This is a genomic window from Vibrio sp. Of7-15, assembly GCF_022347565.1.
In the GTDB taxonomy this organism is placed as follows: domain Bacteria; phylum Pseudomonadota; class Gammaproteobacteria; order Enterobacterales; family Vibrionaceae; genus NORP241.
Window position 1 is genome coordinate 1 of sequence record NZ_JAKRGH010000028.1, and the last position, 57,671, is coordinate 57,671.

Annotated in this window: 50 protein-coding genes (1 of these 50 running past the window's edge); 26 read left to right on the forward strand and 24 right to left on the reverse strand. The window is 41.4% G+C overall.

Features of this window, described 5'->3' with window-relative positions; translation table 11 throughout:
- Positions 1-161: 161 nt before the first annotated feature.
- Genes MHO82_RS21235 through MHO82_RS21250 form a run of 4 tightly spaced genes read right to left on the reverse strand, consistent with a single transcriptional unit; the run spans position 162 to position 3,217 of the window.
- Positions 162-1,262: a nucleotidyltransferase family protein gene (locus MHO82_RS21235; protein WP_239187573.1), complete on the reverse strand. Its 1,101-nt coding sequence runs from the start codon at positions 1,260-1,262 to the stop codon at positions 162-164.
- Between the two features lie 28 nt (positions 1,263-1,290).
- Positions 1,291-2,172, reverse strand: a complete 882-nt coding sequence (locus MHO82_RS21240; protein ID WP_239187575.1) for an HprK-related kinase A — start codon at positions 2,170-2,172, stop codon at positions 1,291-1,293.
- Positions 2,156-2,437: a hypothetical protein gene (locus MHO82_RS21245; RefSeq protein WP_239187577.1), complete on the reverse strand. Its 282-nt coding sequence runs from the start codon at positions 2,435-2,437 to the stop codon at positions 2,156-2,158. The genes MHO82_RS21240 and MHO82_RS21245 overlap by 17 nt, the downstream gene beginning before the upstream one ends.
- Before the next feature lie 15 nt (positions 2,438-2,452).
- A complete protein-coding gene (locus tag MHO82_RS21250) occupies positions 2,453-3,217 on the reverse strand; it encodes a hypothetical protein (protein ID WP_239187579.1) in 765 nt (254 codons plus the stop codon).
- A gap of 454 nt (positions 3,218-3,671) precedes the next feature.
- Here MHO82_RS21250 and MHO82_RS21255 point away from each other — a divergent pair, with 454 nt between their 5' ends.
- A complete protein-coding gene (locus MHO82_RS21255; protein WP_239187581.1) occupies positions 3,672-4,088 on the forward strand; it encodes a nuclear transport factor 2 family protein in 417 nt (138 codons plus the stop codon).
- Here the strand turns inward: MHO82_RS21255 and MHO82_RS21260 are convergent.
- From MHO82_RS21260 to MHO82_RS21270, 3 genes are all read right to left on the reverse strand, one after another.
- On the reverse strand, positions 4,080-4,742 hold the full coding sequence (locus tag MHO82_RS21260) for a tRNA (adenine(22)-N(1))-methyltransferase TrmK (RefSeq protein ID WP_275440720.1): 663 nt from the start codon (positions 4,740-4,742) through the stop codon (positions 4,080-4,082). The genes MHO82_RS21255 and MHO82_RS21260 overlap by 9 nt on opposite strands.
- A 150-nt stretch (positions 4,743-4,892) precedes the next feature.
- Entirely contained in the window at positions 4,893-6,746 is a 1,854-nt protein-coding gene (locus tag MHO82_RS21265; protein WP_239187718.1) for a DUF4105 domain-containing protein, read from the reverse strand.
- A 54-nt stretch (positions 6,747-6,800) separates the two neighbouring features.
- Complete coding sequence (locus MHO82_RS21270) at positions 6,801-7,283, reverse strand: DUF3015 domain-containing protein (RefSeq protein WP_239187585.1); 483 nt, start codon at positions 7,281-7,283, stop codon at positions 6,801-6,803.
- 391 nt (positions 7,284-7,674) lie between these two features.
- Between MHO82_RS21270 and MHO82_RS21275 the strand changes: the two genes are divergently transcribed.
- The 3 genes from MHO82_RS21275 (at position 7,675) to MHO82_RS21285 (ending at position 12,484) form a co-directional block, all read left to right on the forward strand.
- Complete coding sequence (locus MHO82_RS21275) at positions 7,675-11,163, forward strand: S8 family serine peptidase (protein WP_239187587.1); 3,489 nt, start codon at positions 7,675-7,677, stop codon at positions 11,161-11,163.
- Positions 11,164-11,361: 198 nt separating this feature from the next.
- Complete coding sequence (locus MHO82_RS21280; RefSeq protein ID WP_239187589.1) at positions 11,362-11,814, forward strand: hypothetical protein; 453 nt, start codon at positions 11,362-11,364, stop codon at positions 11,812-11,814.
- 16 nt (positions 11,815-11,830) lie between these two features.
- Complete coding sequence (locus MHO82_RS21285; RefSeq protein WP_239187591.1) at positions 11,831-12,484, forward strand: cytochrome b/b6 domain-containing protein; 654 nt, start codon at positions 11,831-11,833, stop codon at positions 12,482-12,484.
- Between the two features lie 58 nt (positions 12,485-12,542).
- On the opposite strand, the gene MHO82_RS21290 is transcribed toward MHO82_RS21285, so the two are convergent.
- From MHO82_RS21290 to MHO82_RS21300, 3 genes are all read right to left on the reverse strand, one after another.
- On the reverse strand, positions 12,543-12,890 hold the full coding sequence (locus MHO82_RS21290) for a DUF3316 domain-containing protein (protein ID WP_239187594.1): 348 nt from the start codon (positions 12,888-12,890) through the stop codon (positions 12,543-12,545).
- Between the two features lie 121 nt (positions 12,891-13,011).
- On the reverse strand, positions 13,012-14,376 hold the full coding sequence (locus MHO82_RS21295) for a heavy metal sensor histidine kinase (protein ID WP_239187598.1): 1,365 nt from the start codon (positions 14,374-14,376) through the stop codon (positions 13,012-13,014).
- Positions 14,370-15,047 carry a heavy metal response regulator transcription factor gene (locus tag MHO82_RS21300; protein WP_239187601.1) on the reverse strand — a complete coding sequence of 226 codons (678 nt, stop codon included), beginning with the start codon at positions 15,045-15,047 and terminating at the stop codon, positions 14,370-14,372. The genes MHO82_RS21295 and MHO82_RS21300 overlap by 7 nt, the downstream gene beginning before the upstream one ends.
- Before the next feature lie 205 nt (positions 15,048-15,252).
- Between MHO82_RS21300 and MHO82_RS21305 the strand changes: the two genes are divergently transcribed.
- The 8 genes from MHO82_RS21305 (at position 15,253) to MHO82_RS21340 (ending at position 23,063) form a co-directional block, all read left to right on the forward strand.
- Positions 15,253-15,660: a VOC family protein gene (locus tag MHO82_RS21305; RefSeq protein ID WP_239187604.1), complete on the forward strand. Its 408-nt coding sequence runs from the start codon at positions 15,253-15,255 to the stop codon at positions 15,658-15,660.
- A gap of 60 nt (positions 15,661-15,720) precedes the next feature.
- Positions 15,721-16,206 carry a GNAT family N-acetyltransferase gene (locus tag MHO82_RS21310; protein WP_239187606.1) on the forward strand — a complete coding sequence of 162 codons (486 nt, stop codon included), beginning with the start codon at positions 15,721-15,723 and terminating at the stop codon, positions 16,204-16,206.
- A gap of 81 nt (positions 16,207-16,287) precedes the next feature.
- Positions 16,288-17,739, forward strand: a complete 1,452-nt coding sequence (locus MHO82_RS21315) for a phosphatase PAP2 family protein (RefSeq protein ID WP_239187609.1) — start codon at positions 16,288-16,290, stop codon at positions 17,737-17,739.
- 191 nt (positions 17,740-17,930) lie between these two features.
- Positions 17,931-18,956, forward strand: a complete 1,026-nt coding sequence (locus tag MHO82_RS21320) for a GGDEF domain-containing protein (RefSeq protein WP_239187612.1) — start codon at positions 17,931-17,933, stop codon at positions 18,954-18,956.
- Between the two features lie 281 nt (positions 18,957-19,237).
- Entirely contained in the window at positions 19,238-19,957 is a 720-nt protein-coding gene (locus MHO82_RS21325; protein WP_239187614.1) for a (Fe-S)-binding protein, read from the forward strand.
- Between the two features lie 9 nt (positions 19,958-19,966).
- A complete protein-coding gene (locus MHO82_RS21330; protein ID WP_239187617.1) occupies positions 19,967-21,412 on the forward strand; it encodes a LutB/LldF family L-lactate oxidation iron-sulfur protein in 1,446 nt (481 codons plus the stop codon).
- Positions 21,412-22,125 (forward strand): lactate utilization protein C, encoded by a 714-nt coding sequence (locus MHO82_RS21335; RefSeq protein WP_239187620.1) that lies wholly within the window; start codon positions 21,412-21,414, stop codon positions 22,123-22,125. Before MHO82_RS21330 ends, MHO82_RS21335 begins: the two co-directional genes overlap by 1 nt.
- Positions 22,126-22,160: 35 nt before the next feature.
- On the forward strand, positions 22,161-23,063 hold the full coding sequence (locus MHO82_RS21340; protein WP_239187623.1) for a LysR family transcriptional regulator: 903 nt from the start codon (positions 22,161-22,163) through the stop codon (positions 23,061-23,063).
- A gap of 71 nt (positions 23,064-23,134) precedes the next feature.
- On the opposite strand, the gene MHO82_RS21345 is transcribed toward MHO82_RS21340, so the two are convergent.
- Both MHO82_RS21345 and MHO82_RS21350 read right to left on the reverse strand, forming a co-directional pair.
- Positions 23,135-25,942, reverse strand: coding sequence for an FAD-binding and (Fe-S)-binding domain-containing protein (locus MHO82_RS21345; RefSeq protein WP_239187626.1), 2,808 nt, complete (start codon positions 25,940-25,942; stop codon positions 23,135-23,137).
- A gap of 86 nt (positions 25,943-26,028) precedes the next feature.
- The gene (locus tag MHO82_RS21350) at positions 26,029-27,723 is read right to left on the reverse strand and encodes an L-lactate permease (protein WP_239187720.1); all 1,695 of its coding nucleotides are present in this window, start codon (positions 27,721-27,723) and stop codon (positions 26,029-26,031) included.
- A gap of 529 nt (positions 27,724-28,252) precedes the next feature.
- On the opposite strand from MHO82_RS21350, the gene MHO82_RS21355 reads away from it, so the two are divergent.
- Positions 28,253-28,915, forward strand: a complete 663-nt coding sequence (locus tag MHO82_RS21355; RefSeq protein ID WP_239187629.1) for a DUF2076 family protein — start codon at positions 28,253-28,255, stop codon at positions 28,913-28,915.
- A 130-nt stretch (positions 28,916-29,045) separates the two neighbouring features.
- Here MHO82_RS21355 and MHO82_RS21360 read toward each other — a convergent pair whose 3' ends face one another.
- Complete coding sequence (locus MHO82_RS21360) at positions 29,046-29,285, reverse strand: DUF2798 domain-containing protein (RefSeq protein ID WP_239187632.1); 240 nt, start codon at positions 29,283-29,285, stop codon at positions 29,046-29,048.
- Positions 29,286-29,358: 73 nt separating this feature from the next.
- Between MHO82_RS21360 and MHO82_RS21365 the strand changes: the two genes are divergently transcribed.
- Complete coding sequence (locus MHO82_RS21365; protein WP_239187634.1) at positions 29,359-30,249, forward strand: LysR family transcriptional regulator; 891 nt, start codon at positions 29,359-29,361, stop codon at positions 30,247-30,249.
- 261 nt (positions 30,250-30,510) lie between these two features.
- Positions 30,511-32,298 (forward strand): methyl-accepting chemotaxis protein, encoded by a 1,788-nt coding sequence (locus MHO82_RS21370; RefSeq protein WP_239187636.1) that lies wholly within the window; start codon positions 30,511-30,513, stop codon positions 32,296-32,298.
- A 62-nt stretch (positions 32,299-32,360) separates the two neighbouring features.
- Here MHO82_RS21370 and MHO82_RS21375 read toward each other — a convergent pair whose 3' ends face one another.
- The 3 genes from MHO82_RS21375 to MHO82_RS21385 form a co-directional block, all read right to left on the reverse strand.
- Positions 32,361-34,640, reverse strand: coding sequence for a patatin-like phospholipase family protein (locus MHO82_RS21375; RefSeq protein ID WP_239187638.1), 2,280 nt, complete (start codon positions 34,638-34,640; stop codon positions 32,361-32,363).
- An 88-nt stretch (positions 34,641-34,728) separates the two neighbouring features.
- Positions 34,729-35,238, reverse strand: a complete 510-nt coding sequence (locus MHO82_RS21380) for a chloramphenicol phosphotransferase CPT family protein (protein WP_239187640.1) — start codon at positions 35,236-35,238, stop codon at positions 34,729-34,731.
- 182 nt (positions 35,239-35,420) lie between these two features.
- The gene (locus tag MHO82_RS21385) at positions 35,421-36,080 is read right to left on the reverse strand and encodes a glutathione binding-like protein (RefSeq protein ID WP_239187642.1); all 660 of its coding nucleotides are present in this window, start codon (positions 36,078-36,080) and stop codon (positions 35,421-35,423) included.
- 466 nt (positions 36,081-36,546) lie between these two features.
- On the opposite strand from MHO82_RS21385, the gene MHO82_RS21390 reads away from it, so the two are divergent.
- The 4 genes from MHO82_RS21390 (at position 36,547) to MHO82_RS21405 (ending at position 42,243) form a co-directional block, all read left to right on the forward strand.
- Entirely contained in the window at positions 36,547-37,263 is a 717-nt protein-coding gene (locus MHO82_RS21390) for a response regulator transcription factor (protein ID WP_239187644.1), read from the forward strand.
- Positions 37,253-38,740 (forward strand): ATP-binding protein, encoded by a 1,488-nt coding sequence (locus tag MHO82_RS21395; RefSeq protein WP_239187646.1) that lies wholly within the window; start codon positions 37,253-37,255, stop codon positions 38,738-38,740. Before MHO82_RS21390 ends, MHO82_RS21395 begins: the two co-directional genes overlap by 11 nt.
- Positions 38,741-38,743: 3 nt before the next feature.
- Complete coding sequence (locus tag MHO82_RS21400; protein WP_239187648.1) at positions 38,744-39,997, forward strand: ABC transporter substrate-binding protein; 1,254 nt, start codon at positions 38,744-38,746, stop codon at positions 39,995-39,997.
- 116 nt (positions 39,998-40,113) lie between these two features.
- Positions 40,114-42,243 carry a diguanylate cyclase gene (locus MHO82_RS21405; protein WP_239187650.1) on the forward strand — a complete coding sequence of 710 codons (2,130 nt, stop codon included), beginning with the start codon at positions 40,114-40,116 and terminating at the stop codon, positions 42,241-42,243.
- 32 nt (positions 42,244-42,275) lie between these two features.
- On the opposite strand, the gene MHO82_RS21410 is transcribed toward MHO82_RS21405, so the two are convergent.
- The 5 genes from MHO82_RS21410 to ugpB all read right to left on the reverse strand — a co-directional run bounded on the left by MHO82_RS21410 (position 42,276) and on the right by ugpB (position 48,553).
- A complete protein-coding gene (locus MHO82_RS21410) occupies positions 42,276-44,153 on the reverse strand; it encodes an MFS transporter (RefSeq protein WP_239187653.1) in 1,878 nt (625 codons plus the stop codon).
- A 183-nt stretch (positions 44,154-44,336) separates the two neighbouring features.
- Positions 44,337-45,440, reverse strand: a complete 1,104-nt coding sequence (locus MHO82_RS21415; RefSeq protein WP_239187656.1) for a sn-glycerol-3-phosphate import ATP-binding protein UgpC — start codon at positions 45,438-45,440, stop codon at positions 44,337-44,339.
- A gap of 1 nt (position 45,441) precedes the next feature.
- Positions 45,442-46,290, reverse strand: coding sequence for a sn-glycerol-3-phosphate ABC transporter permease UgpE (ugpE, locus tag MHO82_RS21420; RefSeq protein ID WP_239187659.1), 849 nt, complete (start codon positions 46,288-46,290; stop codon positions 45,442-45,444).
- On the reverse strand, positions 46,290-47,171 hold the full coding sequence (gene ugpA, locus MHO82_RS21425) for a sn-glycerol-3-phosphate ABC transporter permease UgpA (RefSeq protein ID WP_239187662.1): 882 nt from the start codon (positions 47,169-47,171) through the stop codon (positions 46,290-46,292). The genes ugpE and ugpA overlap by 1 nt, the downstream gene beginning before the upstream one ends.
- Positions 47,172-47,239: 68 nt before the next feature.
- Positions 47,240-48,553 carry a sn-glycerol-3-phosphate ABC transporter substrate-binding protein UgpB gene (gene ugpB / locus MHO82_RS21430; protein WP_239187665.1) on the reverse strand — a complete coding sequence of 438 codons (1,314 nt, stop codon included), beginning with the start codon at positions 48,551-48,553 and terminating at the stop codon, positions 47,240-47,242.
- Positions 48,554-48,944: 391 nt separating this feature from the next.
- Between ugpB and MHO82_RS21435 the strand changes: the two genes are divergently transcribed.
- Positions 48,945-49,649 carry a DeoR/GlpR family DNA-binding transcription regulator gene (locus tag MHO82_RS21435; protein ID WP_239187668.1) on the forward strand — a complete coding sequence of 235 codons (705 nt, stop codon included), beginning with the start codon at positions 48,945-48,947 and terminating at the stop codon, positions 49,647-49,649.
- A 198-nt stretch (positions 49,650-49,847) separates the two neighbouring features.
- Positions 49,848-50,696, forward strand: a complete 849-nt coding sequence (locus MHO82_RS21440) for a transporter substrate-binding domain-containing protein (RefSeq protein WP_239187670.1) — start codon at positions 49,848-49,850, stop codon at positions 50,694-50,696.
- Positions 50,697-50,746: 50 nt separating this feature from the next.
- On the opposite strand, the gene MHO82_RS21445 is transcribed toward MHO82_RS21440, so the two are convergent.
- The gene (locus MHO82_RS21445) at positions 50,747-50,995 is read right to left on the reverse strand and encodes a hypothetical protein (RefSeq protein ID WP_239187672.1); all 249 of its coding nucleotides are present in this window, start codon (positions 50,993-50,995) and stop codon (positions 50,747-50,749) included.
- 114 nt (positions 50,996-51,109) lie between these two features.
- On the opposite strand from MHO82_RS21445, the gene MHO82_RS21450 reads away from it, so the two are divergent.
- Positions 51,110-51,589 (forward strand): YbaK/EbsC family protein, encoded by a 480-nt coding sequence (locus tag MHO82_RS21450; RefSeq protein WP_239187674.1) that lies wholly within the window; start codon positions 51,110-51,112, stop codon positions 51,587-51,589.
- A gap of 26 nt (positions 51,590-51,615) precedes the next feature.
- Here MHO82_RS21450 and thpR read toward each other — a convergent pair whose 3' ends face one another.
- Together thpR and MHO82_RS21460 are read right to left on the reverse strand one after the other, a co-directional pair.
- The gene (gene thpR, locus MHO82_RS21455; protein ID WP_239187676.1) at positions 51,616-52,182 is read right to left on the reverse strand and encodes an RNA 2',3'-cyclic phosphodiesterase; all 567 of its coding nucleotides are present in this window, start codon (positions 52,180-52,182) and stop codon (positions 51,616-51,618) included.
- 59 nt (positions 52,183-52,241) lie between these two features.
- Positions 52,242-53,006, reverse strand: a complete 765-nt coding sequence (locus MHO82_RS21460; RefSeq protein ID WP_239187678.1) for a transporter substrate-binding domain-containing protein — start codon at positions 53,004-53,006, stop codon at positions 52,242-52,244.
- A 91-nt stretch (positions 53,007-53,097) separates the two neighbouring features.
- On the opposite strand from MHO82_RS21460, the gene MHO82_RS21465 reads away from it, so the two are divergent.
- The 4 genes from MHO82_RS21465 to MHO82_RS21480 all read left to right on the forward strand — a co-directional run.
- Entirely contained in the window at positions 53,098-53,754 is a 657-nt protein-coding gene (locus MHO82_RS21465; protein WP_239187722.1) for a response regulator transcription factor, read from the forward strand.
- Positions 53,755-53,761: 7 nt separating this feature from the next.
- A complete protein-coding gene (locus tag MHO82_RS21470; RefSeq protein WP_239187680.1) occupies positions 53,762-55,042 on the forward strand; it encodes a HAMP domain-containing sensor histidine kinase in 1,281 nt (426 codons plus the stop codon).
- Between the two features lie 131 nt (positions 55,043-55,173).
- Positions 55,174-56,943 (forward strand): amidohydrolase, encoded by a 1,770-nt coding sequence (locus MHO82_RS21475; RefSeq protein ID WP_239187682.1) that lies wholly within the window; start codon positions 55,174-55,176, stop codon positions 56,941-56,943.
- Positions 56,944-57,082: 139 nt separating this feature from the next.
- On the forward strand, positions 57,083-57,671 hold the 5' portion of the coding sequence (locus MHO82_RS21480; RefSeq protein WP_239187684.1) for an amidohydrolase. 1,127 nt of this gene lie beyond the right edge of the window; 589 of the gene's 1,716 nt are visible here — the first part of the coding sequence; the start codon lies at positions 57,083-57,085; its stop codon lies off the right edge, out of view.

Genomic DNA, 57,671 nt, shown 5'->3' on the forward strand with positions numbered 1-57,671 from the left:
TGGCTCAGAAATCGCAGGTGGTGTAAATAGAATGCTGAGGCTGACCAGTAATAGACGGTGAAGCAGCATATAGCCTCCTACAAGACATAAAAACGGCATGATGTCAGTGTAGATTATATATGTTGTTTTGAGAAAAAGAGCGATTGGATCAGTCAGTTTTCTTATAAACGAATTTCTTCAGGGTCGATTGGTTTTTCTTTTTTGAATTGCATGAAGAACTTACGTGTTAAATGAGGAATAAGCAGTTTCAGTGGCATTCTTTTTAAATGTCCGCGCAAGTAAAGAAAGGTTTCTGTTTGAACGTGCCCTAGCTGCTTATCTGGTGGAAAACTACAGCAAAATATTCGAGTAAACGCAAGATCTAGCATCATTTGGTAGGCTGAGTTCGCGCTAAATTGTTGGTAGTGGGATATGACGTGCGCTGGGACGGAGAGATGAAAAATAGACGCACAATAGCGTAAGGCGATAAAAATAGCGTCGCCGTTATCTAGCTCATCGGTGGTTTGAATAAGGTTGTGCCAAAAGCTAGGGTCTTTTTGAAATCGGGTAAATAATAGATATAAATCGTACAGATCTCGGGTGCCTTTGTGGTATTCGCTTTCATAAAAAAGGTGGATGGCACTGTGCAATACCATGGCTTCCGGTTTTAATATTCGGCAGTTGGGGTTGCTGTCTGAAAGCGGGATGGAATGATTGAGCCATATTTCTCCAGGGCGTGATTGTTTAAGCGTTTTTGGCAAAATATTAAAGTGAACATCCAGCTCAGTACCTCGCTCAAGATGTTTTAAGGGTGGGATCTCCTGAGAGTACTCTCGGTAAAACTTGTTGTCATAGCTGTTTATTTTTGTGGTGATCCAGCCTGATCCCATCAAGACTTTTTCAGTTCGGGGGAGGGATTCCTCTGATATTAAAATATCGATGTCACCGATAAAACGACCGGAGAACTCTTCAAAGCCTGCTAGGTGGTAAGCTGCCCCTTTTAAATACACAAAGGGGTGTGTGATAGGTGTTAATAAATCTGACAACTGTTGATGCTCTAATTTCAGTTGTAGGACTTGGTTCTGAAATTGCAGGTCACTGCTGTGCAAGTGGGTTAGGAATTTATGGGGGAGTATTGATTTTAGTTCGTGCTGGTTGAGAATGCAGCTAAGCTGGCTCAGCATGTTATGGAATCTAGCTTCACAAATCAGATCCGACAATTGATGTGTTGTTAAATGCGTTATTTTTTCTGGGTTACGCATAACTTCTAGTAGTTGGGCCATATTTTGTCCACGCATCCTTGTGTGGTGATCAGTTCACTTGAGCAAGTGTTTGTGCCAGCTGTGCCTCACAGCGCTGCAAGTTATTATATTCAATATAGACAGTTTGGGTTGTATTAATCAATTCTTTAGCGCACACAAAACCTTCAGTGCCTAATACCCCGATATTAAAACTGTTTTTTATTAACTCCATTAAAGCATGGCTTGGTTTTACGGGTTCAATATAACAGCTCTCGCTTGGCTGGTAGTTAACAAAAACGAGTAATTTGGGGGAAACCCCTTGTTTTAAATTAATGGAAGGGAGGTGGTTTGGAGCCAGCAGACATACTGATCCTTTGTGAGTGTCTTTGGCAACTGTACTGAAGCTTTTATTTTCATAATATGGCTTCATTATTTCAATGGATCTGTTTTTTAAACTGATCGGTCTTCCGGTTCCATACAGGGTTAATGATTTAGGGCAAACAAGAGCCAATTCATCGGACAATAAATTCCAGCCCTGAGAAGCTAAATAAGCACATAAGGTACTTTTTCCTGATCCAGAAGGGGCTGAAATAATGATGCCTTTACCATTTTTTTCTAAGGTTGCTGCGTGAATAATAAGATACTGGTGTGCTTGAGTAGAGAGCACCCAGTTCATTCCCCATTCCATCATTGCATGAGCTTGATCTGAAGGAAGGGGTTTAAAGGGCTGGCGGTGATTAAACGAGAAACAAACCTGAGGACGTATGATGGAGCGCGGAAACGGGCTTGGGGTGAGTGCAATATGAAAATCGACAAAAGTGTCGTCATTTGGAGGCACAATATTATGCTGATAGTGGCTCTCAAGGTATTGATGTAAATGAGGAAGTGGGCTTTCGACGTGAAAGGTGATAGGCCCAACATCAAGTAAATAGCTTTTATTGTTGTTTATCATAGGCAGCAATCACTTCCATGGAGATCAGCTTATTGATTAACTCAGGGGAGCACCTAGCGAGAGCGTCCTGCTCATCATTACTGTCAATAATCGCACTGTTTGTGTTGGTTTTGCTTTCTAGAAGGTGCAGCAGAGGCAGTAAACTGGTATTGCACAGCATAGTTTCTCTGTTGGCGGGGCTGAACAAGACGAGTTCTTCCCCACAAACGAAGGTGCAATCAGAAACAGTAAATAAAGGGTTCAGGTGGTATTGCATTGCTTCCATGTAATGTAGCTCCTGTTAATCCCAAGTGTTCAGTAAATCTCGAAATGTTGGTAAATGTGTGATTCCACTAGCGGATGCTGCTGAAAGAGCTACACCATCATCTACTATGGTATCAATGATAGCCATTGCCGTATTGTTAAATGCGGTAAGCGCTGATAATTGTACACTGGATGAAGTGTATGGGTAGTTAATGATAGATGGTGAGAGTAAGCTATTAAAATAACCAGCCACAATGAATCTTTGTATATTGGGTTCATTGACGTATATGGTTGGGCATGATCCTCCGCCAATTTTTTTTATTTTAATTGGAATTTTTATCTTAGGGTTATTAGGTGGCATCGTTTGCCGAAAGTTTGGGTTTGGTGAAGCTGAACTTTTGAATTTGAACTTATAACCTCGGTATGTTTGAAAACTAAATGCGCCACTAAAAAAGAAGCTATCAAAAGATGTTGTGCCATCTACACCTAAGGCTTGCAGTGCCTCTAAAACAGGGTATTTACTGTCCCCAGATGATGCATCAAGAACGGTGTGCCAATACCCCGGTGATTTCGCTGCTGCCGAAGAGCAAGCATGAGGGTGAGAGGCGTTACCTGATAAGAGCGTGGTAACACTACAATCATGTGGTTCGGCCCAAGCCAGTGGGCTTTTGATTGACATTAAAATAGGAGACACAGTAGCGGATGTCTGCAGGAAGCGTCGCCTAGAGAAGCGAGAGCTTTCTTTAGGTTGTCGAAGCCCCGACTCTGGTTGAGATTTTTCGGGCTGTTCATAGTCCTTCATTTTTTTTCCTCAAGTCGTCACTTAAGAATTACAAGCGCACTATGTACGCTCTTCATGCTTATTCCTTAAGCAAGAAGCAATCCACCACAAGAGCGGAATATTTAATGTTTTACTATCAGTTGTTTAGAGCTTTTTCTATTTAATATTATGACTTCTGATAAGTCTCCTTGTAAAAAAAGCTGACAGCTGCAGCCAGTTATCTAGAGCGTCCGTAATTCGAAAATATAGTTGGAAGGAGTAGATTATTTACCTATCAGCAACATCCCAGAATAAGTCTAGTACAAAAATTGGCGCAGTGGGGAAAGAGATTAAATTAGTTTCGTTCAGATTTTATTGGGCAGAAGCCCCGATTGAGAAATAGCTGCTATAACTTACGTTACTGACCAATCAATCAGTCATAAAGAAGCTCTTTTATGATGTGATAATCTGCTGCAACGTAAATAGAGGGGAGAACATGAACGCTTCGAGTAACGTTGAGATTCTTAAAGAAGCTTATCAAAAATGGAACGATAACAAACAAGACAGTTTTCAACATTGGATGGATCTGATGGCTGATAACGTTCAATTAAACTCAATTTCTAATGGTGAGCCAGGAATGGAGTTTACTCGCACCTGTCACGGTAAAAAGGATGTTCTTCGTTATTTCACAGAGCTTGCTGAGGTATGGGAAATGCTTCATTACACTGCAGAGGAGTTTATTTCCGAAGGAGAGAGGGTTGTAATGATTGGCCGCTGTGCGTGGAAACATCGTCATACGGGGAAAGTAGTGGAAACCCCTAAAGTGGACATTATTAGAATGAGAGACTCGAAGATTGTCGAGTTCTACGAGCTTTTTGATACAGAAAAAGCTCGTAGTGCCACATTAGAGTGATTCTACTAACGCGCTATATTCGTGGATGATTTGTGATGTTATGGGATCGTTGTTTTTATTCCTACGCTGATAATGTTCCACTGTTTTTGTAAGGTAGTCATTATCTTCTTTTCGAGTGAAGTCCCACATAAGGGAGCCGACGGGTGAGAGGCTTTTATTGCTGAAGGTTGATACGTGGAGTACTTCATAAAAGCGTTTATTATCATGTACTAAACTTTCATCAATTAACCCAAACCCGAGCTGGATTAAAGCATGGCGTACTTTGTAATTATGGTGTACCGGACATAACAAAAATTCGAGTCCACGATTTGGATACTTATCTAAAATAGATTGTACTAGTTGGATGAGTAAATCCCCTCCAACACCTGCGATGATAATTAGGTTTTTCTGGCTACAGTCGTTAAGCAATGGGATGCTTGCAACGTCAGAGCAGTGCACTTTCCAATGACTGTTTGATGTTGTAAGACCTTCAAGGCGCTGTTGTAAATCACGCATCAAAGGTTCAACAATATCAACAAAATGAATAGTATCAGCGGCGGACCTTGCTAAAAGAGTCTGACCAAGTAAACCGTGATCGCAGCAGCAATCCCAGATGTGGTCGTAGTGTTTGGTGATCATTTGATTGATTTTTTGGAGGCGTTTGCTGATTTTCAAAAGGGCTATCTTTAGTTCTGAGGTGTTTTGCGCGGCATGATAGCAAAAACTTTGATTTTATTTGAGTGGAGGAGTTAATGATTATTGCTGCGAAAAAGAAGGTGGGCAGGTGAACACCTTCTTTGTGCTGGTGGTGACTAATAGTGTGGCTTAATAGTATAAGTAGCCAGTTAGCTTGGAGTAGATATCTTCATTTCGCCAATTGAGGTAGCCTGTTTCTGAGCGCAAGCTCCACTGAGAGTTTGGAGACCATTGCCAGCTTGCTGTAATTTTACTGTGATGATCCACATTTGAGTCGAGCAAATAAGCACTGCTTGCTGCAATAGCTAACTTGTTATTTGATGTTGCTTGCCAGACAACGCCTGTTTCTAGCCCTAACCCAATTTCAACATCGTTGTGGGTAATATCTCCTGTATTCAACTCTGTTGAGCCCAGCATGTAGCCATGCAGTTTGTTTGGGTTGCCCCATGATTTACCGTAGCCACCTTGAATAAACCAACGGCTTGATCGGCGCTTCGAATCGGGCTGGCGATCGTAGCCAGAGCGAATATTCCAAGACCAGCTATCAAAAACACGGTTGTCTGAAGCTAAAGACATCGCATCGAGTAGATATAGGCGTTCTAATCGAGTTGTGCCATGTTCCGTTACGCTCAGCTCTGTATCTAAAAAGCTAATTTGAGCACCAGGAATAAAGCCTTGTGGTGCATCTAATAAGTCATGGTAAGAAGCACGCCAAGTTAGATTAAGTGTGTTGTCGCTTTCTTTACTGTGTGAGTAAGCTACACCAAGTCTTGCTGAACCATGGCCTTGCTCTGGGGATACTTCAGGTTTTATTACAGGTTCAAAGGGTGAGCGTACTTGCAGTTTACTGCGTTCACGTAAGAGATCGGTAAGCTGGGGCGCTGTAACTTCACGATCTAAACCTTCATCGTAAAATTTAAAGTTCAGCCATTCATAGGCCATTTCTAAAATAGCGGCTTGCTCTTGCAGTGAATACTGATCCTCTGATGGGTAATTACCGTTCATCGCCTCTTTTACTGCTGCAAGGTTATGGTCATCCATTTGATCTGAATAATGAAGCAGCTTGGTTCCAAAGGCTGCGCGATAATTTGGCTCATCCAGAAGCCCCTTGTCTCGTAATACTGCGACAGTATCGGATGGTATCGCTTGTAGTGGGAACTCACCTGTTAAATCAAGATCTTCTTTAGCTAGTTGTAATAGGGCAAGAAGTTGGTATGAGCAATTTTCATCAAGGAAGTAATAATCAAAGCGAGCGTGCTGCAATTCCCATAAATGAAGTAATATGTTTTCGACTTCTTGTTCTGAGAAATTCAGTTTATATTCCCAAATATCGCGAGACTCTAGATCATTATATTCGCGCACCTTACGGTAATAAGGCATCAGTGAGAAAGCGCCAGGGTATTGGCCTATTAAACCTTTAATCGCAAATAAGGCGGCATTGTCTGTGCTGTCTGGCTCTGCGGCAAAATTTACTGCAAATGCAACTAGCTCTTTATTTCTCGTCTGATCTTTTGCATCGATTCTAATTAAGGTATGGCCAAACATAGAAGAAGGGCTGTTCATAAAGGCAGTCGGGAAGACGAGTGTCATGCCTTTAGGATCAATAATTCTTTTCCATTGCTCCATCTCTGGGCAAGAGGGTTCTTTCCAGTTTGTTCCTAACTTCTTTTTGAGCCATTTGAAACGAGCAGGGTATTGGCAGGCGGCTGTTTGAAATTGTGTTGGATCTGTTTGATTAAATGCGTCAAGCGTGGCATTTAGCTCTGCTGCTGGGTTTCGTTTACCTATTGGAGACAAAAAGAATTCAAGGCTGTCGACTTCACTTTTCCATTCAGACGTAACGGCTGGACGATAATGACCGAGCTGCAACCAATATGGATCGTTAGCTATATCATTTTTAGAAAAAGAATCGGCATGAGATGGGCTACTAAAAAGAGCAGCGGGAAGCAGGAGAGAAAGTAATTTTTTAGACATCATAACCACAAACAAAAGTGCTCCTGTAATAGGAGCACTTTATTTCATCTACATTAAGCGAAATTAAGACAGAGTATAAGTCGCTAGAGCTGCATCTTGTGCAATTAGAGCGTTCAGGTTAGTTAGAACGTCTTGAGAGTTAACATCACCAGAAGTGAATACTTCAGAGAAGTTAGCTTGAGCAAGATTAGAGAATGCAGCTTGGTCTTCAGCTTGGATACCCCAAACTTCAGATAGAGTTGCAAGAGTCTCGCCTTCGCCTTTAGCGATATCACGAGCTAGGTTATCCATGTTGCCATCGATGAACATAGCTAGTTTTTCACGAGATGTGATTTCACCGTCTGCAGAACAACCAAGAGTACCAAACGTGATACCGAAAGTTTGGTTACCAGAAGTACCGTTAGTAGTAGCACCTAGAACTTTTGATGCTAAGCCTGACTTACCTTCGAAGATCATAGTACCAAGACCACAACCAATGTCTTGGTCAGCCATTGCATTTGAGAAAGGAAGGAAAGAAATCGCAGCCACTGCTAGTAATTTTTTCATTATTTAAGTCCCTTTACCCGAATAGTTTGCGGGTATTAAAGTAAATTTCATTCTTTTTATGTGCTGTCAGATAAAGTTATCTGACCAGCTAATTAGGCACGAATATGCGGCACTAATCAATATCTAATATGTAATAAGGTTGTATTTATTAGGTTTTATAGCAATAAGTTTGCATTTTAGTGTCAATATGAAGGAAATATTCAGTAACAGGCTGTCTATTAAGCCATTTAAATAGTGAGCCTAAATCTTCATAAAGTGAACTGGATCGATTTATAAAATTTATTAATGACAAACAAGGATAGATCGTCTATATAATCCGCTCTTATTAACAGTGTTTTATTTACTCCATTACAAAATAAGTTATTACTAAATCAATAATGAAGGGAACCGGATGAAAATTGGGTTAGGTCAGGGTAAAATAGCTGTTTTGCCTGTGAGAAAAACCGTAGTTGCGACAGCTTTATTACTCGCATTAGCAGGATGTAATAGTGGGGGCGGAGATTCCGCACAAGTACCGAGTATATCTGCATTAAATAATGCCCCTGTTATCACTCTAGGTGAAGATAAAACCGTGGGGGGTAATGTCTCAGTAGTGCTATTAGCAACCGCAACTGATTCGGATGGCCATATTGTTAGTACTAAGTGGCTCCAGACTGGTGGTACATCAGTTTCTATATTTAATGAGGATAATCAAGCTGCATCCTTTACTTCACCAGTTGTCGGTGTCGAAGAAGTATTAACTTTTGAGTTTAAAGCGACCGATAATAAAGGTAAAACATCTACGGCTTCGACAAAAATCACCGTAGTACCAAAAGTGAATGTACCTCCCGTAGTAACAGTAAATGCAGATAAAACGGTAGAGAGTGGTGTTTCAGTAACTTTGCGAGCAACTGCAACTGATTCGGATGGTCACATTAAGAGTACTAAATGGGTGCAAACCAGTGGTACCGCGGTCTCAATATCGAACGAAGATAACTTAATTGCAGCGTTTACGTCGCCTATTGTCAGTGCTGATGAAGTATTAACCTTTGAGTTTAAAGCGACGGATGATAAAGGTGAAGTGTCTTCAGCTTCGACAAATATAACAGTAGCTAAAAAAGAAAATACACCGCCTGTTGTGAATGCAGGTGCTGATCAGAATGTTACAGAAGGGAATATCGTTACGTTATCAGGTTCAGCCACAGATGTTGATAACAATATTGCATCTTATCAATGGAAACAAATCTCAGGCCGGGCGGTAACTTTACGTGATGCCAGCGCACAATCATCGACATTTACCGCCCCAGATTTGATAGCTGATGAAACGTTAGAATTTGAATTTACCGTTACAGATAAAGAGGGGGCAAGCCATTCTGATCGTGTTCAGGTTCATGTTTCAGCTATTTCTGTACCTTCCATTAATGCTTCGTTGTCTGGCAGTTACCGGGTAGGCTCAAAGGTGTACGTAGATAGTGATATTAATGATCCACTGTCATCAGATAATATCGCTAATAACAGTTTCTCTGAAGCTCAACGGATTCCTAATTTTTCTGTTGTGAATGGCTTTTCGACTAAGGAAGGCACAGGTAAACAAGGTGACCGTTTGTCTAGCATTGGGGATCGCTCAGATGTTTACAGCGCTACTTTACAAAAAGATCAAACGATCACATTGAAAGTTATTGATGCTAGATATGGCGAGTCATACTCAGGAGATTTGGATTTATACCTTTATAACTCAGATTTGGATCAAGTAGCTAGTTCTGTACGTGTGAGGAATGATGAACTTATTACAGTTCCTAAAGATGGTGAGTATTATATTGAAGTCTCCGCATATTCTGGGGGCTCAAGGTATGTATTGTCTTTAGAGCAAGTTAGCACCACCGAAGTAAACAGAAGAGGAAATGCGGACTTTAAAGCGGGTGAAGCGATAGTCCAACTTAACCAAGGCGTTTCAAGCTATGCCGCTGCGTCTAATTCTGATGTGAAAGTGAATCTCTCTAATTCTTCAGAAGTTCAGCTAGTGAATTTTGAGTTCTCAAAAAATCAAGTTCAGGTTCAATCTAGCACAGCAGAAAAGAGTGTAGAGCAAGAGTTATTAGCGAAGAACCCAGAAAGTTGGGAAAAGAGAAAGACGTTAGAGCATATAAAACGTTTAAATCAGCAGGCAGGAGTAAAATTAGCAGAGCCTAACTATATTGTTCAGCCGTTAGCGATTCCTAATGACGCTTTATATTCACAGCAATGGCATTATCCGGCGATTAATCTTCCTGCTGCATGGGATATTACGACAGGGTCACGTGCAAGCAACGACGTTATTGTTGCTGTTGCAGATACTGGTGTATTTTTGGATCATCCCGAGTTCGCTGGTCAGCTCGTTCCAGGTTATGACTTTATTAAAGATACGAAAACATCGAATGACGGTGATGGGATAGACAATAATCCAGATGATCCTGGTGATGATGACGGTAGACGTGGAGACAGCTGGCATGGCACCCACGTTGCAGGAACCGTTGCAGCAAAAACAAATAACAACAGTGATATTGCTGGCGTGGCTTGGAACGCGAAGATCATGCCGTTACGTGTACTTGGTATTGGTGGTGGCACAACTTACGATATCGTTCAGTCAGTACTCTTTGCTGCGGGTTTAGAAAATGACAGTGGAACAGTACCACAGCAAAAAGCTGACATTCTTAACATGAGTTTGGGTGGGTACGGTTACAGTTTTTTTGCTCAGGAAGCGTATACTAAGGCGCGAAACGCTGGCGTTATTATCGTTGCGGCCTCTGGTAATGATAATACGAGTAGACACTTTTACCCTGCCTCTTATGATGGTGTTATTTCTGTTGGCGCGACAGACAGAAATAATAACAGATCGTGGTATTCAAATTATGGTACTGCGCTTGATATCGCTGCCCCTGGAGGTGATACGAATAAAGACTTAGATTTCAACGGTCACGTTGATGGGGTATTAAGTACCTTAGTCACGAAAGTGGCGGGGCATCGTGCTGCGACGACGTCATACTACGACGGGACTTCGATGGCCACACCACACGTTGCGGGTGTATTAGCACTGATGCGTGCTGTGCACCCAAGTATCACCCCAGATCAAGTTGATAGACTTATCTCTTCTGGTCAGATAACAACAGATTTAGGTAATGCAGGACGTGACGATTTGTATGGTCATGGGCTTATTGATGCCTTTAAAGCGGTTCGAGAAGCACAAAAGCTAGCAAATGGTGGAACCTTGCCAGAATTGCCAGCCAAATTTGTTGTTTCGCCACCTGTTTTCAATATGGGTGTGGGGTCAACGGAAGCGTCGTTTGTTATTAGTAACGAAGGCGAGGCAATATCTGCTGTATCTAATATTACCAGTGATGCAAATTGGTTAAGTGTTAGCCCTGTTAATGTTGATGTAAATGGTTTAGGTGAATATAAAACCGTGGTTGATCGTTCTGGTTTAAGTAACGCTAATTATCAAGGGACAGTGACCATTAACTTTGATAATGGCGATAAGCTGACGGTTTCTGTACAGATGCAGGTTCAGGATTCAACACAACCTGGTGTCAGTGCGAAAGCTTATGTTCTGCTATTAAACTCTGAGAACAGTGTCGTGGCACAAATAGCTGCGATTAAGCAGGATAGTGGAGAATACAATTTCAGCTTCTCTAATATTGATGTAGGTTCATATAATATTGTCGCTGGGAGCGATGTTGATAATGACGCTAAGATCTGCCAGCTAGGTGAAACGTGTGGTGGTTATCCATTACTGGATGGTCTAGGCACAATCCAAGTTATTGATAAGGATATTACAGGTTTAGATTTTATATTAGATATGACCAATGAAACTCAGAGTAAACGTATTGGTGAGGCTGGTTACCAGAGGTTATATACAGATAGATAGTTTTTAGCTGATCTCTTCCTCTATTAGCCCCAATGCCGTAGTAGGTGTTGGGGCTTTTTTACGATGGAGTATCGATGATTTCATTTGATAGTAACGTGGTTAGGTCTTGGTTTTTTGGTTTGATAAAAGGCAGTATCGTCTATTATTAATAGATAAAATTAGACGGCAGCTTTAACCTTTAAGCTGATGTGGATGCATATGAAATATAAAGCATTAGTTATTATTCTCACATGTTTATTCATGCCCTTAAAAGGCTTTACTCATAGTGCTCACTGTGAAGACACGAAATTAAATCGTTTAATGGAGGATATGAAGTTTCAACTTAAAGCTTACACAGAAGCATTTAAACAAGATGATACGAAGTTAATGCAGGAGTCATTATTAAAGTTAGAAGAATATACGATCAAATCAAAAGATTATATCCCTCTGAAAATCCTTAATAATATGGACTCTAATACCACAACAATAATGGATCTCACCGAAATACAGCTGGAAGACTTTAAAAATTACGAGCATGAAATAAATCGGCTTCTCACTTATATAGAGCGGCTTAAGCGTACATCAGACAAAAGTACAATAAAGTCAACATTGAAGACGATCAAAAAGCACAGTAAAAAAAGCCATAAGCTATTCTTAAAAGACTGCCACTGATCATTGAGGTAGTTAGATGGAAAAGGTAAAAGTTTGGGATCGCTTCATTCGTTTCTATCACTGGTTTCAAGTTGCCCTTTTAGTTGCCTTGTGGTGGACGGCTGAAGAAGGTGAGATAGAATGGCACTTCTTGTTAGCTTATGTTTTACTATGTCTTTGGATAACTCGCATTATATGGGGTTGTTTTGGTAGTGATACAGCCAAGTTTAATGAGTTTATTCATCATCCTATTGAAGTCCTTTCTCATGCTAGAGATATTCATCGAGGAGAGCATTCGCATTATGCTGGGCACACTCCATTAGGTGGCTACATGGTGGCGCTAATGCTGTTTCTCTTAGGTGTGCAGTTAATTACCGGTTTATTCAGTTGTGATGATGTTATGACGGAAGGACCCCTCTATTCCTATGTGAGTGAAGAGGTCGCTGATTTTATGCTTCAAACTCACATTAAAAATTTTGATGTACTGGTTGTTTTAGCCGTACTTCATATTATCGTTATCTTTGCCTATTTATCTAAGCAGCATAATCTGATTATCCCTATGTTATGGGGCTCTAAAAAACTCCCTAAAGGAACAGAAGTAAACTTAAAAGGCTGCTGGGTTGCATTTGTTATTTTTTTCATTTTAACTTCTATTGTGTTATTTATTTTTACACCTGATTTGATGATGTAAAAAATAAGGCGTACATCGATGATATACGCCTTTATTTTATTGTTTAGGTACTTTTCTTTTAGTCGTGGTCATGCACGCGGTATTGATACTGTACCATCACAGCAGCTTGGTAAAGCATAACACCAGGGCCCGTTGAATATTCTCTAACAGTGACTTCTTGATAGTTTATTTTAAATGAACCAGGGTCAATATCATCATCATGCACTTTTAACATTGTGCGTAAATCTTTAGAGGATTTGCTGTTTAATGACTGCATAATCGAATAGCCGCGATCATACGCCGTTGATTTACTATTAACCGACTCTGATTTTAAAATTGTTGTGCTGGTTCTGCTACCAAAATTATGAGCTAACGCTTGGGCACTAAACAAGGATAAAGCAATGACAGTGCAGAGTGCTTTTTTCATGATTATCTCCAGTGTGCTTTATTATCATATATGATTTTAGGAAAATAAGCTGACACCTAACTGACAGCCAGATTACAAAACTGTCAGCTTTTATAACCTATTGGAATGTATTAGGTTGAATTTATTTTGGAAGTTTAACGAAAAAAATAGTGGCCTTGTTATTTGAATGAAGCGTGATGTGTCCTTTCATTGCATTTACGATAGAGCGAACAATGGTTAAGCCAACACCGATATGTATCTCATTTGTGTTGGAAGGTGTATGCACTTTTGATTGATATTTCCACTCAAAAATCATTGATTGTTCAGCCTGAGGAATGGGAGCACCGTGATTCAATACTGCAATTTGAATGGAAGACTTATTCTCTGTGAGGATGATTTTTACTGTGCTTTCTTGATTGGCATAGCAGATTGCATTTGAAAGAAGGTTTCCAATAATTTGCCTCAGTAGCCCTGAATCGCTCAGACAGGTAACTTGTCCTATGACGCTAATAGAGACGGATTTTTGATCGGCCAGAAGTTGGTAATATTCAGAAACTTTTTGGGATAATTTATTAAGATTAATTTGTTCTGTTTTTATGGCCAGTTGATTGCTTTCTGCCTTTGCAATTAACAACATATCTGTAATCGTTTTTGATAAATATTCCAGCTCTTCAAGATTTGAGGTGAGGGTTTCTCGGTAATCTTGTGGCGTACGTTCGCCTGTAAGCATGATCTGATTATGAAGTGTCATGGAAGAAAGGGGGGTACGCAGTTCGTGAGCTAAATTGGTCGAGAAAAAAGACAGTTTATTAAAGGATGACTCTAGCCGAGAAAGCATATTATTAAGGGCGGCAATTAAAGGTTGCAGTTCGACAGGGGCTTTATCGTTGCTTAAACGAGTTGATAAAGAAGTGACATTAATGCTGTTGGCATCTTTACCTAATTTTCGTACAGGCTTTAACCCTCGCCATGAAATCCAGTAACCAATTACAGTTAAAGAGATAAGTGCGATAGTGAAGACTTTAAATAGAGAGTGGGTCAGTTCGGTGATAAAAAACTGATGTTTACTGGTATCCATAATAATAATCGCTGTGAGTAGGCCGTGATAGGTTGTTTTCTGAGAAAGTGTGATGCCGCGATAATAGTTGGTGCCATCTTTCCAGTCGGTGATGAGCCCATCTGAGGCAAACACTTGAATGGAAGGGTAGGGATAATGGGGACCTTTATGGTAAATTTCAGTTTCTTCTTCGTTTAATAGGTATAAAGCGAGGTCGTCGGTATTGCCTATTAGAGTATCTAGAAATAATGTGGCTTCCTCAACACTTAAATTTTCAATGATTGAGAGCGTTGAAACAAGCTTCGAACTTAAGGCATCTTGATCATGTTTATCTATATATTCATAGGTATAGCTAAAAACAACTTTGGCAGTAGTAATAATAATAACGATGATACTGATAGCAAATAAGCTCGCTATATTTGCAGTTAAAGAGGGCTGAAGCTTTAGCATCGGTACTCCATTACATAACCCATGCCTCTAACCGTATGTATGAGCTTATGTTGAAAGCCGTCATCAATCCTTTTTCTTAATCTTTTAACGGCGACCTCGATAACATTCGTATCACTGTGGAAATTTATATCCCATATTTTACTGGCGATGAGTGTCTTTGATAAAATTTCGCCTTCGTGTTGCATAAAAAATTCGAGTAAAGCTAATTCCTTAGGGGTTAATTCGATTTTTTCTTTTGAACGAGTCACTTTTCGTTTTATTTGATCAAGCTCCAGATCGGCTACAATAAGTGTTGTCGGCTTCTTCTCACCGCTAATTTTTCTGAATTGGTTTCGAATTCTTGCAACTAACTCGCTGAATGAAAAAGGCTTGACTAAGTAATCATCAGCGCCAAGCTCAAGTCCCATGACTCTATCATCCACGCTGTCTCTGGCAGTTAAAATGATGACTAATTGAGTTGGATCGTATTTACGAACCTGTTTTAGTATTTCCCAACCATTGATATTTGGCAGCATGATATCAAGCAAGATCAGATCATAATCTGGAGAGAGTGCGAGATTTAAGCCTTCAACCCCATCAAAAACAAGGTCTATGACAAAGCCTGTTTCCGTTAGTCCTTGTTTTAAATACAGCCCGAGTTTTTTTTCATCCTCAATAATTAATATTTTCATAAAATAACCAACATCATAGTCGTGCATAAAAAGCTTAGTTTAAGTAAAGCGCTTTTCCTAATAGCATGAATTTTTCTTACCTTATTGAAGTGATAGAACAGGATGTTGCCTAAACTTGAACAGATTACGCAAGATCTGGTCAGCCAACCATACGCTGTAATTAGTCATTGAAAGTTCTATTTTTTATCAAATAAGAGGGAAAGAGATGGAAAGTTTCCACATACTGGCTATTGATCACGTAGTTCTACGTACTAAACGAGTTGATGCCATGATTGAGTTTTACTGCGATAAGCTTGGCTGTAATGTTGAAAGAACGTTGGAAAAAGAAGGGTTAATTCAGCTAAGAGCTGGACATGCTTTGATTGATTTAGTTGATGTGGAGGGAATGCTAGGAAAGAGAGGAGGTAAGCCTCCTGAGGAAACAGGTCATAATATGGACCATTTTTGTTTGCTGATTTCTCCAATTGAGCCAGAAGCGTTATTTACGTACCTTAAAAGTAAAGACCTTCGTCTAGATGAGATGCAAACACGGTATGGTGCAACTGGATTTGGTTTATCTGTTTATCTTAACGATCCAGATGGTAATACCGTAGAATTAAAGCCGAGTAAATAATAGTGGAATGCGGTGTCACATCACGGGTAGACTGCACCAAAAAATAATGAGCAACTCTTTATGAACATTACTATTCGCCGTGCAAAAATGTCAGATCTTGAATCATTAGAACAGATGATGTTTGAATTGCACGACTACCATCATCAAGCTTGTCCTGAGCACTTTAAATCGGCTGAAGAGATCCAAAATGAAAAAAGCATCATTTCTTATCTAGATCATCCTGAATGTATTGTGTATGTCGCTGAATTAGCGGATGAGCTGGTGGGGTTTGTTACTGGTCAATTTAGTGAACTGGTATCGGTGGTGAGTAAACCGGTCATGATGGCTTCGGTGGATGAACTGTTTGTTATTGAGCGTTTAAGGAGTACCGGTGTTGCTCAGCAGTTATTTAGCACTATTGAGTCAGAATTCGAAGATTATGGTGTTAAGCAGCTTTTTGTTGAAGTATGGGACTTTAATAAGCCCGCGACTTATTTTTATAAAAAGCAGGGGTTACATTCTCATATCAACTGGCTTAGAAAACCATTGGGTGGTGGGAAAGAGTAAGACTTCCTAACAAATCAAGCGTTAAGATAATCCCCTAAAATAGAGTACACTGATACCACCATTATCGTTAGGGTAAAATCTGTGAGTATCAAACGTCCGATTATCATTTCTCTACTGTTAAGCTGGTTGCTTCTTTTTAGCAGCTATGCCTTTGCCGAGACTGCTTCTGAAAATAATGCATTCAGTGGTGCAGCTTGTGTTATTCATCAAGGGCAAAAAGTGGTTGTGATCCATGAAGTGATCACAAAGAAACTATCGATTCCTGGAGGAGGTATCGATAGTGGTGAAACGCCTCGACAAGCTGCTGAGCGTGAAACCTGGGAAGAAACCGGGCTAGTAGTGACTGCGAAAGAGGAGTTACACCGAGATAAGAGTGCGATTGTTTTCTCGTGCGTTTCTGATTCCGATATTTTAGCGACCGAATATCAACAAAAGGATGGTTTTCACATTATTCCATCTTGGTTTGCTCCTCATTATGGTAGCGAAGTGCGTGACGTCTATTTAGTTGATTGGGATCTGGTACAAGAACGTGAATACCGCTTTCCAAAGCAATACCCTCATATAGCGGGTTGGCTTGAAAATGGTGAAGAAAGTCACGTTGATTATTATGAAGAGCTCTATCAAGCCGCTTTACCATTGCATCAAGCAGAAATCCCTTATATTTATGCGTTTCAACAAGCGGTGTTTGATTTACCAGAATGGATGCAACAAGGGTTCTCAGCGGCTTTCTTTTTATTGAACTTACCTGGGGAAGAGAAATTCTTATACGCATTGGTGCCGTTCGTTTTTGTATTTTTTGGTCGGGCACGAGGGCTAACTTTATTGTTTGCGATTGTGGCTAGCACAGTGATTTCATTACTGGCAAAGCAGGGCATGGGCTGGCCAAGGCCTTTTGTATATGTTCCAGATCTCAAGCAGGCGGAAGCGTATGGCTTTGGCATGCCAAGTGGCCACACCATGATGGCCGCAACGGTTTATGGTTTATTATGGATTGAGCTAGTAAAAGCCAAAGGCAAAGAGTGGGCTAATACGTATTTACCTATCATTATTGCGCTGATTTTTGGTCAAGCCGTTGCTCGTGTGTGGCTCGGCGTTCATTTCATTACGGATACCCTTGCTGGCATGTTTTTAGGCTTTTTAATGGTCTGGCATTTTTATCGATTGGAAATGAAATCACCAAATACGGTCGCTTCTATTATTGATTCTAAAAGTTTTTGGTGGGGAATTACGGGGATATTATTTGTGCTCTCTGTTGTGATGCAGTTGCCTTATCTCATCTATATGTTTGCTTTAGTATTAGGAGTGAGCATTGCATTGCCATTGTTTCCACCTCAGGCAGTAATTCAATGCAGTAAAGAGAAAGCAAAAACATTGCTATTATGCTGTGTTGGTATAGGTGCCATCTTCATTGGTTTAAGTTTCATTATCAAGTTATTTGTATCGAGCACCTTACTTGCCTTAGGAGTGAAATCATTAAGTTATGCGCTAATGCCTATGCTTGTTTTTATACTTACAGCCCAGCGCCGATCTTAAAATATAGTAGAAAATAGAGTGCCTTATGGTTGCGTAAGGCACTCTTATTTTTATCTTGTTTATTTGATTTTTAACTTTCAATGAATGTATTAATACCACTTTTGGGTATATGGAAATAGTTTCTTATTTCTACTACTTTAAACAAGAGAGACACAGAGGTTATATAAATAGAATAAGGCCGAGGTGCTGATATGGATATTGGGGTTCTCAATTCAGTTATTGATATTACTTCACAACGAGATATGGACTCTTTGGAAAATAGTCTCATCGCCACCTTAGTTGAAATGGCACCAATAAGCCAACTCTCCTTAGTTAAAAATAACCCTGTTACAGGGGAAGTGACAGATCTAATTTGCTTGAAAGTTGAAAGCCATTCTGCCTCTGGGGACTATACGGTTTCAGAAATTACTAGCCAGAAGAAAATCAATGAATTAGATGGGAATGATAAAAACATTGCTAGTACGATAACTCGAAAAAAAGATGGCACGATGGAAATTATCGTACCTGTGGTATTTAGTGAGGTACTACAACGTAAAATTATTGTAGAAAGTCAAGAAGATATATCAGGTTACCTTTCCTTAATACAAAGCTTTGTCAAAATATATGAAAATTATTTATTCATACTTAATGAGAGTGATCATGATCAGCTCACAGGGCTTCTAAATAGAAGGGCTTTTGATCGTAAAGTGAAATCATTAGTTCAAGATAAAAAACTATATTCTCCTTACTCACGTGCCTCAGTTACTTACTCTCAAAAAGATAAGCACAGGAGTTATTGGCTAGTGGTTATCGATATTGACCACTTTAAGAAAGTGAATGACAAATACGGCCATTTATACGGTGATGAGGTATTGTTGAAATTTTCTCAATTAATGGGCGAGTACTTTTCGAATACTGAACTGTTATTTCGATATGGTGGCGAAGAATTTATTCTTATATTAGAAGGCAATGATCGGGGACTGATTTACGATCAGATTGAAGGCTTTCGCTATTTTATTGAATCCACGGCCTTTCCATTAGTAGGCCAAATTACCGTCAGTATTGGTTATGAAGAAGTAAAACCGCGTGATTACCCACCAATAAAGCTGGAACTGGCAGACAAAGCCTTGTATTACGTGAAAAACCATGGACGCAATCAAGTATGCAATTATGCTCAACTGGTGGCTGAAGGTAAGCTTTCGACACCTCATTTCCATGATGGGGTTGATCTTTTTTAGTTTAACAAACAGATTTATTACTTGGATTCTTGCATATTATTGTTTCCATAAGTGACTTAATTGGATGTTTGAGAAACTTTCCATTCTTAGTTAACTTAATGTAATTAAATGAAAAACACTTATCCTTCCGATGTTGTACATCACATTCTCTCATCTATTTGTTCGTATTAGTGATTTAATAAGGCTCGTTTTTTCATCTTAGGGCTTATATTATTAACGAAATGGCAACAAATAAGGCGTCGTCCTTAACGATAATTAAGCCAGTGAGCAAGGTGAAAATCATGAAGGTTAACTTTTTTGTGACCTGTTTGTGCGATGTGGTGAAATCTGAAGTCGCGAAAAAAACAGTGTTACTCCTAGAAGATCTAGGGTGCGAAATTCTGTTCCCAAAAGAGCAGGGATGTTGTGGGCAGCCATCACTAAATAGTGGGTATATTGAATCCAGCAAGCCTGCAATGAAGTCATTAATTTGTGCTTTTGAAGGCAATGATTTCCCAATCGTTACCCCAGCTGGGTCATGTGCGGCTTCGGTAAAAAAATACCCTGAATATTTAGCTGATGAACCAGAATGGGCGGAGCGTGCTCAAAAAGTAGCAGACAGGTTGTTTGAGTTAACACAATTTATTGTTAATCACCTTGGTATAAAAAATGTTGGTGCTCGTTTAGAAGGCAAAGCAGTTTATCACCCGTCATGCAGTTTAATTCGTAAATTAGGTGTGCGTGAAGAACCACTGGATTTATTGTCTCAAGTCGAGGGATTAGACATGCTGCCTATTGAAAACCAAGAAACCTGTTGTGGTTTTGGTGGAACGTTTTCGATAAAAATGTCTGAAATTTCAGGGGAAATGGTAAAAGAAAAGGTGCGTCATATTAGTACCGCACAGCCTGATTATTTAATTGGTGCCGACATTAGCTGTTTGATGAATATTGGCGGGCGTATGCAACGTGAAGGCAAACCCGTAAAAGTAATGCACATTGTTGATGTGTTGATGAGCCGATAGGAGAGCAACATGTCAATGAAAACCAGTGATGTGATTTTTAAGCAGCGCATTAAGCATCAAATGCAAGACAGCTTCATGAGAAAGTCGGTCGCGAATGCTCAAGAACGTATGTTTACTAACCGTCAAATAGCCGCAGATAGGTTGGGCAATTGGGATCAATGGCGTGAAATGGGGATGGATATCCGTAATCACGTATTAGAGCATTTAGATTACTACCTGCATCAATTGAGTGAAAACGTGCAAAAAAATGGTGGCCATGTCTTTTTCGCAGAAACAGCGGAAGAGGCCACTGATTACGTAGAAAAAATCGTTCAGCAGAAAAACGCCAAAAAAGTCGTGAAATCGAAATCCATGGTCACGGAAGAGATCGGTTTAAATGGTGTGATCCAAAGAAATCAGTGTGAAGTGATTGAAACCGATTTGGGTGAGTACATTTTGCAAGTGGATGACTGTGATCCTCCCTCGCACATTGTCGTACCTGCGTTACATAAAAACCGTGAGCAGATCCGAGACGTGTTTGAAGACAAACTGGGTTATAAAGGCACTTCTGATCCTGAAAAAATGACTCGTTTTGTTCGTGAGCATATCAGACATGATTTTTTAGAAGCAGACATCGGCATTACAGGTTGTAACTTTGCTGTGGCAGAGTCGGGCTCTATCAGTTTAGTGACGAATGAAGGTAATGCGCGCTTAGCGACGACGTTGCCGAAAACGCACATTGCCGTAATGGGAATGGAGCGACTGGTCCCGACGTTTGAAGAGCTTGATATTATGGTCAGCCTGTTATGCCGAAGTGCTGTAGGTTTGCCATTAACTGGATATGTAACGGCACTGACTGGGCCACGTGAGCAAGGCCACATTGACGGCCCTGAAGAATTCCACTTAGTGATTTTGGATAATGGCCGTTCTGATATTTTGGCCTCTGAGTTTAAAGATATTCTACGCTGTATCCGTTGTGCTGCTTGTGTGAATACGTGCCCGGCTTACCGTCATATCGGTGGTCAGTCGTATGGCTCTATTTATTCTGGCCCGATTGGGGCTGTGCTATCTCCTCTGTTAGGTGGGTATGATGACTTTCAGGATCTGCCTTATGCGTGTACTTTGTGTCAGGGCTGTAATGATGTGTGTCCGGTTAAGATCCCATTATCAGATCTGCTTTTAAAGCATCGCACGAAAATGGTGGTCAATAAGATCACGCCACTAAGTGAGCGAGCGACTGTCGCAGCTTTTAATCATTTAAATGCCAGCCCTAAGCTGTGGAACTTAGGAGTAAAAGTCGGGGCTGCTGTCGGCGGGAAAGTGATTAAAAATGGCAAGATGCCCGTCAATCTTGGTGCGATAGCAGAATGGACTGAAGCGCGTGATTTGCCACAGCCAGATGGTCAATCATTCCGTTCTTGGTTTGAAAACCGTGAGCCATCAGCGAAGAAAAAGACATCTTCGGAGGAAAAATAATGTCTACGACCATTTATAACCGAGATGAATTTTTAACTAATTTGGCCAATAAGCTTGGACGAGAACGATCAAAAGAGCCAGTAACAAGGCCGAAATTGAAATACTCTTGTCACCATGAGGTAATGGCTAACTTTAATCAACAAGAGCTTTCATTGTGGCTATTAGAGTACGCAAAATCTAGTCTGGGAGTATTGGCAATTGAATGTACTCAAGCTGAGCTGTCTGATTCGTTGGAGCGAATTTGTACGAATTATGATGCTGGGAAAATTGTGCTGTCATCAGACCCTCGCATGAAAGCGTTAAACGTGTTTGATTCACTAAAAGCACAATTTGATGATGTGTACTGCTGGGACGTTGAACAAAGTTATCAGAACAATATTGCTCAAGCTGAAAAAGCAAAAGTGGGCATTGTGTACGCAGAACAAGCACTCGCGGAATCGGGGACCATGGTGTTGCACAGTAACCCAGAACAAGGCCGAGCGATCAGCTTATTACCAGAAGCGTCAGTGTTTATTATTCCACAAAGTAAAATCGTGCCTCGTATGACACAAGCGGCGAGCGAATTACATCAAATGGCGCAGCGTGGTGAGCGTTTACCTTCGTGTGTGAACTTTATTTCTGGGCCGAGCTCAACGGCTGACATTGAATTAATTAAAGTTGTTGGGGTACATGGACCGGTTCATGCTGCCTATGTGGTTGTTTCCGACTTATAATAAGCGTATATGACAGTACGATAAAAGAGTATGAGATGCCACAAGTTGACGATTTGGTTTTATTTACACAGGTGATCGATTTAGGTTCATTTAGCAAGGTGGCTGAAATGAATAAAGTAACTAAATCGGTGGTGAGTAAGCGTATCAGTCGTTTAGAAGAGGAGTTAGGCGTTCAGCTAATTTATCGCACAACGCGAAGGCTAACCTTAACTGAAGCAGGGGAGATGTTGTATCACCGATCCAAGGGGATTGCACAGACAGCACAAAGTGCCTTCGATGCTGTAACGGGGTACAGCGAAACATTAGCTGGACATATTCGAATGTCGGTTCCTACTATTTCTGGGGAGCTATTGTTAGCAGAAGCGGTTTCTGAGTTTTGTGATAAACACCCAGGCTTAACCGTTGATATGCAAATGGATAATGATTTCGTAGACTTAGTAGCAGATGGCTACGATTTGGTTGTCAGAACAGGGCATTTGGAAGATTCCAGCCTAATTGCAAGGCACATTGCTAATTCTCAGTGGGTGATTTGCTCTTCGGCTGATTACATTAGCAAGAACGGTGAACCGCAATCTCCGGAGGATTTGGTTCACCATAATTGCCTAGGTTATACCTATCAAACCGCTGGTGCTTACAATTGGTTGTTTATTCGAGATGGAAAGCCATTGACGGTAAAAGTATCTGGCAATTTTAGTTCGAATAACTCAGTGGCATTGAAAAAAGCGGTAATGGCAGGGCGGGGTTTGGCTTATTTACCAAAATGCTTGGTGTACGATGAACTACAACAAGGATCATTGATGGAGGTGCTGCCTCAGCAAACTGGAAAAATGATCGGTATTTATGCGGTGTATCCATATACTCGAAAACCAGCGAAAAAGATCCAAGCGTTAATCGAACATATTCGAGAATCTTATTTGTCGATGAAAGAATATTTCTAGCTATTGGCTGAATAAAAAAGCTCTGCGGTATGGAGCCGGCAGAGCTTTAGGTAAATTGGTAACGAGGGGAGCTACTGGCTTGCTTCATCCACCAAATACAATATGGATTGATATGGAACCCCAGAGTGATGGGATAGGCCAATTTCGCACGTGCGGCTGTTACTAAAACCACGAGAACAATCTGATGGTACTTGGGATTTTAGTGGTGATACTGCGGCTTCGTTAAGCTCAGGGGTGGTAAAGCCTTTATCACCAGCCCAGCCACAGCATTGAATATGTTCAGGGAGAACGACGTTTTTGGCACACGCTTTGGCTAATTTGAGCATGGTATTTTCTAGCCCCATACGCCTTGAGCTACAAGTTACATGTAACATAACCGTTTCATCGATTGGGGTAACAGCAAGCTTATCTAGCAAGTAGTCTGCTGTAAATTTAGCGGGTTCATAAATAGCTAAAGGCTGGCTAAATTGTTCGATGCTGCGTTTAGCGCAGGGGCTTGTATCCATTAAAATAGGCCATTTACCTTGTTCAGAAGCTTGCCAGAGTACTTCTTCAAGTTGCTGAGACTTTTCGGTAGCGATGTCTGTCATTCCTTTGCTGTCATAAGGCATGCCACAGCACTGGCTATTGAGCTGATTGGGTTGAATGATTTCATAGCCAGCCTTCTCAAGTAGTGACATTGTCACTTCGGTTAAGGGGCGCTGATCAACATTATCGGCTTGTTGACCCATGGTTCGGCTTGCACAAGAGGGCATATACACTACTTTTTGCTTTGCTTTCAGACTTGGTTGTTTCTTACTGTGGTTGGCAGTGGGTAACTCTGGGATCCATTTTGGGGTCGATCCTTTGGTTAGCTTACGTGTTCCGTTCACGACATTAGAAAGCAGTTTGTCACCGAGTAGGCTTTGTGCGTGTTTGTTAATGGATAAGCCAATGCTGGTGGCTGTGGTGATGCCCGCAAAGTGATCGGCAGTCCATTTAGCAATGGATTGATAACTTTGATAGTGCTGGGTTCTTAGTTGCTTTACCAAATCGCCCGTATTGATGCCAACAGGGCAGCGGTCGGCACAGAGTCCTGTGGCAGCACAGGTATCTATTCCTTGGTATTTGAACAGTTTATACAGCTCTTCTGTTTTTTGAGGATCTTCATTTGACGCTTTTTGGCGTTGGATCTCTCGGTAGAGGACAATTCGCTGGCGAGGGGAAAGAGTCAGTGTTCGAGAAGGGCAGACAGGTTCGCAAAAGCCACATTCAATGCAACGATCCACAAGATCATCGGCAGCAGGCATAGGTTTTAGGTGGGTGATGTGTGCGTTTTTATCATCATTGATGATCACGCCCGGATTGAGTATTCCAGTTGGGTCCATGATCTTTTTGATCTTTTGCATGAGCTGATACCCATCTTTCCCCCATTCCAGTTCAACATAAGGGGCCATATTACGGCCTGTACCGTGTTCTGCTTTGAGTGAACCTTGGTACTTGACGGCAACGAGCTGGGATACCTCATCCATAAACTGGCCATAACGTGTAATTTCATCTTGGCTTTCAAACCCCTGGGTGAAGACGAAGTGCAGGTTTCCTTCAAGAGCATGGCCAAAAATAATGGCTTCGTCATAGTGGAATTGATCAAACAGAGCTTGGAGATCACGTACGCCTGCCGCTAGGCTCTCAACCGGAAAAGCCACATCTTCAATGATGACACTGGTACCAACTTCGCGAACTGCACCGACAGCAGGAAATAGCCCTTTTCGAATGCCCCATAAATTAGCAATGACATCAGGATCTGTGGTAAAGGGGATAGACTCAAGCAGCGGGTATTCGCTGATCGCCGCCATAATGCTTTCGTTTTGTTGTTGAAGTTGTTCGTGGTTACTGGCACGAGTCTCAACAAGTAAGGCTGTGGCGTCTAAATCAAGTGTTTTGATAAAAGCAGGCATACCCGCTTTATTGGCAACAGAGTGAAGCGCTCGGCCATCCATCATTTCTACGGCATCGACAGGGGTTTTGGTCAGCAGAGTAACGGCGTGACTGGCGGTTTCTATGTCTTTAAAAACCAGTAGCGTAGACGCTTTATATGGGTGCTCAACGACTGTGTTGTAGGTGATCTCTGCAATGAACCCAAGGGTGCCTTCTGAGCCAACCATTAAATGTTTAAGTGCATCAATGGGATCGGTAAAATCAACTAGGGCATTGAGGCTATAACCCGTGGTATTTTTTAAACGGTATTTATGAGAAATGCGTTGAGCAAGTTCTGTATTTTTCTGAGTTTCTTCACACAGTTGCTGTAGTTCTGAATATAAAGTGGAGTGAGACTGCTTGAAGCTGTTAATGCTGTGCTGGCAACTCGTATCCAGCAGCGTACCGTCACTAAGTACAACTTTCATACTAGAAACGGTCTTGTAAGTGTTATGAGCGGTGCCACAGCACATTCCTGATGCATTATTCGCAGCAATGCCACCAATTTTACACGTATTGATTGAAGCGGGATCTGGTCCTATTTTTCGCCCATAGGGGGCTAAGTAGCGGTTTGCATCGGCACCAATGACTCCGGGCTGCAATTGAATTTTTTCTCCGCCATCAAGAATTGTGTGGCCTCTCCAGTCGTCGGTTAGGGTAATTAATACCGAATCTGAAATCGCTTGCCCTGAAAGGCTGGTGCCAGCTGCACGAAAAGTGCAGGGGATGCTTAGTTGATAACAGGTTTTTACGGCAAGAATGACTTCATCAAGGGAAGTGAGTTGTAAAACGATTTTAGGAGTTAAGCGATAAAAGCTTGCATCGGTTCCGTAGGCTAAGCATTTTGTGCTATCAGTAATGATGCGTTTGGGATCGACAGTTTGTGATAACTGATCAATGAATTGTTTGTAGTTGGTGTCCATAGTGCTTCCTAGTGAAATGTCGAGCTTGTATTTTTATGTTTTAGGCCAGCGTTGTGCGCTGGCCTGCTCGTTATTTATTTAGCTTACTAAGTTATGACTAAAGGGTCTGTGATACCTAATACATAGATGGCAATCAAACCTATAATGCCTGTAATGATCAAATAGTAAGTGGTTGGAATAATGGTTTTTCTTAGGGTTGTGCCCTCACGCCCTAATAAGCCAACTGTTGCAGAAGCTGCCACGACATTATGGATTGCAATCATATTACCTGCAGCAGCACCTACCGCCTGTAGAGAAACAACCATTACACTGGAAATACTTAAGGTTTGTGCAACTTCGTATTGGAATTGGCTAAACATCATATTAGATACAGTGTTTGAGCCCGCAATAAAGGCACCCAGAGCACCAATTACAGCACTTAATGCAGGGAAAAAGTCCCCAACAATGCCGGATGCAAAGTTCGCAGTCGTTACAGGCATACTGGCTAAATCAGCGCCATTAATACCTGAGTTGATAAAAATACGAACCATAGGAATCGTGAAGATAAGTACAAAGCCGGCACCAATTAGCGTTTTACTTGATTCACTAAACGCTTTTGCCATTGGCTTAACAGAACCAGATTGAAACAGTACCGCAATCAGGGCCACAAAAACTAAGATGCCACCAGGTAAATATAAGGGTTGGATGCTGGCGCTGATGCCTGTTTCACCTAGAATATTGCTGAATTTAACGCTGATGCTGGTCAAGAAGCCTTTGAACTCAGGGCTTACTCGGCTTGCCACTAGTACAACGGCCAGCAGCACGTAAGGAGTCCACGCTTTGGTTAAGCTCATTGATTTTGTATTGGTATTGTCTAAATCAATTTTTAGTGAACCTAGCCATTCCTGTGGCCATTTATCTTCAGGTTCAAAGTCCCATGTTGTTTTTGGCACCAAGAAGCCTTTTTTAGCAGCAGTAACCACAATGGCAAGACCGAACAAACCACCGATTAAGGAAGGAAATTCTGGCCCTAAAAATACACCGGTTAATGCATAAGGAATAGTAAAAGAGATGCCTGCGAATAGGGCAAAAGGTAAAATATCTAATCCTTCTTTCCAGCTGCGGTTTTTACCAAAGAAGCGCGTTAGCATCATTGCCATCAAGACTGGGATCAATGTACCGACAATAGCGTGGATAACAGCAACACTTGAGGTAATTTGTTGCAGATAAACTTCCCAACTACTGCCATTGGCAATCAATGCTTCAGAAATGTTGTGGGTATCAAGACCTTTGTTAACACCAACGATGATTGGTGTGCCAACCGCACCAAAAGAAACAGGTGTGGACTGTATCATCATGCCTATTAATACGGCCGCTAACGCTGGGAAGCCAATTGCTACGAGTAGAGGAGCGGCAATAGCAGCAGGCGTACCAAAACCTGAAGCCCCTTCAATAAAAGAGCCAAAGCACCAAGCAATAATAATGGCTTGCACACGTCTGTCTGAAGAAATGCCTGTGAAACCATTACGTATGGTGGTAATCGCCCCTGTATGCTTCAAGGTATTCAGTAAAAAAATCGCACCAAATACAATCCAGAGAACTGACGCTGTAATAGCTAGCCCCTGTAAACTGGATGCAATTAGGCGGGTAGCGCTCATGTCCCATACTGTGAAGCCGATCAGTACCGTTAAAATAAAGGCTAGAGGCATGGCTTTTTTTGCTGGCCATTGCAGACCGACTAAGAGTATTGCCGCGAGGACAATGGGTGAAAAGGCAATTAACGCCAGTAAGGATTCACTCATAATTCTGTCTTCCATGTTTAGCACTTTCATGGAGTGCTATTGTTATCGTAATGATGTTCTTGGTTGTTAATGGGGTGTAACGATATACACATTGATTGTTTCTATATATGGGTGAAATGAAAAAGACAGTTTCCATTGATGGTATAATTAATGTGAATAAAGAAACTTTGAATTTAAGTATAGATGAATAAGTATTTTCTAAATTATATCTTATTCTTTTTTATTTATTAAATATCAATTGTTTATGATTATGTCTGTTTTTGTTGGACTATAGAGATAATTAATATTATCGTCGATAATGAAACAAAAAGATTTGATAGAACTGCTTTCTAAAAGACGCTGTTTTGTTAAAAATGAGATCTGAAGCAAGGGTGGATAAAGCGAAAATTACTCATATATGTATGTCGCTTTACTTTTTTTTACAGAAAAAGAGGTGTAACCGCCTTCACTTCATGGCATAAATACAATCAAACAGAACAATTAACCATAATAAGACAGTAAACATTTGCTGCTAACAAAAGGTAAAGTCATGACTCCTCAAGAAAAAGAACTGATTCAGAATGTTGCTAACAAACTAAAGCAAAGCCCTGAAGTAAAAAAAGACGCAGACGCTGAGCAATTGATTAGCCAAGAAATTTCCGCTCAGAACGATGCGGTTTATAAACTAACTCAAGCGGTTCTAGTGCAAGAGATGGCACTAAAAGAGCTAAAAGAGAAAAACGACTACCTAGAAAAAGCGGTAGCGCACCATAAAGAAGAGTCTAAGCGTGGCACATTAAGCAAAATGATGGGTGGTCAACGTCCTGAGCCACAACCACCACAGCCTGCTCGTCAGTCTGGTGCGTTCGGTAGTTTCATGCAAACAGCGGCAAGTGTTGCTGTAGGTATGGTTGCAGGTAACATGATCAGTAATGCTCTGTTTGGTGATGAGCCAGCAGCAGACATGGCAGCCGCTGAAGCAGAAGGTGCTATGGATGAAGGTCTAGCTTCAGCAGAGGATGCAGCAAGCGAAGGTGGTTTCTTAGGTGGTGATTCGGGCTTTGCATCTGAATACACAGAAACGTCTGGTGGTTTTGGTGACTCAGGCTTTGGTGATGCTGGTTTCCAAGAAGCAGGTTTTGAAGAGTCAGGCGATGAAGGTGGTTTCTTCGACGGTGGTGATGATTTCGGTGGATTCGACGACGAAATCTAATCTGGTTTGAATACTCACCTCGTTTAAATATTGTTATCAACCCAGTAGTGCTACACAGTACTGCTGGGTTTTTTATTAAGGCTGCCTAATTGGTGGCTTTTTTATGAGCATTTTGTGCGTATAAACGGTGTTAGATACTACGTTGTTGCTTCGGCGTGCAAATCTTTTCAGCTAGGTTTCTGACCACAGGTATCACGAGTACATTGAGTGATAAAGCGATTGGCCAAGCAATAGAAAAGCTTCTCATCCAGCGAGTGATGAGTTCTGAATCAACTCCTGTGTTAATGGTCACAATAATGCCTGACATAATCAGCGCCATTACAGAGGATGTCATGACAGCAGTTGTCCAAAATAGTTTTTTATTCATCATTATTTCTCATTGTTCTTTGATGTTTTTAGTCTAATATCTGTCATTATTAAAAAATATACTTATAAATTGAATTATGGATTCCATATTTGGAAATTTAGACGATCTATATCTGTTTTGCAGAGTTGTGGATGCGGGCTCTTTGCTAAAAGCATCAGAGCAGTTGCAATTGCCCGTATCGACGATGTCACGGCGTTTAACTTCATTAGAGAAACGTATTGGGGTGCGATTGCTTGAGAGGCAGGGGCGTGAATTATCAGCGACAGAAACAGGGCAAGTGTTTTATGCGCGTATGGGCAGCGAGTTGTCGCAAATAGAGCTGGATTTGCACCAGCTACTTTCAGATGAGAAGCAAGTAAAAGGAAATGTTAGGTTAGTTGTTCCTTACACTATGTATCAGTCTTTTGTCGGTGATGTTGTGCAAGAGTTTATGCTTACTTACCCTGAAGTAACAATTGATGTGAAGCTGAGCTTAGATGATTCCATGCCAGAAACAGACAGAGATCTCGTTGTTGGGTTTAATCTAGGTAGAAGTACTGATTTGATCGCCCGTCCTTACTTTATGGCTCGTGATGTATTGTATGCCAGTTGTGATTACATAGAAAAACATGGAATGCCGACTTCGATAGAAGAAAGTTTAAACCGTGATTGGGTTGGGTTAGAGTCGAGTCGAGAGCTGCATTTTATGCAAGATAATGGACAAAGTGTATCTTGTCATATGAAGCCAAGGATGGTGGTGAATGATGTAAAAATGTTGGTAAAAGCGGTGTCCGCAGGAATTGGAATTGGTGCGATCCCTCGTCATCATGTTCCTTCTGATGATCCTACCTTAGTTAAAGTTTTACCAGAACTTCAATTGCATCGCCGCCAGGCTTTTCTGTATTACAAGCGGCGGGAGCACCAACCTAAAGCCCTGTCTTTATTAATTCAAATGCTCTTAGAGCGTGCACCAAAATTAAAAAATTAGCTCGATAAAGCTTTTGTTGAGAGTATTTCTTATTTATTTTCTTATAAAAAATAAAAGAGTCTATTTATTTTTAGGCGGTTAACAATGCGAGCTTATTTGTAGAATAAATGAGCTCTTTTTACTCTAAAAAGAATTAATGCGGCAAGTGTCATGTTGTTATAAAGCATGGTGGTGAATAACAATCTTAACTAATGATAAGATAATTCACACAGTAAAATATATTTCATATATTGCCACTTATTTTATAAAGCAGGAAGTTTTATGAGTATTAAAAGCCGGTTATTTATTCTCACTTGCATTGCTGTTATTGGGATTGGTGTTTTGATGGGCTACTCATCGAAGATTGCATCTGATTCTGAACGGCTTGCTCAATCTCGTCTTGAACTTGCTAAATTAGAAATATCATTACTTAATTTACGCCGAAATGAGAAAGACTTTTTAATCCGTTTGGATACGAAATATTTAAATACTTTCAAAGGGAATGCTACGAACTTTGCTAATACAAGCGATCTTCTTGTTGAAGATCTGAAACACTTTGGCATTGAACTAAGTGGTAAAGATGAAACTCGTCAATCATTAGATCGTTATGTTAGTGTTTTTACTGCTTTAGTTCAGCAGCATGAAGTGCTCGGTCTTAGTTTTACGCAAGGTTTGCAAGGGAAGTATTTCCTACTAAGGGACAAATTATTTAACCAAGCTATCCATTCTAGCGACATCGATATTCTTGAAGCGATTGCTTTTTTAGATAAACAGGTCGCGAAAGGTGAGTTATTCCCTAAAGATGGCTATCGTGGTGATTTACAGCGCTTAGCAGATAATGCCAGTCATGTTATTCAGCAAAAGCAGCGGCTGGGGCTGAGTTATCAAGATGGCTTACAAGGCGAAGTTCGTAATATATCGGCTGAGGTAGAGCAAGGCTTTATTCTATTAGCACAAGATTTAGAGTCGCAAGTCAATGACCATATCGATTCAGTGCTTATACAAAAATATCTAATCTCAACGTTAATCATTGTTGTTATTCTAGGATCATCATTAGCGATTGCATTGCTTATCAGTCGCCGTATTGATGCTCAAGTTGAGGTGATGGATCAAATTGCACAAACGAATAACATTGGCTTACGTGCCGATGTTATTGGTAATGATGAGATTGCTAAGATTGGTACTAGTTTTAATCAGCTTTTAGAACAAATTGAAACGCTTGTGGTTGGCTCCCAGCAACAGTCGACTCAGTTGTCGAATAGCTCTGATAATATGCAGAGACAGCTTAAATCTGTCTTAAAAGGTTTTGATGCACAAACAGAACATACAGCGATGCTTGCTACGGCCGTAAATCAAATGTCGTCGACCATTGCGGAAATTGCGAGCAATACTGAAAATGCGGCAGCGAACGCCGATCAAACTAACCGTCATGCGCAGTCAGGTCAGGCAGTGGTTCAGCAAGCTAGTGAGAAAATTGTGTGTTTGTCTGAGACATTAAGCAGCAGTCAGACTGAAATTGATTCGCTTGATTCACTCGTTCAGCAAATTGATAGTGTTGTGACTATGATACAAGGCATTGCTGAGCAAACGAATCTTTTGGCATTAAATGCAGCAATTGAAGCGGCAAGGGCAGGAGAACAAGGGCGAGGGTTTGCGGTTGTTGCGGATGAAGTTCGCTCACTTGCAACACGTACACAAACGTCAACAGAAGAAATCAGTACCATCGTTGAGTCGATTCAAATGCAAACTCAAAAAGTAGTTAATGACATTGTAGATTGTGGTCAGCAAAGTGCTTCATCGGTTGAGCAAGCAAAGTTAGCGGAATCGATTTTAGTAAAAATTATTGAGGATGTTTCTCACAGCCACGACAGTTCAATCCAAATTGCAGCAGCGATTGAAGAGCAAAACTCCGTGGCTGAAGAGGTGAGTTCAACCATTACTCACTTGAAAGATCTCAATGATAATAATGTAGAGGCAGCACACTCTTGCTTAAAAGAGATCACTCAAGTGGCTCTGCAATCCGATGAGCTTAAACATTCCGTTGCGCAGTTTCGTGTAACACAGAAATAAACCGAGTTGTATTAAACCGTTATTGGCAGGCTATGTTTCATAGCCTGCCGTTTTATTGCTATTTAAAAGCCACTGCCTACCGATAAATAGAAGGAAGAATTCCCCTCATTACTATGGCCGTAACCTAAAAACACAGGGCCAATAATAGAGTCGACTCCCAAATAAATACTACCAGAGGTAAACGTTGAGCTTTGGTTTATGTCTGCGCCGCTGTCCCACACGCCACCTTGTTCGACCGAGCCACCCAAATAAATTGGGGAGGAGAATAAACCAAAGTCATTGTCTAATAATCGATATCGGTAAATCATGGCGGCAAACAAACTATAACGTCCGTTAAGCTCATATCGGTTAAATCCGGAAAGGTTATGAAGCCCTCCCAAATCTTGCAGGTAAGTAGGAAGCAGTTCGTCAGAATTTGACCCTCCCCCCGATGCTTTTATAGTAAAGGTATGACGGTTAAAAGTAATGGGCTTAATAAGGGAAGCTGAGTAGTACAGAACATCATCATTGATGCTTGAGTTATTGTATTCTGTTGTATTACTAGTAAATCCAACTTGGCTATCAAAAGAGATGCCTTTACTTGGGAAGAAAAAGTTATCTAAGTTATCAAAAGTAAACTGAGCGTATGGGCCATGGCCATAAACGTCTTGTTCAAAATTAACGCTTCGGGCGTGGTAGTGACCCGATAACCCTAAATAACCAAACGTTAAAGCACCAGAGTTATGCCAATTCCAGTCTAGGCCAATATGAATTTTGTTTTGATCATAGTCCACATCACTTTCAAAGGTCGCACCACCACGAGGGGAGTTAAATATGTTATCGCTTGAGAAATAGAATTGCCTTACTTCTTGCGTTAGCTCTGCGCCTGTGGTGATCGCCCACTTTTGGCTGACATCAACGGGAAAGTAGAGTTCAGTAGAGAGTTTTTTCCAGCTACCTGCTAAGAATGCTGTGGTCCATTCGCCTCCTAAGTCTGTGATATTAGTGAGCGTATATTGGGCACCAATGCCATATTCTGAGCGGTTGGAAAAGTTATCTTCTAAACCAAATTTAAAGTTTAGGAAGCCTGGCCCCCACGATTTTTCTTTGATGACCATGTTCAATACCGTTTCATCGCCTTCTTCATCAATGGTGTAGGTGACCTTTTCAAAGTCATTACGGGCATACAGTTTTTTTACTGCGGTTTCAATTTCTGCGGTGGTAATGGCTTTGTTTTCTTCAAGAGAAAGTAATTCACGGATCAAAGACTCGTTTAATTGCGAGCGATTATCCAGCTGGATTTTATCGATGAAATAAGCATCTCTGATGAACAGTTTGGTGCGCTTTTTGGCTTTTTGTATTTTATAGCTGTCGTATTGCTGCTGGGTCAATTGGTATCTTTTTAGTGACTCTATTTGAGCAAGTGCAACGTTACGGCCAGCTTCATAAGCTTGTTGCATCTTATCGAAGTCAGGGGCGGTCATGAAAGACAGCTCTGGTTGTAAGTAGGTGTCTCTTTCCGGTTGTAGGTAGCTAACTTGTTTGTCTGAGCTGGAATTGGTCATGTAAGTTGTTAACTGTTCAACAACCGCTAAAACAGACTTTAGCTCATTGGTATGGTAAAGAGGGTCTCGAAGATCAATGGCGATGATATGATCGGCACCCATTTCCAAAGCTACATCGACGGGCATGTTGTTCACAATGCCACCATCAACGAGGTATTTTCCTTCCCATTCAACACCTTTTAAGGCACCAGGTACCGACATAGAAGCTTGCATTGCTTGGGTAAGATCGCCACTGGCTAAGATGACAGGAGAGACAGATTCCATGTCTGTCGCTACAGCACGGTATGGGATAGGCAGTTTATCAAAGGAAGCGAACTGAGCAGGGTGCCGAGTGGCTTGGCGGAGCAGTGCAGCCATGGTTTGCCCAAGTACGGCTCCCGGCTTAGGTTTGTATTCACCCGATGGGGTTATGCCGACTTCGGCTCTGAGCTGGTAGTCGTCCTCATTACGTTTTTTGCGCAGCAGTAATTCATTACGATCGGATTTGTCAATGTAGCCTTGGTTCCAATCGATATCAAATGTTCTCTCTTTGATTTCGGTGGCAGAGAGGCCAAGAGCAGCCATGCCACCTACGTAAGCACCCATGCTAGTTCCCGTTACAATATCAACGGGGATACGATGTTCTTCCAAAACCTCTAAAACGCCAATGTGTGCAGCCCCTTTTGCTCCGCCGCCGCTCAACACTAGCCCAATTTGTGGGCGCTGAGAGGTTGTCGTGCTTTCAGTGGCATAGGCAGTATCACTAAGAAGGACGAGAAAACTTATTAAAGCGAGAGATAAAAATCGATGATTCGACATGTTAAGTTCCACACAAATAGGCAAAGAGAACGGTTACCAGTTAAACGAAGTCTGCCTAATTTGTGTGAAGATGTCATTAATAAATATGCTAAATATTAGCCAAGTATTGTTTAATTGTCTCAGCGACTTCAGCTGGCGTCGTGTGACTGGTATCTACGCTTAAATGATAGTGAAAATGTTGATGCACCTTATTAAATTGCCACTCGGCTTCACCTATATTCCGATCTCCTCGGTTAATTTCTCGTTGCTTGAGGATCTCTAAATCACAATGTATACCAATCAGAATTAGTTTATGAGGGGAAAGCAGTGTTAAAACCGCATCAGCCAATTTTGCATCCACGACGGCGGTATCCATTATGACTAAGTTATCCTCAGCTAAGGTTGCTGCGGTTTTGATGTAACTGATCTCTAGCTCACTATAATTTAAGTCTGAAATGTCTTGACCTGTGATCATCCTTTGGAGGGCTGAATTTGGTAGCCCATACAAAATTGAATCGATAGAAAAGTTAATAAAAACTTGAGGGAGCAGGGATTCTTGCAACTCTTTAATAATGGATGTTTTACCAGAACTTGATGTTCCGTTTAAAAATAAAATCATAAAGCCTCCTGTTTGTAGGGTTAATTATCCGAGAAGGCTGTGATGAGTCAGAGTTGGATTTACAGAAACTGCGAGTGAGTTTGTTGAAATAAATAAGAAAGTACTTTTGAACAAGATGGGCGGGCAAACTAGCTGGGTTTACCCGCGTATAACGACATAAATGTAAGCTTGTTATAGAGGCGCTATTCTACAGAGCTACAAACGGTCATGCCTTTAGCGATTGCAGGGCGAGCAAGTAACGATTCTACCCAGCGGTTAACATTCGGACAGTTAGCGAGCTCAAGTACTTCAGTCGCTTCATAAAATTTATCTAAGCATACAACCCATGGCATGATAGCAAAATCAGCAATGGTAAGTTCATCGCCAATAATGTATTGCTTACCTTCAAGTTGCTTTTCTAGCACAGCCAGTAAACGTTTAGCTTCTTTAGTGTAGCGTTCCTGCCCGTAAGTTAAGTCGTGCTCGGTAGAGGCGTAACGTGTGAAGTGGCCGAATTGACCAAACATTGGCCCAAGTCCTGCAACTTGCCAAAACAGCCACTGTAACGTTTGACTACGTTTTGTTGGATTAATCGGCATGAACTTACCTGTTTTTTCGGCTAGATGAAGTAAGATTGCACCAGACTCCATGATTGCCAGTGGAGCACCATCATCAGCCAGAGGATCTACGATAGCAGGGATTTTTGAGTTTGGATTAATGCGAATGAACTCATCAGAGAATTGGTCTCCTTCTGAAATATCAATACGGTGCGCATCATAGGCGATTCCCATCTCTTCTAAAGCAATAGAAACCTTTTGGCCGTTAGGTGTTGCAAGGGAGTAGAGCTGAATATTACTGTTCATGAAATGTCCTATAGCGTGATAGCAAGAATGAGGCGGTTCATGCTGCCTCTAATATGCGCATATTACAATATGAAAATGAGTAAATTTTGAAACTATCGATAGAGTGCAGGTGTCTTTTGTTCATATTACAATCAATATCGTTTTTTCAATCTTGAAACAAGCAGTTAGAAGGTAAGAACCCCTTGTAAATAATAAAGGCATTGTTACTTCTTACTTATCTTTAACTCTTAGTTATAGTGCAAATTCTGAAACCCAAGTATGGTGGTGGTTCATATTTTAGTCATTGGTGTTATTTATATCTATTTGATGCATTGGCTATATTTTTTGAAGGTAATTCTGGGAAAAGTAGCCATTGCTATGATTTAGATACTATAAGGGAATTGCTGACTAGGTTATCATTATGTGAGTTGGGTCATGGTGACATGACCGAATAATTTTGTTTTTGGAAAAGGAAGAATTAGCAATTATGGTGGCTAATAAGCGTGTACTAGTGGTTGATGATGATCAGGAAATTCGTGAGCTGTTGGATGAATACCTGACAAAACATAATTACGATGTGACATTAGCAGCAGAAGGGGAGGAGATGAAGCAGAAGCTGAATGAATCTTATCCTGATTTGATTTTGTTGGATGTCATGATGCCAGGTGATGACGGCTTTACGTTGTGTCAGCATATTCGTAAAAGCTCTAATGTGCCGATTATTATGCTTACTGCTGTTTCTGACGAAATGGATCAAATCATCGGTTTAGAAATTGGTGCAGATGATTACATTGCGAAACCATTTAGCCCACGCCAATTAATTGCGCGTATTAAGGCTTTGTTGCGTCGAACACAGCACAGTAATGAGTCCACTCAGGCGCAGGTTATTCGCTTTGGTAACTGGCGTTTAGACACCATGACGCAAAAGTTAACCGATGTGAATTGCGGGGCGACTTATGAACTCACTGGCAGTGACTTTAACTTGCTGATGTTATTTCTAAAGCGCCCGAATGAAATTTTAGACCGAGATACTATTTCTACTGGAACCCGTGGCCGAGAGATGTTGCCCCACGAACGTGGTATTGACGTACAGCTAAGCCGCCTTCGTCAGCGTTTAGGTGATAAAGGTTCACACCCGAAATTCATCAAAACCATTCGTGGTACGGGGTATATTTTTATCGCTGAAGTTATGTATGAAGCATAGATTGTCTCGTTTAATAAATACTTACACCGCTGTCATTATTCGTCATCTTCCACGCTCTTTGGTATCAAGAACACTGTGGTTGACTTTGCTGTCGGTGATTCTCGCTCAAGGCATCGCAACCACTATTTGGTATGGGCAGTCAAAACAGCGTGAGTTGGAAGGGTTAACCTCAACCTCAACCAGTATGGCGCTGAACTTTGCTTCAACGGTAAAGTTTTTTCAGTCTTTGCCACTTCAGTATCGCCATATCGTGCTTGATCAGCTACGTAATATGGGTGGAACGCGCTTTTTTGTGTCATTTAATACAGAAGAAATCTTGATTGACCCTATTCCAGAATCTGAGCTCAAAAGAACCGCAGTCAGTACTTTTGAAGAGGTTTTGAAAGAGAAATTACCAAGACAAGATGTGATTAAAGTTGAGTTTTCAAGACCTGAAAATCTCCACGTACTTAAAAATGATATTTTGTTGAGTGATTTGCCAAAGTCATGGGCGCACTACAGTCTGCAATTCGAACCTTTTAATCCTCCTATTTTAGTGGTGCAGATTGAGTTAGCGACCGATGAATGGCTTTATATTGCGGCGATTCTTCCATCGCCACATATGATGCTTGAAGATGAAATTTTATCCGCTCAGCAGGTGATGTTTATCGTTTCTATTACGGCATTGTTGATGATTTTTACTTACGTCATGGTAAAGCGTCAAACACGTCCTCTAAAACGGTTAGCACAAGCCGCTAATGAATTAAGTCTGGATATTGAGCAGCCACCATTGATAGAAGAAGGGGCAACAGAGCTTGTAACGGCCACTCAAGCTTTTAACCGAATGCAAATGCGTTTACGTCGTTATATAGAGGATCGAGAACATTTATTTAGTGCGATCTCTCATGATTTAAAAACGCCGATCACCCGGCTTCGATTGCGTGTTGAGCTGATTGATGATGAGCGTCAAATCACCAAGTTTACTCAAGATTTAGATGAATTAGAGTTAATGGTAAAAGGGGCTCTTCAATGTGTGAAAGATACGGATATTCATGAAAATGTCAGTGAAGTGGATATGACAACCATGCTGAACTCCATTGCCGAACAACATAATATTGAACATGAAAAAGTGTCTATTATTTCAGGCTATTCCGTGTTGATGTTTTGTAAACCATTGGCGATGAAACGCTGTTTATCAAATTTGATTAATAATGGTGTTAAGTATGGTGAGTGTGTTGAAGTCTTGATCAAAGAAAATAAACACAGCATTGACTTTATTATTCAAGATGAAGGCCCAGGTATTCCAGAATCACAGCAAGAGCGAGTATTTGAGCCTTACGTCCGTTTAGCCTCTGATGATGAAGGGCATGGTCTCGGTATGGGGATTTCAAAAAATATTATTCATGCACATGGCGGTGATTTAACCTTATGCAATAGAGATGAAAAAGGGTTAGAAATAAAGATTTCCATACCGAAAATGTCTCATCGTGGTGGATAGCGAATGAAAAAGTGGAAAGTTTGGCCTGCATGGGTGCTGGCGGGTCTGTTTACTAGTTTTATGAGTAAAGCGGGTGAAGTTGAAGTGCTGCACTGGTGGACCTCTGGCGGTGAAATGAAGTCTGCCGAAGTACTGAAAAGCATGATCGAAGAGCAAGGCAATACTTGGCGTGATTTTGCTATCGCTGGTGGTGGTGGTGAAAGTGCCATGACGGTATTAAAAATGCGGGCAGTGTCTGGTAACCCTCCTTCAGCTGCGCAGATTAAAGGGCCTCCGATTCAAGAATGGGGGAACTTGGGCTTTCTTACCTCATTAAATAAAGTCGCCAAAGCAGAAGAGTGGGATAACATATTACCTACGGTCGTGGCCAATATCATGAAACATAGAGGGGAATATGTTGCTGTACCCTTTAATGTTCACCGTGTAAATTGGCTTTGGGCAAACCCAAGTGTATTTGAAAAATCAAATGCGAAAATACCAACGACGTTAGAAGAATTTTTTGAGTCGGCTGAAAAGATCAAAGCAGCGGGTTATATTCCATTGGCTCATGGTGGGCAGCCTTGGCAGGATGCAACTTTGTTTGAAGTGGTAGCGTTAGAGCGTTTAGGGGCTGATCTATATACCAAAGCGTTTGTTGAGCTTGATATGAATGTGCTGGCAAGCCGCGAAATGGTGGATGTGTTCACCCAGTTTAAAAAAATGCGCAATTATATTGATGAGCAATCCCCAGCTCGTGATTGGAATGTGACTACTTCTATGGTACTTAATGGTGAAGCCGCCATGCAGATCATGGGGGACTGGGCAAAAGGTGAGTTTGCAGCCGCAGGAAAAGTACCTGGTCGAGATTATGTGTGTACTGCTGCGTTTGGAACCGAAAATCAATTTATTTTTAATATAGATAGCTTTGTATTTTTTAAATTATTGGATGCAGAGAACAAACAAGCACAACAAGATTTGGCTCGGGCGATACTGACAAAAGAGTTTCAAACAGTATTTAATTTAAGTAAAGGGTCTATTCCTGTGCGGTTAGACATGGAAATGAAGCAGTTTGATCAGTGTGCGCTAGATTCCATGGCCGCTTTTAAAGCCAGTGCGAAAAGCCAAGATTTAGTGCCAAGTATGGCTCAGGGGTTAGCAACAACCAGTTATGTGCAAACGGCCATTTATGATGTGGTTACCAACTTCTTTAATGATAAAGATTCAGATCCTTATGTTGCCGTCAGTCGTTTAGCCAGAGCCGTAAATGCTGCTAAATAACGACTAAACTAACGTGTATAGATGGACGAACAATACGCCATAACTTGGACTGAATATGAACTTAATACAATAGTGAGTCATGCAAAGCACAAGGAAGATTGAGGTAGTGATTGCAAATGCATAGTTTAAGCTTAGAAATAGCGACAAAAATTTACTCTGATCGTAGGGTAGATGCGATTGCGATTAGAAGAGCTAAAATCATCGATGTCGCCTTATCTGAGAACCTTGAACCTAATCAGCTTCATCTTGAGTTTTTGGATGCTTATCAGTTGTATCGTAACTCAGAGTTTGAACGGGCTTTAGAGCAATTTATGCTGTTGTTGCAACAATGCGAAGACCTGAATGAACTCATTTTGAGCCAGTATATTCGGGTTCATATCGGCACTATCTACGCGATCATGAGTAACTTTCCGAGGGCTTTGCACTTTTTTCTTACTGCGGAAAAAAGCCAGTACCACCACGACTATGCGTTTGATGCCTTATTGCAAATCAACCTTGCAGATACGTACATTCGCTTAGAAAAATACACTTCGGCCATTGAACACGCTCAGCTCGCCCTTGATGTCATTAACCATTTGGATGACGACTCTTCTCATGCACTCGCTGCAATGAATATAGGAACAGCTTATCGTATGCTTGGTGATTTATCGCAAGCAGAAGAGTGGTTTCATAAAGCGTTAAGTGTGGCGACAAGGGGGCAGTGTCCTAGAAGTATTCCTTTGTCGATGCAATGCCTTGCTCAGCTTGAAGCTCAGAAAGGCAATTCAGAAACCGCAGAAAAGTATTTTCTAAAATGCATGGAAGACTTTCAGAATATAGGAGACCCGGACTCTTTAGTTGGAACTGGGGTCGCTTATCTGAACTTTTTGTATGACATGAATCGGTATGAGGAAGCGCTTTCGTACTGTGAACGTATATTAGCGATGCCATATGCTTCTGCTGATGTCATAAAGATGTTCCAAACGTATCGGGTAAAGGCGTTAAGTCTGCAAGCATTAGGGCAACAAGAAAATGCACAAAAAATCATTGAAGTTCAGTTAGCATACGCAGAAGAGCAGTTAAAGAAATCACGTAGCCGAGAGCTAAGCTATTTTGATTCAGCATTAAAATTGGGTAGGCAACAAAAAAGTAAAAATAATGCGGAAGTAGTGAGCTCTTATCTGGAGTCTTTAAACCATCTCGGCCAAAAAATGGCAACATCGCCAGATTTACAAGCAGACTTACCCGTGATTTTTGAAGATATTCAAAATATTCTGCCAGCCTCTTTTCTCAGTATTGCTTTCTATCTTCCCGAAACAAACCAGCTTAATTACGCTCATATTATTGAAGATGAAGGTATTGTCGAGCCTTTTACCGTGAGCTGCGACAACGTTGATCGATTAGGGGTGTATTGTTGTCGGTATCGTAAGACTATCTTGCTGAACACATCCAGTGAAAGTGAGATACAACCTTATTTAGAAACAGATAGAATTGATCTTTGGATAGGTAATAAAGACAGTTGCTCTCGCTCTGCACTTTATACTCCTATTCTGTTAAATGATGAGCTACTGGGTATGATTAGCACTCAGCATGTTGATTCGTATGTGTACAAACATTATCACAAACAGTTGTTAGAGCAGTTAGCTCGATATATTGCAGTGGCAGTAAAAAACATTAAGCAACGCCAAGAGCTGATTAAAAAGCAAATAGCCCTTGAATTGACCAATCAAAAACTGGCGTACATATCGAAGATTGATCCGCTTACTAAAGCGTTGAATCGGCATGAGTTAGATAAGTTAGCACCGCGCTTTATTTTGCATTCTGAAGAACAAAATGTACCGTTATCCTCCATGATGATCGATATTGATTATTACAAAGGGTATAACGATTACTATGGTCATGACGCAGGGGACAACATCTTGCGTCAGCTTGCTTCGATTTTTCAAAAAGGCCTCAATGAACAAACCGATTATTTGTTCCGTTATGGTGGCGATGAGTTTTTTGTGTTGATGCTAAACAGCGATGAACAAGAGGTTTTGGCCATGGCTCACCGAGTTCAAGAATTGGTTAGAGAAGCTGAAATCGAACACAAAACCTCACCAATATCGGATTTTGTGACGTTAACCGTTGGTGTACAAACGTGCTATTGCCAGGAAGAAGAGGGGACGGATTTGTCGGTTCTTATCCAACGTACTGATTTAGCTCTGTATCAAGGTAAGCGAGATAACCGTAATACCGTCTCTGCTTTTAAAATGATGGGAACATAAACTACGTTCAGTTCCCGTCATCTCTTTTGTATTTAGCTCTCTGTTAGTAATTGAGTCACTTGCTGTTGCAGTTTTTCTGCGGTGACTTCATGCGCTGGTATCGCCTTGGTCGCAGAAAGTGTCACTCGTGACCAGAAGCGCTTTGGTAACGTACTAAAAGCAATTCCGCCTTGGTGGCTAAAGAAAGAGCCCCATAGCCCATCTAGCGCCATTGGAATAACAGGTGCAGGGTTACGTTTTATTATTAGCTCAATGCCACGTTTAAAGGTGTTGATTTCACCTGTTTTTGTTAGTTTTCCTTCTGGGAAAATACACACGACTTGATCATCTGCCAGCTCTTCACTGATTTTGTCAAAGGCCGCACGAAATGTTGTCGGATCTTTATGCTCAGCACTGATCGGAATTGCTTTCACACCACGGAATACGTATTTCAGAAGTGGCAGTTCAGAGATCCCTTTATCCATGACAAATCGAACAGGGCGACGGCATGCTCCAGCAATAAGTAATGCATCCATGTAGCTAACGTGATTACACACCAATACCACAGGGCCTGTTTCAGGTATGTTTTGTAGGCCTTTGTGTTTTACACGATAGATAGTGTGGCTTAACATCCAAATGATAAAGCGGAATGCAAATTCAGGTACTTGGCTATAAATATAACCAGCAACAATAATATTACCGACAGCTAATACGAGAAAGAGCTGAGGGATAGTTAGCTCAAGTACAGTGAGTAAAACAATTGCTAGAATTGCGCTAAGAACCATAAATAGTGCATTAAATACATTGTTAGCTGCGATCACTCTTGCTCTGTTTTCTTCGTCACTCTTAATTTGGATTAAAGCGTTTAATGGTACTACGTACATGCCGCCAAATAAGCTGATAAGGGCGAGATCAATCAGTAAACGCCAGTGCTGAGGTTCAGAAATAAAAGCAACAAGATCTGTACCGTGAGATAAAACGACGTTCTGGCTGGCAAAGTATAAATCGATGCCAAAAATACTCATGCCAATGGAGCCAAATGGAATGATGCCAAGCTCTACTTTTTTATCTGAAAGCCATTCACACAATAAAGAACCAACCGCAATGCCCACAGAGAAAACCGTTAATAACAGCGTCACTAATTGTGGGTTTCCACCTAGGTAATCACGCGCGTAAATAGGTAACTGAGTTAAATAGCTAGCCCCTAAAAACCAGAACCAACTGATCGCAAGAATAGATTGAAAAAGCGTTTTATTCGGCTTAACGGCTTTGACTGTTTGGCTTAAACTTGTCAGTGGGTTCCAATTAATCTTCAAGCTTGGGTTACTGCTTGGTGCAACAGGTATGTAGCGGCTACTGATGTAACCCAAAACAGAAAATAAAATCACAGCGATGGCGACAAGGCGCATGGGCTCAGTAAAATCAAATAAGATGCCTGCTGCAATGGTACCGAGTAAAATGGCTAAAAAGGTGCCCATTTCTATTAAGGCATTACCACCAATGATTTCGGTTGGCTTTAAATGCTGGGGGAGCAGAGCAAACTTCACAGGGCCGAAAAACGCCGATTGGGCTCCCATTAAGAACAGGAAAGCCAGCAGCATAGGTGTACTTTCAAACCATAGCGCAACCCCTGCAAAACACATGAGGGCGATTTCAACCAGCTTGATGATGCGAATTAAACGAGACTTTTCCATTTTATCGGCAATTTGCCCGCCCAGTGGCGATAAGAAAAAAAACGGGAAAATGAACAGACCAGCAGCGATGTTCGTCAGTAAAGCACGTTGCTCTTGGGAGTAGATAGCAGAGAACGCAACCATAAGCAGCAGTGCATTTTTGAATAAATTATCGTTAAACGCCCCGAGTGCTTGGGTTAGGAAGTAGGGTAAAAACCGCTTTGTCTTCAGTAGTGAAAATTGGTTCGTCTCCTTCATGCTCTATCTCCTTAGGCTTCAAATATCAATCGAACAGTGTTTTATTTGTGTTTATCATACCGATCAAAAATGACTTGTCTAGTGTTAATTTCTTTATAAACGAGATTTGAAATGAAAACAGGGACGTAAAAAAGCCAGTGAAGTTTGTTCTACACTGGCAAATGTAAGGTATTGGTTTCGTGCTTATACTGCTCTAAGTTGAGTAATCGCTTGTTTTTCTCCTGTGAGTCGCTGCTGCGATTTATTATCAAACACATGCACGTTGTTCGGCTTAACATCTAGATGGATAAATTGCCCTTCAACCACACTAGCGTGTCCTTCCATGCGAACTACAATCGGGGTTTGGGTTCCTGCAAGTACGCAATAGACAAGTAAATCTGCCCCTAATGATTCAATCATTTCCACCTTGGCTTGTAAGCCTGTTTTGTAGTCTGAAACGATTAAGTGCTCAGGTCGAAGGCCAAGTTTGACTTTCTTTATGTTGCTGTCGTAGCTTTTTTTAGTGGAGACTTGGTGGCCGCCATTGAGCGTAAAGTGGTGGCCATTATAGCTGGCACTTAAAATGTTCATGGACGGTGAGCCGATGAAGGTCGCGACAAAAACACTGGCGGGTTTATCATACACTTCTTGTGGTGTGCCAATTTGTTCAACATTGCCTCCATTTAGTACAACTAATCTGTCGGCTAAGGTCATGGCCTCAACTTGATCATGAGTAACGTAAACCGAGGTTGTGTTCAATTTGCGTTGTAGCTTTTTGATCTCTAGGCGCATTTGCACTCGTAATTTTGCGTCTAGGTTGGATAGGGGCTCATCGAATAAAAATACTTTTGGGTGCCGAACAATGGCTCGACCCATAGCAACGCGTTGGCGCTGGCCGCCGGAAAGCTGCTTGGGTTTGCGATCCAGCAGGTGATCCAACTCCAGCATCTTGGCAGCTTGCGTGACTTTTTTCTCTATCTCTTTTTTGGGTGTTTTCCGGTTTTTTAAGCCATAGGCCATGTTGTCGTACACGGACATATGGGGGTAAAGCGCGTAGTTTTGAAATACCATGGCAATATCTCGGTTGCCCGGTTCTGTGTCATTGACTCGTCTGCCATCGATGCTCATGTCACCGCTGGACACGGTTTCAAGGCCAGCCATCATACGAAGCAGTGTTGATTTACCGCAGCCACTGGGGCCAACCAGAACAATCATTTCGCCATGATTAATATCGAGATCGATGCCGTGAATGGCTTTAAACCCATTTGGGTACGTTTTTTCAATTTGGTTTAACGTTAACGTTGCCATGTTATTTCTCCGTCTCGACAAGGCCTTTTACAAAAAATTTCTGCATGCCTACCACCACAATAACAGGGGGCAGCATGGCGAGCAGGGTAGTCGCCATCACTCGGTTCCATTCCACTTCACCATCGGGTACGGACAGCATATGTTTGATGGCCATGACAATGGTGTAATAACTATCATCTGTGGTGATTAATAGAGGCCATAAATACTGGTTCCAGCCATAAATAAAGGTGATCACAAACAAAGCAGCAATATTAGTGCGTGAGAGTGGCAATAAGATGTCTTTAAAAAACTTCATTGGTCCTGCACCATCAATACGAGCCGCTTCGATAAGCTCGTGAGGGATGGTTAAAAAGAACTGCCTGAATAAGAAGGTGGCCGTTGCACTGGCGATCAAAGGAATCGTTAATCCGCCGAATGAGTTGAGCATTTCTAGGTTTGCGATGACTTGGAAAGTAGGCATGATTCGTACTTCAACAGGCAGCATGAGTGTCATGAAGATCAGCCAAAATGCCAACATGCGACCGGGAAAGCGGAAAAACACCACCGCATAAGCCGATAAAATGGAAATAGATAATTTACCTAAGGTAATGCCAAACGCCATGATGGCAGAGTTAACCATCATGCTGGCCACAGATACTGTGGAAGTGCTGGAGGCATCACTGGTAAGCACATCGTAAAAAATTGAAAACCCCAAATCACCGAACCACAGCGGAGTGACTCCTGATACAAAGGTTTGGTTATCGTGGGTAGCTGCCGTTAGGGCAACCCATACCGGCAGAATGACAGTGAGCACACCCAATATAAGCATTAAGTGAGAAAATAGAGTCAGAAAAGGTCTACGTTCAACCATTAGTAGGCCACCTTTTTTTCAACGTATTTAAATTGGATAACGGTCAGCAAGCCAACTAACGCCATTAGTACGACAGACTGTGCCGCAGACGCACCAAGGTTAAGGCCAACAAATCCATCGGCATACACTTTGTAGACAAGAGTTGAGGTCGAGGTGCCTGGGCCACCTTGTGTCATGGCGTGGATGATCCCGAAAGTATCAAAGAAGGCATACACTAAATTCACCACCAGCAAGAAAAATGTGGTGGGGGAAAGCAGGGGAAAAATGATGGTCCAGAAGCGTTTGGCAGGGCCTGCGCCATCAATGGCTGCGGCTTCAATTAAGGATTTAGGAACCGATTGTAGCCCAGCAAGGAAGAACAAAAAGTTGTAGCTGATTTGTTTCCATGTTGCGGCAAGCACCACCATCCACATGGCATCAGACTCATTAAGGTAAGGGTTCCAGTCGATGCCGGTATTTTTGAGCCAGTGAGCTAAAATGCCAACGGTTGGGTTAAACATAAAGAGCCATAAAACCCCGGCCACAACAGGCGCAACAGCGTAAGGCCAAATCAGAAACGTTTTATAAACCCCCGCGCCATGAATCACGCGATCTGCAAGGGTGGCAAAAAACAGTGAACTTGCCAGCGCAATAAAGGCAACCGCGAAGCTGAATTTTAAGGTGATTAAAAAAGAATCAAAATAAAGTTGGTCTGCAAAAAGAGTCAAAAAGTTTTCGCTGCCAACAAATTCCACACTTAACCCAAAGGCGTCTTCCATCTGGGTTGATTGATAGATGGCTTGTCCTGCTGGCCAAATGAAAAAAATCAGAGTAATGAATAACTGCGGAGTCAGCAGAAGGGCAGGTAACCATTTATGATTAAATGACGTCTGGTTGTCCATGACATCTCCGAAAAGAGGGAGCACACAACGCTCCCTGTAGTAAAAATAATGGTGAAGTTTTAGCTATTTTATGAGCTTACACGTTCGAAGCGTTTTAGCAGTTTGTTTGATCGCTCAACCGCTTTGTCTAGGGCTTGCTGGGCTGTTTTCTTACCCATCCAAACTGCTTCAAGCTCTTCGTTGATTACATCGCGGATCTGAACAAAGTTACCTAAGCGAATGCCTTTTGAGTTTTCTGTTGTGGCCACACTGGTCATTTGCTTAATGGCTTCTTCCGTACCTGGATTTTTACTGTAAAACCCTTGTGATTTAGTGAGTTGATACGCTTTTTCTGTAATTGGAAGATAGCCTGTAAACTGATGCCAATCGGCTTGAACTTCGGCACTGGAAAGGTAAGAGAAGAATTCAGCGACGCCTTTGTATTCTTCTTTTTTGTGGCCTTGTAATACCCATAAAGATGCTCCACCGATAATGGAGTTCTGGGGTTTTTGAATGATGTCTTTCCAATAAGGTAGTTGGGCGACACCCACTTCTGTGCCTTTCATGTTTTCATTAACGCCAGCGTAACCTGCTGATGAGTTCATGTACATTGCGCATTCGCCGCTATAGAACAGAGGGGCTGCATCAGAAGCGCGGCCACCGTATTTGAATAGCCCTGCTTTTTTCCATTCCGCCATTTTTGAAATATGCTTTACAAAAGCGGGCTGGTTGATCAGCATTTCTGTATTAGAGCCACTAAAACCATTGTTGTTGCTCGCGAGTGGTAAGTTTTGGCGCGCCGCAAAGTTCTCGACTTGTACCCAAGATTGATAGCCAGTCGTAAAGCCACATTGTGCACCGCTTGCGACGATTTTCTTCGCTGCTGTTTCAAGCTCTTCCCAAGTTTGTGGTGGCTTGTTGGCATCTAGCCCCGCTTTTTCAAACATGGCTTTGTTGTAGTACAGAACAGGGGTTGAACTATTAAATGGCATGGAAAGCATGTGGCCATCTTGATCGGTGTAGTAGCCTGTTACTGAAGACAAATAAGTTGCTGGGTCAAAAGATTGTTTTGTGTCTGTCATTAGCTGATGAACAGGGTAGATGGCTTTATCTGCCGTCATCATTGTTGCAGTTCCTACTTCAAACACTTGCACGATGTGAGGCTGCTTTTTGGCGCGAAAAGCCGCAATTGCCCCTGTCATGGTTTCTGGGTAGCTGCCTTTATAGACAGGCTTAACTGTAAAATCGGTTTGGCTGGCATTAAATCCTGCCGCAATTTCATTTACTTTTTCACCTAATGATCCACCCATGGCATGCCACCATTCGATTTCGGTCGCTGCATTTGCTTGAGCAGACATCATGATTGCTGCCGTGGTTAAACCGATTACGCCTTTCATTGCCATCTTTTATCTCCTTGATAGATAGTGGCGAACTAACTGTATGACCTGACACAAAAAATGTGTTGGGCATATAGTGAATTGCTCAAATGAACGTCAAATGAAACAAGCGTGACTATTTGATTAAGGAGTGATGACGCTTATATGACGGTGCTTATTGATTTGGTGATTTAATGGATATGAGTAAAAGCTCTTAAAGTCATTGTCATAAAGCGTCAGTAGGCTGTGTGGCTGTTAAATAAACCTAATGCTCATTTGAAAAGGAAAGTGACATGAAATTAATGAGTCATCGCGGTGTGGCTAGCTTAGCATCAGAATGTGCTATCAAGGTAGAAAATACAACTCAAGCTCAGCTGTGCTTGCTGTATGTGAAAGGATCGAAATAAAAGGGGCAACAATGCGTGTAAGTGAAAGGCAGCAAGGGATTTTACATCGGCTGCGAGATCAAACCTATTTGCAGATAGATGAGTTAGCCAATGAATTCGAAGTGACAACCCAAACAATCCGTCGTGATATCAATCAACTGTGTGATATGGGGCTAGCAAGGCGTCATCATGGCGGTGTTGGGTTACCTATTTCAATGAGTAATCAAAACTATCGAGTTCGTGAAATCGCTCAACGAGTAGAAAAGCAAACATTGGCACAAAGAGTGGTACAGAATATTCCGGAAGGCTCAACAATAATGCTGGGCATTGGCACGACCATCGCTGCCATTGCTGAGCACCTTATTCATAAATCATCATTAAGAGTGATCACCAATAACTTTCAAGTGGCGGCTATTTTGGGGCAAGCTCCTCATATTGAAGTATGGTTAGCCGGAGGTAAGCTGAGAGCTAATGATCAGGACATTGTTGGCCATTCTGCTTTGTCTTTTATGGGGCAATTTTCAGCTGACATTGGGATCGTAGGCTGTGCCAGTGTAGAAGTAGCAGAAAATAATATTGAGTGCGCAATGGAATTTAAGCCTGATGAGGCGAGACTAAGCCAATGTATCTTATCAAATACTCGGCAAAGCTGGTTGGTAGCGGATAAAGAAAAATGGAACCGTTTAGCATGTGTAAAAGTCGCGTTACTCAAAGACTTTGATAAGGTCTTTACTTAATGTACGCCTCTTTTGAGTGTCATCTGCTTATAACAGGTGATCTTTAAGTTACGCTGAACTAAACGCCGTACTTTATTTATGAACTATTCGATTAAGGTAACATATTTAACGTCAAGAGTGTGATTGATAGAGGGTTGTCTCCATCTTTAATGTGATATTTTTGTTAAATTAAATTCAACCTTGAAGTCTGGGGACTATATGCTAAAGACAAAATCTGCGGTATTAATGGGGAGCTTCTCATTAATGATTTTGGGTTCTGGTAGTGCCGCTGCAAGTGATAGTATTTCAGTGGCTACACTTCATGATTATGCGCCATATTGCTTTCTTGATGGTGAAAGTTTATCAGAACAAGAAATGCATAGTGGAATCAAGCCGGGTGAAGATTCAACAATTTTACTGGGGTATAGTTGGGATATTTTACGAGAAAGCTTTCATCAGCAAAATTATACTCTTGATCTTTTGATTGCCCCTTGGATCCGAGCCAAGAGAGAAGTTGATAACGGTAATGTAGACGTCTTGTTTCCTGCTGGAAAAAATGAAGAGAGAAGCAAAAGGTATTACTACTCAAAAGAGTCCATTAACGATGTTAAGTTTGTTTTGTATGTGCGACAAGATAGCCATTTTGAGTGGGATGGTTTTGATAGCTTATCGGGGTTAGTGATTGGTCAGATACATGGTTACAACTTTGGTGACCAATGGGAAAGGGTATCCGATGTTAGAAAAATAGAGCTAAAAACCATCGAGCAAGGGTTTAAGATGCTTAATAGCGGTCGTATTGATGGTTTTGCCGGGTATGAGTTGAATTGGGATTTAACATTAGCCCGTTTAGGCTGGAGTGAAAAATTTCGGAAATTGCCATCATTTGGGGCAAGCTCAGAGCATGTCGCCGTGCTAAAAACTAATCCAAGAGCTCAAGAAATTCTATCTGCATTTGATGCTGGCAAAAGAGCGCTTGAAAAAAATGGCAAGCTCGCAGAGATTCAAATGGCTTGGAAAGGTAAAGCGCAAACGTTGAATGAAGAAAAAGCAGAAGAGATGATGCCGTAGCTTTTGCAACCACACGCTCATTCACTAGCTGAACGTGTGGTCACTTCGGATTATTTTTCAAAATAGCGATAGGTATTGTCGACATCGATTGGGCAATCACCAATACCTTGAACAACACTTTTAGCGCTGTTAATGGTGGTATAACTGCATGCAATACCATAGATATCTGTCACTGGATACTCATTACCATTTTGATCTCTAAAGTTAATAATCCAACCCGTAGAGAGGGTATCATGAGTAATGTGTACCGATTGAAATTGTCTGTCGGCAAACATTTCCCGACACTCAGAGAGGACCATGCCTTACCTCCTCTTTTCTAGCCTGTTGCCTTTTAATTATTGCCTCAAATTAGTCGTTTTAAAAGTGATGCGCTTTCTATACTTGAAGTAATGTCTGAAGTAAGAGGATATGAAATGAGTATTTCTGCGAAAATGGGTACATATTTAGACAATTCTGGCGTTCATTATGAACTGTTAGAACATACTCATAGTTACAGTTCATTAAGTACCGCCATTACTGCCAATATACCACCATGCCAGATTGCGAAGGCCGTTGTGCTTGAAGATCATGAAGGCAGGAAGATGATGGCAGTATTACCTGCAAGTAATAAAATTCGGTTTAGCAAGCTTAATGAATATTTTCACCGTGATTTTCATTTAATGAAAGAAGAATCGGTATACCAGCTATTTCAAGATTGTGAAGAAGGGGCGATCCCTCCTCTGGCTCAGGCATACAATATGGATGTGGTTTATGATGATCGCCTCAGTAGTGAATCCGATGTGTACTTAGAGGGGGGAGATCATGTCTATATGGTGCATTTAAAAGGCAGCGAGTTTTCTGAATTAATGAAAGGGACAAAACATATGCGCTTTAGTCACCAAGCGTACCATTAATGTCGTTTTTAAATGGCCAAGTCCGCTTAAAGTGGCTTCATTAGTGGCCACTGCTGCAAACATTTGTACTGAACTGAAGATTTACTTTTACTATGGACGGTTTCAGAGCAGTACAAACCAAAGTTCGTAAACGTAAAATTAATGGGGTCACTGAGTTGGTTTTGTGAAGGTGGGGTGGTCACGTTTTTTTTGAGGGTGAAATGAGGAGTATAACGTCTGCTTTCTTGAGGAAGGCCAGATGCTATCGCAACCTCTTTTAAATCTTTAGCTAACATAGCTAAAGGGCTTGGAATGAAATCACAGCCTAACCAAACGACTTTGCTTTGTTTCCAGTAATTAAGGGATTGGCACTGAAGCTGAATATAGGGATGTTGAATCTCTTTTGTTTTTAGGATGAGTAGCTGTTTCTGTTGGTGAGTGACTTGTCCTAAAAAGGCGAGCGTAATATGCAGGTTGCCCTGTGGCACTGAATAGCCATTGCCATCAAGGTGCTCGGAGAGTTGACAAAGCGCAGTAAAACTGTGTTGTTGCTCTTTAGTCAGTGGAGCTTCAAAGCCTAAGGCAAAAAACAAACGTTCAGAGGAATGATTCATTAGGTGGTGTCTCTAGTGGTTTTGTTTAGTCGTTATAAAACTACTGCATATTGTCTTTTTTATTTGGGAATAATGTTGTGCTTTTTAATAATGGCATCGAAGGTACCATCATTAATAATACGTTCTAGCCCTTGATTAAAATCTTGTACAAGCTGTTTAGAGTTTTCTGCTTTTTTGGAAATTAATAAGTAAATAGCCCTAATATCGTCATTCATTTTAAGTGGGGTCAGAGAGTTAATCTCCTGTGGGAAGTGCTTTTTTAGGCTCATGTAAACGACTTCTTCTGTGCCGATTAGAAGGTCAATTCGGCCCGTTAATAGTTGTTTAATGTTAATGCGAGTGCTGTAGGCGCTCAGTTTATTTAAATAGGTGGCATGATCAAACTCTTCAGTATAGCGATATGAAGAAATCACACCGATTTTATAGGGAATTAAATCTTCCAGTTTCTGAAAGCGGATGCCCCTATCTTTTAAAGCAAAGAGGGCAACACGGCTTTCTACTATTGGGTTGGGAAATTTAAAATGCTTGGCGCGCTCTTTTGTATAGTATGCTCCGAGTAAACCATCATAATGCCCTGCTTTGGATTCCCGGATAGCTCGCTCCCATGATGTGTAATTCACTAAACAGTCATACCCCATGCGTTTAAAAGCAGTGGTGACGATCTCAGTAACATAGCCGCCATTTTCTAAATCCATACCAATATATGGCTCCCAAGGCTCGGTCACTAAACTGACAGATTTGGGCTGACTAAGAGCATGAACAGGTAAGACAATTGATTGAAGAGCAAGACAAAGAGCCATTAAAACGAATGAACGTATCTTCATTGTTTGACCCTCTTTACTTCATTATATTAAATGTATAGATAGTGCTATCTGTAATAGCAAGCCATTAAAACAATTAGGTGAACCCTTGTTAGTGTTATTAGTTGAAGACGATATTGATCTTTCTGAATTAATTATTGAATTTCTAGAGTCTGAATCTATCGAGTGTGATTTAGCGTATCACGGAGAAATGGCTTTAGAGTTGGTTCAGCAAACTCAGTTTGATGTCATTATTACCGATGTCATGATGCCGAAAATGGATGGGCATGCATTTTGTACTGAGCTGCGTAATTTGGGTATTACAACACCATGTTTAATGCTGACAGCGCAAAGTGCATTAGAAGACAAACTAACAGGCTTTGATAAAGGAGCCGATGATTATATGGTGAAGCCGTTTGAGTTATTGGAGCTTAAGGCGCGCATATTGGCTCTTGCTCGACGTCATTCAAATGATACCCATTTACTTAAAGTGTCAAATTTGGTGCTAAACACGAAGACACATCAAGCAAGTTTAGGTAATGATCCTCTTAATTTAGGGCCTATTGAGTGGAAAATTTTAGAGTATTTAATGAGAAATAGCCCAAATGTAGTCAGCCGAGAAAAATTAGAAACTATGATTTGGCCCGATGAGCCGCCTTCTTCAGATGCCTTGAAAATGCAGTTGTATCGTCTAAGAAAAATCATTAATAAAAACGAGGTATTACTTCACACCGTTCGTGGAATGGGTATAGCGTTAAGAGCAGAAGATTGAGGTTCACATGAATGATCAATTTGCCAATGATGAGCAGTCTAAAAAAGGATCTCACATAGGTATCGGCCGTTATCTCACCATGCAAGCCGTCATGATGGTGGTAGTGGTTTCTTTTATCAGTGCGTTTACGATCAAAACCGCCTACCAGTGGGGCACGTACGACACCAGCCATTATTTCATGAGCTTGCTAGCAGAGGACATGATAGGAAGCGAGGGCTGGTATGACGACCACTATATCGAAGTTTTTCGTGATTGGGAAAAAATACCTTACCTTGGCTCAGAGTTAACCGAAGCTCCAATGGATATGATCATCAAAGAGATGAACCACGATGTTCTCTATGTGTTGCCTTTCCTTGACACAACAACAGGGGAGCAAGCTTATGCGGTTCATCGTTATCGTGGGTTAGAGGATGACTACGAAACGGATTTAGAACTGATTGATTTACAGCTCTTACTGGGGATCGGAACGTTACTTGTGGTTGCCACCCTGCTGGCGGGTTTTTTCTACTCTATTGCCAAACCTATTCGTTTATTAGGCCAATGGGTGAGTGTGGTGCCCACATCTTCAACTTCTGTAAAACTGAATCGTAATAAATTGAAGTTCTCAGAATTGTGCCGGGTTGCTGAGCAGTTTGAACAAGCCATTACAACCATTGAGCAAAAAAACACGGAAGAGAAACAGTATTTAAAAGCCTTGAGTCATGAACTCAGGACTCCACTGGCGGTGACGAAAGCCTCATTGGACTTATTAGAAAAATTCCCAGACAAGCAGGTGAAAGAGCAAAATAATAAGCTGATTAAGTTAAGGCGAGCAAATAATAATATGCTGTCTACAACCGATTGTTTGCTCTGGCTATGGGCTGATAATGAAAGGAAGGTTGCCACTGAAAAGATAGAAGTAAAACGGGCTATTGAGGACATCAGTGAGCGCTACGATTACATTTTACTGCGTAAATCGGTATCCATTGATTTCAGTATTGACCCAGAGCTCGTTATGAATATGGAGCGTGGCTTTTTCGATATTGTGTGTGGCAACTTAATACGTAATGCATTTCAGTACACAGACGATGGCACTATTTCTATTGTGGTTGATGAGCGCTTCTTTCGTGTTATTAACCCTATCGACATGACAGTGAAGCAAGGTGAAAGCACGGATTATGGTTATGGTGTTGGACTTTTTCTTGTCGAAAAACTTTGCCAACACAAAGGGTGGTTGTTAGAAATAAATACCAATGAAAACAGCTACTCAGTGTCCATTCAGTATGCTGAGGTATGGCCAGATAAATAAAAAATTGTCGAAATAAACATTGACTGAGCTTGCTTGTTACCTAGCTGTTACCTTGGCTTTGTTACTTTAGATTTGTGTTCAGGGAGGCGGTAAGAGCTATAGCTATAACATTAAGTAACGAGGACAAGGTCATGTTTAATCAATTAACGAATAAAGCTTGCGTAAAAACCCTTCTAGCAACGTCGATTACAGTGGCAACGCTCAGTCTTGCCGGGTGTTCGGCAAATGCATCAAATTACGATGATGGGGAGTACGACCGAAACACTGAATATGGAGAGAGCAACGGTGTTGTTATCTATAAAAACGGGGCCATTTATACAGTAAATCCAGAACAACCGTGGGCAGAAGCCATGGTGATTAAAGATGGTGTCATTACCTATGTTGGCTCAGACGCGAACGTAGAAGAGTTTGAAATGGGTGACGTCAAGGTGGTGGATTTAGACGGCAAAATGGTGATGCCAGGATTTCATGATGTTCATATTCATGCGTTAGAATCCGGCTCTGATAATAATCATTTCGAGCTTGAGATAGAAGAAACTGATCCAGAAAAATACATCAGTGTTATTAAGCAGGCCGCAAAAGACTTTCCTGACACCGAGTGGCTTATTGGCTACGGACATGATTTACATACCTTACTGGAAGCAGAGCGAAACCCCGTTGAAATATTGGATGAAGCGGTATCTGATCGCCCTGTGATTATTATGGAGCATACGTCCCATTCCATGTGGGTTAACTCCAAAGCATTGGAGCTGGCTGGGTTTGACCAACATACAGATAATCCGATAGGTGGCGTCATCATGCGTGATGAGGAAACCGGAAAGCCAAATGGTTTGCTGATGGATAATGCAGGCGAAATAGTCATGAATATCGCGATGGCACCGAATACTCAAGCCATGCAAAATGATTACGATGGCTTGGTAGACTACACGCTACCGGAGCTAGCCAAACATGGAATTACGTCTATTGCGGATGCCAGAGCATATTGGAAGCGTGGTTATCATAAAACTTGGCAGAAAGCAGAACAAAATGATGATCTTACCGCACGTGTTGTCCTTGGTTTATGGGCATACCCAGAAGAGAACGACGAAGTGCAACTAGAAATGCTGAAATCGTTGTACACCAATGATCAAGACAGCTTGTTACGCATTAACCAAATTAAACTATACAGTGATGGGATCACCAGCAACACGACCGCGGCATTGCATGATCCGTATGAAATTGATTTACTCGGCATTGATGGTAACAAAGGGCTGAACTATTTTACTGAACAACGCTTATCTAATTACATTGCTGAGCTTGAAGAAGTTGGGTTTGATTTTCATATCCATGGTATTGGTGAGCGAGGAATTCACGAAGCTCTGAATGCCGTTGAAGAATCAGGCAGTAAGCAAGGACGTCATCGTATCACCCATGTTGAAATGGTGAATCCGCAAGACTTGCCGCGATTTGCAGAACTGAATGTAACCGCAGATGCTCAAGTCGCCGGAGGATTTACTCACCCACATCATTGGTCTGAGCATTCAGAGTTAGTGGGCCATGAAAAATCAGATAATTTAATCCCGCTGCGAAGTTTGGCAGATGCGGATGCGCGAATCACACTCAGCAGCGATTGGAGTGTGAGTCCATATAATCCATTTATTGGCTTACAAAACGCGGTTACTCGTTATCCACAAAACCTAACGCTCTCAGAAGCTATAGCGGCTTATACCTTGGATGCCGCTTATGTGATGAGACAAGAACAATTAGTTGGCTCTATCGAAGTAGGCAAAGAGGCGGATATTATTGTGCTTAGTCAAAATGTCTTTGAAATATCGCCACAAAGTATTAATCAAACTAAGGTGCTTCAGACGTTACTTGCTGGCGAAGAAATTTACCGCTCAGCACAGTTTGATAAGAGATAGAAGGGATTACCTAAATCAACGACTTCGTATAGAGGTACGCTTTTTAAGGTGCCTCTATACTTCAAAGTATTTACTGTACGACTTACTCAACGACCAATCATTTTAATGGACAACTCACGGTCATTCTGAGGGATAAAAAATGAAATCACCAATGTACTTAGATAAGTGTTCCAATAAGTTTTTAAATAGCGCTGGTTTCGTCATGCTAATGGCATGCAGTGGCTTGGCGAATGCTTTAGAGGCTGATACGGTATTGATTAATGCCAAAGTATACACGGCGAATGCCTCACAAAGTTATAGTGATGCCATTGCAATTAAGAATGGAAAGATTATTGCACTTGGCCAAGCGGATGTGGATAAGGTTACGGGGTATTCAAGCGAAGTCATCGACTTAGAAGGCTTACAGGTATTACCGGGTTTTATAGATAACCATAACCATGTGTTTGAAGCCGCATCGGAAGCGGGTGGTAACTGTGAATTAGAGCCAGAGTTATTGCCAAAAGAGCAGTTGAAGTATTTCAAACAATGCCTTTTCCAAAACAGAAACTCATCGGATGAATGGATCATTGGTTGGGGGCATACCATCAGTGAAACGTTAAGTGAAGACGCTGAATATTCCCCACTTGAAGTAATTGACAGTGTGATTAAAAACAAACCAGCTATTTTTATGGAGCAAACCTCGCACTCCATGTGGGTGAACTCTAAGGCTCTTGAGGTGGCAGGCATCA

Bases quoted from the DNA above. Each gene is read 5' to 3' on its own strand.
- MHO82_RS21235 (WP_239187573.1), bottom strand. From the start codon at position 1,262: ATGGCCCAACTACTAGAAGTTATGCGTAACCCAGAAAAAATAACGCAT.
- MHO82_RS21240 (WP_239187575.1), bottom strand. From the start codon at position 2,172: ATGATAAACAACAATAAAAGCTATTTACTTGATGTTGGGCCTATCACC.
- MHO82_RS21245 (WP_239187577.1), bottom strand. From the start codon at position 2,437: ATGGAAGCAATGCAATACCACCTGAACCCTTTATTTACTGTTTCTGAT.
- MHO82_RS21250 (WP_239187579.1), bottom strand. From the start codon at position 3,217: ATGAAGGACTATGAACAGCCCGAAAAATCTCAACCAGAGTCGGGGCTT.
- MHO82_RS21255 (WP_239187581.1), top strand. From the start codon at position 3,672: ATGAACGCTTCGAGTAACGTTGAGATTCTTAAAGAAGCTTATCAAAAA.
- MHO82_RS21270 (WP_239187585.1), bottom strand. From the start codon at position 7,283: ATGAAAAAATTACTAGCAGTGGCTGCGATTTCTTTCCTTCCTTTCTCA.
- MHO82_RS21275 (WP_239187587.1), top strand. From the start codon at position 7,675: ATGAAAATTGGGTTAGGTCAGGGTAAAATAGCTGTTTTGCCTGTGAGA.
- MHO82_RS21280 (WP_239187589.1), top strand. From the start codon at position 11,362: ATGAAATATAAAGCATTAGTTATTATTCTCACATGTTTATTCATGCCC.
- MHO82_RS21285 (WP_239187591.1), top strand. From the start codon at position 11,831: ATGGAAAAGGTAAAAGTTTGGGATCGCTTCATTCGTTTCTATCACTGG.
- MHO82_RS21290 (WP_239187594.1), bottom strand. From the start codon at position 12,890: ATGAAAAAAGCACTCTGCACTGTCATTGCTTTATCCTTGTTTAGTGCC.
- MHO82_RS21295 (WP_239187598.1), bottom strand. From the start codon at position 14,376: ATGCTAAAGCTTCAGCCCTCTTTAACTGCAAATATAGCGAGCTTATTT.
- MHO82_RS21300 (WP_239187601.1), bottom strand. From the start codon at position 15,047: ATGAAAATATTAATTATTGAGGATGAAAAAAAACTCGGGCTGTATTTA.
- MHO82_RS21305 (WP_239187604.1), top strand. From the start codon at position 15,253: ATGGAAAGTTTCCACATACTGGCTATTGATCACGTAGTTCTACGTACT.
- MHO82_RS21310 (WP_239187606.1), top strand. From the start codon at position 15,721: ATGAACATTACTATTCGCCGTGCAAAAATGTCAGATCTTGAATCATTA.
- MHO82_RS21320 (WP_239187612.1), top strand. From the start codon at position 17,931: ATGGATATTGGGGTTCTCAATTCAGTTATTGATATTACTTCACAACGA.
- MHO82_RS21325 (WP_239187614.1), top strand. From the start codon at position 19,238: ATGAAGGTTAACTTTTTTGTGACCTGTTTGTGCGATGTGGTGAAATCT.
- MHO82_RS21330 (WP_239187617.1), top strand. From the start codon at position 19,967: ATGTCAATGAAAACCAGTGATGTGATTTTTAAGCAGCGCATTAAGCAT.
- MHO82_RS21335 (WP_239187620.1), top strand. From the start codon at position 21,412: ATGTCTACGACCATTTATAACCGAGATGAATTTTTAACTAATTTGGCC.
- MHO82_RS21340 (WP_239187623.1), top strand. From the start codon at position 22,161: ATGCCACAAGTTGACGATTTGGTTTTATTTACACAGGTGATCGATTTA.
- MHO82_RS21345 (WP_239187626.1), bottom strand. From the start codon at position 25,942: ATGGACACCAACTACAAACAATTCATTGATCAGTTATCACAAACTGTC.
- MHO82_RS21350 (WP_239187720.1), bottom strand. From the start codon at position 27,723: ATGAGTGAATCCTTACTGGCGTTAATTGCCTTTTCACCCATTGTCCTC.
- MHO82_RS21355 (WP_239187629.1), top strand. From the start codon at position 28,253: ATGACTCCTCAAGAAAAAGAACTGATTCAGAATGTTGCTAACAAACTA.
- MHO82_RS21360 (WP_239187632.1), bottom strand. From the start codon at position 29,285: ATGATGAATAAAAAACTATTTTGGACAACTGCTGTCATGACATCCTCT.
- MHO82_RS21365 (WP_239187634.1), top strand. From the start codon at position 29,359: ATGGATTCCATATTTGGAAATTTAGACGATCTATATCTGTTTTGCAGA.
- MHO82_RS21370 (WP_239187636.1), top strand. From the start codon at position 30,511: ATGAGTATTAAAAGCCGGTTATTTATTCTCACTTGCATTGCTGTTATT.
- MHO82_RS21375 (WP_239187638.1), bottom strand. From the start codon at position 34,640: ATGTCGAATCATCGATTTTTATCTCTCGCTTTAATAAGTTTTCTCGTC.
- MHO82_RS21380 (WP_239187640.1), bottom strand. From the start codon at position 35,238: ATGATTTTATTTTTAAACGGAACATCAAGTTCTGGTAAAACATCCATT.
- MHO82_RS21385 (WP_239187642.1), bottom strand. From the start codon at position 36,080: ATGAACAGTAATATTCAGCTCTACTCCCTTGCAACACCTAACGGCCAA.
- MHO82_RS21390 (WP_239187644.1), top strand. From the start codon at position 36,547: ATGGTGGCTAATAAGCGTGTACTAGTGGTTGATGATGATCAGGAAATT.
- MHO82_RS21395 (WP_239187646.1), top strand. From the start codon at position 37,253: ATGAAGCATAGATTGTCTCGTTTAATAAATACTTACACCGCTGTCATT.
- MHO82_RS21400 (WP_239187648.1), top strand. From the start codon at position 38,744: ATGAAAAAGTGGAAAGTTTGGCCTGCATGGGTGCTGGCGGGTCTGTTT.
- MHO82_RS21405 (WP_239187650.1), top strand. From the start codon at position 40,114: ATGCATAGTTTAAGCTTAGAAATAGCGACAAAAATTTACTCTGATCGT.
- MHO82_RS21410 (WP_239187653.1), bottom strand. From the start codon at position 44,153: ATGAAGGAGACGAACCAATTTTCACTACTGAAGACAAAGCGGTTTTTA.
- MHO82_RS21415 (WP_239187656.1), bottom strand. From the start codon at position 45,440: ATGGCAACGTTAACGTTAAACCAAATTGAAAAAACGTACCCAAATGGG.
- ugpE (WP_239187659.1), bottom strand. From the start codon at position 46,290: ATGGTTGAACGTAGACCTTTTCTGACTCTATTTTCTCACTTAATGCTT.
- ugpA (WP_239187662.1), bottom strand. From the start codon at position 47,171: ATGGACAACCAGACGTCATTTAATCATAAATGGTTACCTGCCCTTCTG.
- ugpB (WP_239187665.1), bottom strand. From the start codon at position 48,553: ATGGCAATGAAAGGCGTAATCGGTTTAACCACGGCAGCAATCATGATG.
- MHO82_RS21435 (WP_239187668.1), top strand. From the start codon at position 48,945: ATGCGTGTAAGTGAAAGGCAGCAAGGGATTTTACATCGGCTGCGAGAT.
- MHO82_RS21440 (WP_239187670.1), top strand. From the start codon at position 49,848: ATGCTAAAGACAAAATCTGCGGTATTAATGGGGAGCTTCTCATTAATG.
- MHO82_RS21445 (WP_239187672.1), bottom strand. From the start codon at position 50,995: ATGGTCCTCTCTGAGTGTCGGGAAATGTTTGCCGACAGACAATTTCAA.
- MHO82_RS21450 (WP_239187674.1), top strand. From the start codon at position 51,110: ATGAGTATTTCTGCGAAAATGGGTACATATTTAGACAATTCTGGCGTT.
- thpR (WP_239187676.1), bottom strand. From the start codon at position 52,182: ATGAATCATTCCTCTGAACGTTTGTTTTTTGCCTTAGGCTTTGAAGCT.
- MHO82_RS21460 (WP_239187678.1), bottom strand. From the start codon at position 53,006: ATGAAGATACGTTCATTCGTTTTAATGGCTCTTTGTCTTGCTCTTCAA.
- MHO82_RS21470 (WP_239187680.1), top strand. From the start codon at position 53,762: ATGAATGATCAATTTGCCAATGATGAGCAGTCTAAAAAAGGATCTCAC.
- MHO82_RS21475 (WP_239187682.1), top strand. From the start codon at position 55,174: ATGTTTAATCAATTAACGAATAAAGCTTGCGTAAAAACCCTTCTAGCA.